The organism is Enterobacter cloacae complex sp. IR5412 (assembly GCF_049237385.1).
Classification (GTDB): Bacteria; Pseudomonadota; Gammaproteobacteria; order Enterobacterales; family Enterobacteriaceae; genus Enterobacter; species Enterobacter intestinihominis.
This window is the reverse complement of record NZ_JBMKHQ010000001.1, coordinates 179,156-233,001: the sequence shown is the minus strand read 5'-3', so window position 1 is coordinate 233,001 and position 53,846 is coordinate 179,156. Positions and strand designations below refer to the sequence as shown.

Annotated in this window: 65 protein-coding genes and 3 pseudogenes; 50 read left to right on the top strand and 18 right to left on the bottom strand. The window is 52.8% G+C overall.

Annotated features, from left to right (window positions below):
• Positions 1-240: 240 nt before the first annotated feature.
• Together ACOTX2_RS01190 and ACOTX2_RS01185 are read right to left on the bottom strand one after the other, a co-directional pair.
• Positions 241-408, bottom strand: a complete 168-nt coding sequence (locus ACOTX2_RS01190) for a hypothetical protein (RefSeq protein ID WP_154232881.1) — start codon at positions 406-408, stop codon at positions 241-243.
• 287 nt (positions 409-695) lie between these two features.
• Complete coding sequence (locus tag ACOTX2_RS01185; protein WP_045340153.1) at positions 696-1,187, bottom strand: helix-turn-helix domain-containing protein; 492 nt, start codon at positions 1,185-1,187, stop codon at positions 696-698.
• Between the two features lie 72 nt (positions 1,188-1,259).
• Between ACOTX2_RS01185 and ACOTX2_RS01180 the strand changes: the two genes are divergently transcribed.
• The 13 genes and pseudogenes from ACOTX2_RS01180 (at position 1,260) to ACOTX2_RS01120 (ending at position 9,486) form a co-directional block, all read left to right on the top strand.
• Positions 1,260-1,529 (top strand): transcriptional regulator, encoded by a 270-nt coding sequence (locus ACOTX2_RS01180; protein ID WP_032619472.1) that lies wholly within the window; start codon positions 1,260-1,262, stop codon positions 1,527-1,529.
• Positions 1,529-1,981 carry a toxin YdaT family protein gene (locus ACOTX2_RS01175; RefSeq protein WP_032620290.1) on the top strand — a complete coding sequence of 151 codons (453 nt, stop codon included), beginning with the start codon at positions 1,529-1,531 and terminating at the stop codon, positions 1,979-1,981. Before ACOTX2_RS01180 ends, ACOTX2_RS01175 begins: the two co-directional genes overlap by 1 nt.
• Positions 1,982-2,003: 22 nt before the next feature.
• Positions 2,004-2,921 (top strand): helix-turn-helix domain-containing protein, encoded by a 918-nt coding sequence (locus ACOTX2_RS01170; protein WP_045340151.1) that lies wholly within the window; start codon positions 2,004-2,006, stop codon positions 2,919-2,921.
• Between the two features lie 2 nt (positions 2,922-2,923).
• The gene (locus ACOTX2_RS01165) at positions 2,924-3,664 is read left to right on the top strand and encodes an ATP-binding protein (RefSeq protein ID WP_048217849.1); all 741 of its coding nucleotides are present in this window, start codon (positions 2,924-2,926) and stop codon (positions 3,662-3,664) included.
• 16 nt (positions 3,665-3,680) lie between these two features.
• A complete protein-coding gene (locus tag ACOTX2_RS01160; RefSeq protein WP_048217851.1) occupies positions 3,681-4,337 on the top strand; it encodes a DUF1627 domain-containing protein in 657 nt (218 codons plus the stop codon).
• Positions 4,338-4,532: 195 nt separating this feature from the next.
• A complete protein-coding gene (locus tag ACOTX2_RS01155; RefSeq protein WP_045340313.1) occupies positions 4,533-4,766 on the top strand; it encodes a hypothetical protein in 234 nt (77 codons plus the stop codon).
• A 410-nt stretch (positions 4,767-5,176) separates the two neighbouring features.
• Positions 5,177-5,515 (top strand): annotated as a pseudogene (locus ACOTX2_RS01150) (DUF550 domain-containing protein); the annotation flags it as partial.
• A gap of 221 nt (positions 5,516-5,736) precedes the next feature.
• On the top strand, positions 5,737-6,060 hold the full coding sequence (locus ACOTX2_RS01145) for a hypothetical protein (protein WP_032619477.1): 324 nt from the start codon (positions 5,737-5,739) through the stop codon (positions 6,058-6,060).
• Positions 6,061-6,238: 178 nt separating this feature from the next.
• Positions 6,239-6,406 carry a hypothetical protein gene (locus tag ACOTX2_RS01140; RefSeq protein ID WP_164474158.1) on the top strand — a complete coding sequence of 56 codons (168 nt, stop codon included), beginning with the start codon at positions 6,239-6,241 and terminating at the stop codon, positions 6,404-6,406.
• Positions 6,407-6,545: 139 nt separating this feature from the next.
• Positions 6,546-6,842, top strand: coding sequence for a Ref family recombination enhancement nuclease (locus ACOTX2_RS01135; protein ID WP_045340242.1), 297 nt, complete (start codon positions 6,546-6,548; stop codon positions 6,840-6,842).
• Entirely contained in the window at positions 6,835-8,535 is a 1,701-nt protein-coding gene (dcm, locus tag ACOTX2_RS01130) for a DNA (cytosine-5-)-methyltransferase (RefSeq protein ID WP_072050714.1), read from the top strand. The genes ACOTX2_RS01135 and dcm overlap by 8 nt, the downstream gene beginning before the upstream one ends.
• A complete protein-coding gene (locus ACOTX2_RS01125) occupies positions 8,528-8,884 on the top strand; it encodes a RusA family crossover junction endodeoxyribonuclease (protein WP_048217858.1) in 357 nt (118 codons plus the stop codon). The genes dcm and ACOTX2_RS01125 overlap by 8 nt, the downstream gene beginning before the upstream one ends.
• Positions 8,881-9,486, top strand: coding sequence for a hypothetical protein (locus ACOTX2_RS01120; protein WP_045893788.1), 606 nt, complete (start codon positions 8,881-8,883; stop codon positions 9,484-9,486). The genes ACOTX2_RS01125 and ACOTX2_RS01120 overlap by 4 nt, the downstream gene beginning before the upstream one ends.
• Here ACOTX2_RS01120 and ACOTX2_RS01115 read toward each other — a convergent pair.
• Complete coding sequence (locus ACOTX2_RS01115) at positions 9,481-9,705, bottom strand: hypothetical protein (RefSeq protein ID WP_149912182.1); 225 nt, start codon at positions 9,703-9,705, stop codon at positions 9,481-9,483. The two genes, ACOTX2_RS01120 and ACOTX2_RS01115, sit on opposite strands and share 6 nt — an antisense overlap.
• Positions 9,706-10,601: 896 nt before the next feature.
• On the opposite strand from ACOTX2_RS01115, the gene ACOTX2_RS01110 reads away from it, so the two are divergent.
• The 27 genes from ACOTX2_RS01110 to ACOTX2_RS00980 all read left to right on the top strand — a co-directional run bounded on the left by ACOTX2_RS01110 (position 10,602) and on the right by ACOTX2_RS00980 (position 34,105).
• Positions 10,602-10,988: a phage holin family protein gene (locus tag ACOTX2_RS01110; protein WP_015570936.1), complete on the top strand. Its 387-nt coding sequence runs from the start codon at positions 10,602-10,604 to the stop codon at positions 10,986-10,988.
• Entirely contained in the window at positions 10,975-11,256 is a 282-nt protein-coding gene (locus tag ACOTX2_RS01105) for a phage holin family protein (protein WP_072050717.1), read from the top strand. The genes ACOTX2_RS01110 and ACOTX2_RS01105 overlap by 14 nt, the downstream gene beginning before the upstream one ends.
• On the top strand, positions 11,256-11,885 hold the full coding sequence (locus tag ACOTX2_RS01100) for a glycoside hydrolase family 19 protein (RefSeq protein ID WP_045340223.1): 630 nt from the start codon (positions 11,256-11,258) through the stop codon (positions 11,883-11,885). Before ACOTX2_RS01105 ends, ACOTX2_RS01100 begins: the two co-directional genes overlap by 1 nt.
• Positions 11,886-11,892: 7 nt before the next feature.
• Complete coding sequence (locus ACOTX2_RS01095) at positions 11,893-12,162, top strand: hypothetical protein (RefSeq protein ID WP_045340227.1); 270 nt, start codon at positions 11,893-11,895, stop codon at positions 12,160-12,162.
• Between the two features lie 1,168 nt (positions 12,163-13,330).
• Positions 13,331-13,609, top strand: a complete 279-nt coding sequence (locus ACOTX2_RS01090) for a hypothetical protein (protein ID WP_126313523.1) — start codon at positions 13,331-13,333, stop codon at positions 13,607-13,609.
• Between the two features lie 303 nt (positions 13,610-13,912).
• The gene (locus tag ACOTX2_RS01085; protein ID WP_032619489.1) at positions 13,913-14,416 is read left to right on the top strand and encodes a DUF1441 family protein; all 504 of its coding nucleotides are present in this window, start codon (positions 13,913-13,915) and stop codon (positions 14,414-14,416) included.
• Positions 14,417-14,419: 3 nt separating this feature from the next.
• Positions 14,420-16,540, top strand: a complete 2,121-nt coding sequence (locus tag ACOTX2_RS01080) for a phage terminase large subunit family protein (protein ID WP_045342230.1) — start codon at positions 14,420-14,422, stop codon at positions 16,538-16,540.
• Positions 16,537-16,752, top strand: coding sequence for a hypothetical protein (locus ACOTX2_RS01075; protein WP_023299859.1), 216 nt, complete (start codon positions 16,537-16,539; stop codon positions 16,750-16,752). The genes ACOTX2_RS01080 and ACOTX2_RS01075 overlap by 4 nt, the downstream gene beginning before the upstream one ends.
• An 8-nt stretch (positions 16,753-16,760) precedes the next feature.
• Positions 16,761-18,281, top strand: coding sequence for a phage portal protein (locus ACOTX2_RS01070; protein WP_032619491.1), 1,521 nt, complete (start codon positions 16,761-16,763; stop codon positions 18,279-18,281).
• On the top strand, positions 18,229-20,349 hold the full coding sequence (locus ACOTX2_RS01065; protein WP_373416205.1) for a ClpP-like prohead protease/major capsid protein fusion protein: 2,121 nt from the start codon (positions 18,229-18,231) through the stop codon (positions 20,347-20,349). Before ACOTX2_RS01070 ends, ACOTX2_RS01065 begins: the two co-directional genes overlap by 53 nt.
• Positions 20,350-20,415: 66 nt before the next feature.
• Positions 20,416-20,751, top strand: a complete 336-nt coding sequence (locus ACOTX2_RS01060) for a DUF2190 family protein (RefSeq protein ID WP_023303462.1) — start codon at positions 20,416-20,418, stop codon at positions 20,749-20,751.
• Positions 20,751-21,107, top strand: a complete 357-nt coding sequence (locus ACOTX2_RS01055) for a head-tail joining protein (RefSeq protein WP_045340204.1) — start codon at positions 20,751-20,753, stop codon at positions 21,105-21,107. The genes ACOTX2_RS01060 and ACOTX2_RS01055 overlap by 1 nt, the downstream gene beginning before the upstream one ends.
• A gap of 1 nt (position 21,108) precedes the next feature.
• Positions 21,109-21,771 carry a hypothetical protein gene (locus ACOTX2_RS01050; protein WP_126313522.1) on the top strand — a complete coding sequence of 221 codons (663 nt, stop codon included), beginning with the start codon at positions 21,109-21,111 and terminating at the stop codon, positions 21,769-21,771.
• Between the two features lie 8 nt (positions 21,772-21,779).
• A complete protein-coding gene (locus ACOTX2_RS01045) occupies positions 21,780-22,334 on the top strand; it encodes a hypothetical protein (RefSeq protein WP_045344185.1) in 555 nt (184 codons plus the stop codon).
• A complete protein-coding gene (locus ACOTX2_RS01040; protein WP_126313521.1) occupies positions 22,327-22,950 on the top strand; it encodes a phage baseplate assembly protein V in 624 nt (207 codons plus the stop codon). The genes ACOTX2_RS01045 and ACOTX2_RS01040 overlap by 8 nt, the downstream gene beginning before the upstream one ends.
• Positions 22,951-22,988: 38 nt before the next feature.
• Positions 22,989-24,458, top strand: a complete 1,470-nt coding sequence (locus ACOTX2_RS01035; protein WP_149912183.1) for a phage tail sheath family protein — start codon at positions 22,989-22,991, stop codon at positions 24,456-24,458.
• Positions 24,455-24,961: a phage major tail tube protein gene (locus ACOTX2_RS01030; RefSeq protein WP_023299868.1), complete on the top strand. Its 507-nt coding sequence runs from the start codon at positions 24,455-24,457 to the stop codon at positions 24,959-24,961. The genes ACOTX2_RS01035 and ACOTX2_RS01030 overlap by 4 nt, the downstream gene beginning before the upstream one ends.
• A 51-nt stretch (positions 24,962-25,012) precedes the next feature.
• Entirely contained in the window at positions 25,013-25,300 is a 288-nt protein-coding gene (locus tag ACOTX2_RS01025; protein ID WP_023299869.1) for a phage tail assembly protein, read from the top strand.
• A gap of 114 nt (positions 25,301-25,414) precedes the next feature.
• The gene (locus tag ACOTX2_RS01020) at positions 25,415-27,505 is read left to right on the top strand and encodes a hypothetical protein (RefSeq protein WP_227789195.1); all 2,091 of its coding nucleotides are present in this window, start codon (positions 25,415-25,417) and stop codon (positions 27,503-27,505) included.
• A gap of 5 nt (positions 27,506-27,510) precedes the next feature.
• Positions 27,511-27,972, top strand: coding sequence for a phage tail protein (locus ACOTX2_RS01015; RefSeq protein WP_371286257.1), 462 nt, complete (start codon positions 27,511-27,513; stop codon positions 27,970-27,972).
• Positions 27,947-28,162, top strand: a complete 216-nt coding sequence (locus ACOTX2_RS01010) for a tail protein X (protein WP_045899456.1) — start codon at positions 27,947-27,949, stop codon at positions 28,160-28,162. Before ACOTX2_RS01015 ends, ACOTX2_RS01010 begins: the two co-directional genes overlap by 26 nt.
• Before the next feature lie 2 nt (positions 28,163-28,164).
• A complete protein-coding gene (locus tag ACOTX2_RS01005) occupies positions 28,165-29,283 on the top strand; it encodes a contractile injection system protein, VgrG/Pvc8 family (RefSeq protein WP_064499028.1) in 1,119 nt (372 codons plus the stop codon).
• 38 nt (positions 29,284-29,321) lie between these two features.
• Positions 29,322-29,675: a GPW/gp25 family protein gene (locus ACOTX2_RS01000; RefSeq protein ID WP_045325028.1), complete on the top strand. Its 354-nt coding sequence runs from the start codon at positions 29,322-29,324 to the stop codon at positions 29,673-29,675.
• On the top strand, positions 29,659-30,573 hold the full coding sequence (locus ACOTX2_RS00995; RefSeq protein ID WP_058686487.1) for a baseplate assembly protein: 915 nt from the start codon (positions 29,659-29,661) through the stop codon (positions 30,571-30,573). The genes ACOTX2_RS01000 and ACOTX2_RS00995 overlap by 17 nt, the downstream gene beginning before the upstream one ends.
• Positions 30,566-31,117, top strand: a complete 552-nt coding sequence (locus ACOTX2_RS00990; protein WP_045345258.1) for a phage tail protein I — start codon at positions 30,566-30,568, stop codon at positions 31,115-31,117. The genes ACOTX2_RS00995 and ACOTX2_RS00990 overlap by 8 nt, the downstream gene beginning before the upstream one ends.
• Before the next feature lie 2 nt (positions 31,118-31,119).
• Positions 31,120-33,681, top strand: a complete 2,562-nt coding sequence (locus ACOTX2_RS00985) for a phage tail protein (protein WP_421625868.1) — start codon at positions 31,120-31,122, stop codon at positions 33,679-33,681.
• Position 33,682: 1 nt separating this feature from the next.
• Positions 33,683-34,105 carry a tail fiber assembly protein gene (locus ACOTX2_RS00980; protein ID WP_045342274.1) on the top strand — a complete coding sequence of 141 codons (423 nt, stop codon included), beginning with the start codon at positions 33,683-33,685 and terminating at the stop codon, positions 34,103-34,105.
• A gap of 3 nt (positions 34,106-34,108) precedes the next feature.
• Here the strand turns inward: ACOTX2_RS00980 and ACOTX2_RS00975 are convergent, their stop codons facing one another.
• From ACOTX2_RS00975 to ACOTX2_RS00965, 3 genes are read right to left on the bottom strand one after another with little or no spacing between them, the layout of a single operon-like run.
• Complete coding sequence (locus ACOTX2_RS00975; RefSeq protein WP_045342272.1) at positions 34,109-34,675, bottom strand: serine acetyltransferase; 567 nt, start codon at positions 34,673-34,675, stop codon at positions 34,109-34,111.
• Between the two features lie 60 nt (positions 34,676-34,735).
• On the bottom strand, positions 34,736-35,146 hold the full coding sequence (locus tag ACOTX2_RS00970; RefSeq protein WP_032634114.1) for a type II toxin-antitoxin system HicB family antitoxin: 411 nt from the start codon (positions 35,144-35,146) through the stop codon (positions 34,736-34,738).
• A 21-nt stretch (positions 35,147-35,167) separates the two neighbouring features.
• Positions 35,168-35,347 carry a type II toxin-antitoxin system HicA family toxin gene (locus tag ACOTX2_RS00965; RefSeq protein ID WP_012906750.1) on the bottom strand — a complete coding sequence of 60 codons (180 nt, stop codon included), beginning with the start codon at positions 35,345-35,347 and terminating at the stop codon, positions 35,168-35,170.
• A 282-nt stretch (positions 35,348-35,629) separates the two neighbouring features.
• Here ACOTX2_RS00965 and ACOTX2_RS00960 point away from each other — a divergent pair, with 282 nt between their 5' ends.
• Together ACOTX2_RS00960 and ACOTX2_RS00955 are read left to right on the top strand one after the other, a co-directional pair.
• A complete protein-coding gene (locus ACOTX2_RS00960; RefSeq protein WP_032619509.1) occupies positions 35,630-36,904 on the top strand; it encodes an AAA family ATPase in 1,275 nt (424 codons plus the stop codon).
• Positions 36,901-37,434: a glycosyltransferase family A protein gene (locus ACOTX2_RS00955; RefSeq protein WP_032619510.1), complete on the top strand. Its 534-nt coding sequence runs from the start codon at positions 36,901-36,903 to the stop codon at positions 37,432-37,434. Before ACOTX2_RS00960 ends, ACOTX2_RS00955 begins: the two co-directional genes overlap by 4 nt.
• A gap of 480 nt (positions 37,435-37,914) precedes the next feature.
• Here ACOTX2_RS00955 and ACOTX2_RS00950 read toward each other — a convergent pair.
• A pseudogene (locus ACOTX2_RS00950) lies at positions 37,915-38,046 on the bottom strand (integrase); the annotation flags it as partial.
• Here ACOTX2_RS00950 and ACOTX2_RS00945 point away from each other — a divergent pair.
• The 3 genes from ACOTX2_RS00945 to ACOTX2_RS00935 are packed head-to-tail and all read left to right on the top strand — an operon-like array spanning position 37,984 to position 39,568.
• The gene (locus ACOTX2_RS00945) at positions 37,984-38,286 is read left to right on the top strand and encodes a DUF4225 domain-containing protein (protein WP_223861941.1); all 303 of its coding nucleotides are present in this window, start codon (positions 37,984-37,986) and stop codon (positions 38,284-38,286) included. The pseudogene ACOTX2_RS00950 and the gene ACOTX2_RS00945 overlap by 63 nt on opposite strands.
• A 2-nt stretch (positions 38,287-38,288) precedes the next feature.
• Positions 38,289-38,612, top strand: a complete 324-nt coding sequence (locus tag ACOTX2_RS00940) for a hypothetical protein (RefSeq protein WP_023306512.1) — start codon at positions 38,289-38,291, stop codon at positions 38,610-38,612.
• A 29-nt stretch (positions 38,613-38,641) separates the two neighbouring features.
• The gene (locus ACOTX2_RS00935) at positions 38,642-39,568 is read left to right on the top strand and encodes a LysR substrate-binding domain-containing protein (RefSeq protein ID WP_032624025.1); all 927 of its coding nucleotides are present in this window, start codon (positions 38,642-38,644) and stop codon (positions 39,566-39,568) included.
• A 5-nt stretch (positions 39,569-39,573) separates the two neighbouring features.
• Here the strand turns inward: ACOTX2_RS00935 and ACOTX2_RS00930 are convergent, their stop codons facing one another.
• The 6 genes and pseudogenes from ACOTX2_RS00930 to ACOTX2_RS00905 form a co-directional block, all read right to left on the bottom strand.
• On the bottom strand, positions 39,574-40,044 hold the full coding sequence (locus ACOTX2_RS00930; RefSeq protein ID WP_023306510.1) for a hypothetical protein: 471 nt from the start codon (positions 40,042-40,044) through the stop codon (positions 39,574-39,576).
• 163 nt (positions 40,045-40,207) lie between these two features.
• On the bottom strand, positions 40,208-40,924 hold the full coding sequence (locus ACOTX2_RS00925) for an ABC transporter ATP-binding protein (protein ID WP_032622411.1): 717 nt from the start codon (positions 40,922-40,924) through the stop codon (positions 40,208-40,210).
• Entirely contained in the window at positions 40,921-41,796 is an 876-nt protein-coding gene (locus ACOTX2_RS00920) for an ATP-binding cassette domain-containing protein (RefSeq protein ID WP_023306508.1), read from the bottom strand. The genes ACOTX2_RS00925 and ACOTX2_RS00920 overlap by 4 nt, the downstream gene beginning before the upstream one ends.
• Positions 41,793-43,067, bottom strand: a complete 1,275-nt coding sequence (livM, locus tag ACOTX2_RS00915; protein WP_063147765.1) for a high-affinity branched-chain amino acid ABC transporter permease LivM — start codon at positions 43,065-43,067, stop codon at positions 41,793-41,795. The genes ACOTX2_RS00920 and livM overlap by 4 nt, the downstream gene beginning before the upstream one ends.
• 11 nt (positions 43,068-43,078) lie before the next feature.
• Positions 43,079-43,993: an ABC transporter permease subunit gene (locus ACOTX2_RS00910; RefSeq protein ID WP_003859667.1), complete on the bottom strand. Its 915-nt coding sequence runs from the start codon at positions 43,991-43,993 to the stop codon at positions 43,079-43,081.
• A gap of 68 nt (positions 43,994-44,061) precedes the next feature.
• Positions 44,062-45,183, bottom strand: a pseudogene (locus ACOTX2_RS00905) (branched-chain amino acid ABC transporter substrate-binding protein).
• A 411-nt stretch (positions 45,184-45,594) separates the two neighbouring features.
• On the opposite strand from ACOTX2_RS00905, the gene ACOTX2_RS00900 reads away from it, so the two are divergent.
• Positions 45,595-46,263 carry a YecA family protein gene (locus ACOTX2_RS00900; protein ID WP_063147766.1) on the top strand — a complete coding sequence of 223 codons (669 nt, stop codon included), beginning with the start codon at positions 45,595-45,597 and terminating at the stop codon, positions 46,261-46,263.
• A 28-nt stretch (positions 46,264-46,291) separates the two neighbouring features.
• Here ACOTX2_RS00900 and tyrP read toward each other — a convergent pair whose 3' ends face one another.
• Complete coding sequence (gene tyrP, locus ACOTX2_RS00895; RefSeq protein WP_063147839.1) at positions 46,292-47,503, bottom strand: tyrosine transporter TyrP; 1,212 nt, start codon at positions 47,501-47,503, stop codon at positions 46,292-46,294.
• Between the two features lie 188 nt (positions 47,504-47,691).
• Here tyrP and ACOTX2_RS00890 point away from each other — a divergent pair, with 188 nt between their 5' ends.
• Positions 47,692-47,931, top strand: a complete 240-nt coding sequence (locus tag ACOTX2_RS00890; protein WP_032622412.1) for a YecH family metal-binding protein — start codon at positions 47,692-47,694, stop codon at positions 47,929-47,931.
• Positions 47,932-47,967: 36 nt separating this feature from the next.
• On the opposite strand, the gene ftnA is transcribed toward ACOTX2_RS00890, so the two are convergent.
• Positions 47,968-48,465 (bottom strand): non-heme ferritin, encoded by a 498-nt coding sequence (gene ftnA, locus ACOTX2_RS00885; protein WP_022648525.1) that lies wholly within the window; start codon positions 48,463-48,465, stop codon positions 47,968-47,970.
• Between the two features lie 200 nt (positions 48,466-48,665).
• The gene (yecR, locus tag ACOTX2_RS00880; RefSeq protein WP_063147767.1) at positions 48,666-49,004 is read right to left on the bottom strand and encodes a YecR family lipoprotein; all 339 of its coding nucleotides are present in this window, start codon (positions 49,002-49,004) and stop codon (positions 48,666-48,668) included.
• Between the two features lie 245 nt (positions 49,005-49,249).
• On the opposite strand from yecR, the gene ACOTX2_RS00875 reads away from it, so the two are divergent.
• Positions 49,250-49,888 carry an RpiB/LacA/LacB family sugar-phosphate isomerase gene (locus ACOTX2_RS00875; protein ID WP_003859680.1) on the top strand — a complete coding sequence of 213 codons (639 nt, stop codon included), beginning with the start codon at positions 49,250-49,252 and terminating at the stop codon, positions 49,886-49,888.
• 41 nt (positions 49,889-49,929) lie between these two features.
• Here ACOTX2_RS00875 and ACOTX2_RS00870 read toward each other — a convergent pair whose 3' ends face one another.
• Positions 49,930-51,348, bottom strand: coding sequence for an MFS transporter (locus ACOTX2_RS00870; protein ID WP_046619382.1), 1,419 nt, complete (start codon positions 51,346-51,348; stop codon positions 49,930-49,932).
• A 214-nt stretch (positions 51,349-51,562) separates the two neighbouring features.
• Between ACOTX2_RS00870 and azuC the strand changes: the two genes are divergently transcribed.
• Both azuC and ACOTX2_RS00860 read left to right on the top strand, forming a co-directional pair.
• Positions 51,563-51,646, top strand: coding sequence for a stress response protein AzuC (gene azuC / locus ACOTX2_RS00865; RefSeq protein ID WP_003859682.1), 84 nt, complete (start codon positions 51,563-51,565; stop codon positions 51,644-51,646).
• A 106-nt stretch (positions 51,647-51,752) separates the two neighbouring features.
• The gene (locus tag ACOTX2_RS00860) at positions 51,753-52,004 is read left to right on the top strand and encodes a DUF2766 family protein (protein WP_003859683.1); all 252 of its coding nucleotides are present in this window, start codon (positions 51,753-51,755) and stop codon (positions 52,002-52,004) included.
• Positions 52,005-52,084: 80 nt separating this feature from the next.
• Here the strand turns inward: ACOTX2_RS00860 and ACOTX2_RS00855 are convergent, their stop codons facing one another.
• Positions 52,085-53,428, bottom strand: coding sequence for an anaerobic C4-dicarboxylate transporter (locus tag ACOTX2_RS00855; RefSeq protein WP_063147768.1), 1,344 nt, complete (start codon positions 53,426-53,428; stop codon positions 52,085-52,087).
• Between the last annotated feature and the right edge of the window lie 418 nt (positions 53,429-53,846).

Sequence of the window (53,846 nt, the reverse complement as noted above, 5' to 3'; positions counted from 1 at the left end):
ATTAATAGCCATCAACAATTTTCGATTGTCCACAACTGGAAGCACACTCCGCCAGCTAACAAACCAATCCCCATTAGTGAAAGGGTGGAATGCGCTTCCATGTTGCAGACAACTTTTCTGCGAGGTTTAAGCAAGTTCAGTCAGTGTTTTACGCATCTCCTGGCTAATGTTTCTGCCAGCCCTTTCGCAACGAACAAGCAATTCTTCAGCGTCAGAAAGGTGGTTGAATAACGCGGTCAATTAATCAAAATCAATACCAATTCCTGCATCAGCAGCCAGCATTGTATCTTTAAGATGATCGATATCTCCACGCAGTGAACTAGCCATTTCCTGCGCTTTAATTGCTAACTCCGTTACAAGGCCAGCATTCGCATACCGAACTGCTAAACCTAAATGTTGTTTTGACATGTTTTCCTCTCACACCTACTGCTGAACCTATCTTTGCGAATCATCCGGTCATTCATACGCCACCGGCGGCTACTTCGTGGGCATCCTGCCTGTTCGCTCTGTTTACCCTTATCGCCGGGTAGGCGGAACGTTTACCTGTCGCACCTGTTGTGCTTCGATGAGTAGAGAATACAACATAAAGTAGATGTGTCAACACTAAAAGTAGAAACTCAAGAGGTATTTGCTACTTTGTGTGGTGAGTGAAGGCGTAAAAAAACCCGGCATGTGCCGGGTTCTTAGGGATTTTTTTACTTCTGCGGGGTGTTGGCGTACTTCAGAAAGAATTCATATAGCTGTTTATACCGCATTTCGAAAGCCAGTAGCATGTTCTTGGCTTCAGCACTTGGGAACTGCCGATAGACTCGGACCAGCCGCTTTTCGTCTTCGCTTAAATCACTGAATTCCCCATCGCTGCCAGTGTCGGATTCTGTCGCGGGGAAGCCCATAAACTCAGTTTCTGGAAGCTTAGTAGGCGCACTTTCACCTTCCCCGTAGTCAAGCCATGCCGCTTGGACATTTAGCCAGTCAGCTATCTTTTGCAGTTTCTCATCGCGTGGCTTAGCCGTGCCCAGCGTATAACGACGAGCCATTTCGTATGTGACATCGCAAGCCTGGCTTAAATCCTTCACAGAACGGCGCTGTTTGCGCATTTCTTCTGTCAGCCGGTTCGCGAAATCCTGATGTTTATTCGCTTTTTCTACCATAGGTAGAAGAGTAAGACACGGCGCGTTCATAGTCATTTCTATTTTTCGTAGTTGTATTTTCTACTTTATGTAGTATATTGCAGTCATCGACTCATTCAGGAGAACACGATGACTACTTCATACAAGAACATTACGGAGAAGGCTGTGAGGTCGATTGGTTCTGTTTCGGCCGTCGCCCGTAAATTCAACTTTAAGTCCTCACAGTCAGTAGCAAACTGGATTATCCGAAACCGAGTTCCAAGTGAGCGAGTGATTAAGCTCTGTGAATTTGGCGGCTGGACTGTCACCCCGCATGAGTTACGTCCGGATTTGCATCCAACCCCTACCAGCGGAATTCCTGTTCAGGATATCCCACGTGCGCAGAGGGAGTCTGAATGATGGAAATCAAAAAACTGGCATGTGAGCTGGAGTCCTGGGCGCAGGAAAAGGGCTGGAAGACAGTTACGCAGCTGATAACCCCGCATCACTTTGGCGATCTGCTTCAGTCACTGGATGACGTTTCGGATCCGGACGAGTACGCACGCAGGCTGCACAACAACAAGCAGATTATTCAGCGTGCATTCCGTAACGATACGCCTAACTACCTGAAACAGGCGGAAGCCCTGAGCTACGCCATCCGTACCGCCATTGATAACGAACTGGCACAGAAAGACTGCATGCATTACCGGGCGGCCAGGGTTAACAAAGAGTGCATCGAAGCCACCAATGCGGTCTTCACGGGCAAACCGAAACCGGTAATCCGGCGAGAGACACTGGAAGCGATCGACGCGCTGGCGCAGCTGGTAGGCGTCAAAGTGAAGCTGGTTTCGACTTGTTCGAACGCAGCTTAGTTCAGTTGTGTCGAGGTGTTCTATGAGCATGGAACTGATGGTCCAAGCGATGAAGGTCAAGGTAGGCAACCCGCTTCGCAAGCTGGTCCTACTTAAACTGGCCGATAACGCAAGTGACCAGGGCGAGTGCTGGCCGAGCTATCAGCATATCGCTGATCAGTGTGAGATCAGCCGTCGTTCCGTCATGAATCATGTTGCCGCGCTTTGCGAGTCTGGACTGATGCGAAAAGAGACCAGATCGGGGCCGAAAGGCAATGGCAGCAATTTCTATCGATTAACCCTGACCGGTGCAAACGCCAGTTCGAGGGTAGTGAATGAGATTCACCAGGGTAGTGAAGCAAGTTCACCAGGGGCTAGTGCAGGAGATTCACCAGATGGTGCACCACATTCACCAGGGGGTAGTGAAGGAGATTCACCCAGAATCAGTCACTCTTTTGAACCAGTCAAAGAACCAGAAAATCTTTCTTGTCCGGACGCTTCGCCGTCGGACGGAAAATTGACAAAAACCGAGTTTTTGAAGCGCCACCCGGAAGCAGTGGTTTGCAGCCCTGCGAAACGTCAGTGGGGGAGCCGGGAAGATTTGACCTGTGCGCAATGGATTTGGAAGCGCGTGCTGAAACTCTATGAGGAGGCCGCAACCTTTGACGGCGAAATCGTTCGCCCGAAAGAGCCGAACTGGACCGTCTGGGCGAATGACGTGCGTCTGATGCGCACCCTTGATGGCCGTAGCCACAAGCAAATTTGTGAAATGTTCAAGCGCGTCCAGAGCGATAAGTTCTGGGTTCGCCAGGTCAAATGCCCCGCCAAACTGCGCGAAAAATGGGATGACCTGATTATCCGCCTGTCGGCGCCGGGCACAGGGCATTACCAGGCTGGTGGACGGGATATCAATCAGATCTCCCGTCCCGATAACACCGTTCCGCCAGGATTCAGGGGGTAAGCATGCAAAACGCAGGTTCTATTTTCGATCGCCTTCGCCGTGTTATTCCGGCTGGCATTGAACCCAAATTTAAAAGCGCCGAAGAGTTGATGGCCTGGCAGCGTGAGGAAGGGCAAAAACGCGCTGCGGAGGTAGACAAGCTCAACCAGCAGGCGCGTGCAGAGAAAATTTTCGGGCGATCCGGGATCCAGGACCTGCACCGCAGCTGTAGCTTCGCGAATTACACCGTGAACAGCGACGAACAGCGTCATGCGCTGAGTATGGCAAAGAGCTATGCGCAGAATTTTGGCTCGGGCTTTGCCAGTTTTGTCTTCGCCGGAAAACCGGGCACCGGCAAAAACCACCTTTCAGCGGCCATCGGCAATTATCTGCTGAAGCAGGGGCGAACGGTTCTGATCGTGACGGTGCCCGATCTGACCCTGCGCGCCCGGGCCTGCTACGACGAAGGACAGTCCGAAGCCGCGCTGCTGGATGACCTCTGCAAAGTGGATTTATTGGTGCTTGATGAAGTTGGTATTCAGCGAGACAGCCGCGGCGAGAAAGTTTTGTTGAACCAGATTATTGATCGCCGTCTAGCGGCCATGCGGCCAGTGGGTGTGCTGACCAATCTTAATTACGACGCGCTGGTAGAAACCCTTGGCGCAAGGGTTATCGATCGCCTGCGCATGGACAACGGCATTTGGGTGAATTTTGACTGGGAGAGCTATCGCGGAAACGTTAGCCACTTGAGACCTGTTAAGTGAATCTTGAGGAGAAATAATGGAATCAGTAATCGACGCATTGAAAGCAATGGGCAAAGCAACCTATCTCGATGTAGCGGCACGCCTGGATATCGAACCCGTAGAGGCTCTGAAAATGCTGCGCGAGCAGAAGGAGGAAGGGTTGTGCGATTTCTATGATGGATCATGGTCGGTCGGTACCGCGAAGGAGCGGAAGCCGAAGCGCATCAGACCAAAGCCGGTATCACCTCTGGTTGAGAGGGTGTTGTCAGCAATGCAGGGGCAGGGGGCCATGAGCTCCAATCAGGTAGCTGAGAAGCTGGGTAAAAGCCCGCGAGCCCTGAATGCATCGCTGGGTGCAATGTACAAAGACGGTCTGGTTATGCGCCATGTGGATGGGAAAAACATCACCTGGAGCCTGGCGGGTGAGTCGAAAATAAAACCAGAGCAGCCGGATGCCGCTGCACTCGACGTCAAGTTAGCATCAGCGCCGGACAACAAATCCCTCGATGAAATTATTAGGGATATCCCGGCGTTCGTTAGCCGTCCTGATGACCTGATTATTCCGTCGTCCCGTTATATCTCGAACGAGATCCGCCGCACAAAAGCGAAGCTGTCGAACCTTCAACGTCTTCAGGCTGCCGTTCGCGAGCTGCGTCGCCACAAACATCTTCTGGAAGGTATGAGCCATGAGTAATTTGCCTGTCTGTCCGCGATGCGGGATGGCGCCATCTATAAAAATCCGTAGCAGGGGAATTAACTGGGGATCAGCAGAAATCCGTTGCTCGAACGGATGCACAGGGCACCGTGCGGGATTTTCCTTCCCGCCTGGTGGTGAGGCTGCTGCCCGTCAGGTTCTTGAAAAAAAATGGAAAGAGTTGGTGGAGGGAAAATGAGCAATTTGTTATTTCTCAAATGCATCAAAGACACTGAAGGCTGGTGGACTGAGGGCGAAATGTACCCAGCCCGTGTTGTTGCCGGCGGTTTTGTTCTGATCGGGGATGATGATGAACTGGACGGAGAGGAATGGAGCGCCGCGCCGATAGAATACCGTGAAGATGGGTCTGTGCTTTATCAGGTCGGCGGAGTTGGTGGTGATGTTTTGTTTGAGGAGTCGGCACAATGAGCACTACCCTAAAAGCTTGGCTAAAGCAGACCATAGCAGAGCTTGAAGAAGAGCGCGATGCGACGCCCGGCGCTGTAAACGAAGATGCCGCTATGGCGCTTGAGGCGATGAAACGGGCTCTGGCGTCTCTGATGGCTGATCCTGTAGCGTGGACTGACGAGCAAGAATTGCGTGATGTTGAGAAATACGGCTGCGGCTACCTGTTTACAGCAAACCCTATTACGCCGAACGCAGACCCGCATCGTGTTATCAAACTATACACCGCCTCGCCAGCGCCGATGTTGCCGGAGGAAATGCCAAAAGGCCTGGCAGGTCAGATTGTCAGCCTGCTGGCGCATAACATTGGCGATAAATTATTGGCACAGAAAATCTGGAACGCCTGCCGCGCCGCCATGCTTCAGGGGGGCGAACATGTTACGACGGCTTACAAGTTGCCGGAAGAAACCAGTTCATCTTTGCAATTGCGCAATTTAATCCGTCAGCGCCATGCTGAATGGTCACAGGCCACGTTCGGTGATGTTGGTCCTGTCGGCCCGCTCAAGCATCTGTCGAAAGAGGCACTCGAAGCAGCAGAGGAACCTGATGATCTCAGTGAGTGGGCTGACATGCAGTTCTTGTTATGGGATGCACAGCGCCGCGCCGGTATCAGCGATGGTGAAATTACAGCAGCGATGGAAGAAAAGCTGAAGGTGAATATGGCGCGCCAGTGGCCAGAGCCGAAAGACGGCGAGCCGCGACTGCATATCAAAGCAGCGCCGCAGGATGAGGTGAAAAAGTGTACCTGATGGAGCTGATATCAGGCGCAGTCTGGCTGATGGTTTTTATCGTGCTGATGGTGCTGGTTTGGAGAAGAATTGATTATTGATTAATCACTTACCCGCTTCGGCGGGTTTTTTACGCCCAAATTCTTGACCCTCATTTTTTTGGTGTTACTGTATAAATATACAGTGTCTTTACAGGGGGGGTTATCATGGGTTTTCCATCACCAGCAAAAGACTATGCAGAATCAACGCTCACCGTCGGCAGACTTTGCGGCTACGACGGTAATTGCCGGACTATCGAAACTTCAGCCGGATACGCAATTATAAATGTTGCCAAAAGACCGAAGGCGGGTGACACGGTTTTGATCTCTTTCTGCGGAAGCTGGGACTTCGCTTCTGTTCAGGGAAAAGCACTTATCACACAGGATGGGGAGGCCATCGAAGGCGATTCACTGGATGACGCGAATGTGCTTGGGGTAGTGACGTTCTTCCTGAACCGTGTAGCCGATAATGACCTCTTGCCGGTGATATGAGCTCCATTAATCCTGTGCATTAGAGCCGATCGGTTAGACAGGTCAATTACGGTTAATTGATCTTTCTAACCTATTAGACCTTCAGTAGGGGTACTGCTTAAGTTACGTTCAGCGCGCAGGGGAAAAAGGGCCGACCCCGATCTGTCGGGGATGACTGAAATGAATAGGATTTTTCGTTATGAATGAGCAAGAATTAATCGCTGCCGTTCGCCCTGCTGGACGTTATGAGGTAGTAAGCCAGGAGGATGGCTCCTTTATTGTGATCCCGGTGCCTGCTGAAGCAATACTCATTACCCGAGAAGCACTGCGACAATGCCTTGAGCGCTTCCGCAACCCTGACAACTGATTTATAATAATCAAGCTGGCCTGAACAACCAGCACCTGTCGCACCATCACCGGAGAATAGTGATGGCGCAAAAAAATACCTCGCTTTACCTGGACCGTCCATTCCTGCGCGGTTCCTCTGCTTATGCTGGTGGTCCGGCATGAAAAAAGCAGACCGCATCCATCTTGCGCGTGTGGCCGAGCTCGGCTGTATCGTGTGTAAAAATCTAAACCTTGGCGAAACGCCTGCGGAAATCCACCATATCCGGACAGGGCAGGGCACAAGCCAACGTGCTGACCATCGAAAATCAATTCCCCTTTGCCATACACACCATCGCAATGGCGGTTACGGTGTGGCGATTCATGCTGGCCGCCGCGCCTGGGAAATGAAGTACGGCACTGAAGCTGAGCTTCTGGTGCAGGTGCTCTATTTGCTGGGGGAGCATGCCAATGTATAACCCAGTCAGTTACGGCTCAGTGTGCAGCGGCATCGAGGCCGCCAGCGTGGCGTGGCATTGTCTTGGCTGGCAGCCAGCATGGTTCGCAGAGATAGAGAAATTCCCCTCCGCTGTGCTGGCGTTTCGCTGGCCGGACGTCACCAATCTGGGTGACATGACCAAAATCGCCGCGGCAATCCGCGCCGGAAAAATTGAAGCGCCCGATGTACTGGTAGGGGGAACCCCTTGCCAGGCGTTCAGCGTTGCGGGTTTACGTAATGGGCTGGCTGACGAGCGCGGCCAGTTAACTTTGGCTTTTGTTGAACTGGTAAATGCTATCGATGAAAAACGCACAGAGCAGGGAAAACCACCCGTCATCGTCGTCTGGGAAAATGTACCCGGCGTATTCAGCAGCAAAGATAATGCTTTCGGATGTTTTCTTGGAGGGCTTGCCGGCGAAAGCTGCGCGCTGGAATCACCAGGGAAGCGATGGTCAAACGCTGGTTATGTGCTGGGACCAGAAAGAGCTATTGCCTGGCGAGTGCTCGACGCTCAATTTTTCGGAGTGGCCCAACGACGCAGACGTGTGTTTGTTGTCGCAACAGCTCGAGGGGATATCGATCCCGCAAAAATTCTTTTTGAGTCCGAAGGCATGCGCCGGAATTCTCCGCCGAGCAGAAAAACGAGGCAAATCGTTGCCCCGGATGCTGGCTATCGCCTTACTAACGGTAGTCACTGGGATGGAGAACATAATCCACATCCAACGCTGAATCAGTCATTCAATACTGGCGGGATCGGAGCGAGTAATCAGGAATTATTCAGTCAGCGCGGCAGTGGGATCGTTGGGGCATTCCGCATGCGAGCTTTCGGCGATTACGTAAGCGACGAGACAGCATCAACAGTAAAAGCTCGCGATCACAAAGATGCGACCGATTTAGCTGTGACTTATTCAGACGTCAGCAGGACGTTGCTGGGTAAATCCAATGACAGCATGGATGAGACTCTTCAAACCTATGCCATTCACGGAACACAGGATCCTTGCACGCTAAAAGATAAGGCTCACACCCTTGGACGTAATCACGGACAGGAAAATTCTGTTATCGCATTCAGTTCAAAAGACAGTGGGCATGATGCAGCTTCAGAGCTTTCACCAACATTGCGAGCCGGGAACAGCACCAGCAGCAATCAAAACGCAGGATCGCCACCTGCAATAGCGTATGGCATTCCAGGTAACTGGATAGGCCGCGCTCCACAAAACGGTGGAGATGCAACAGATCCTATGCACGAAGTGTCCCCATGCCTGACCGTTGCTGACTGTCACGGCGTTGCATATGGCTTTAAGGCGGGGCAGGGTGCAAAAGCTCACGGCATAGGATATGCCGCCGAACAAGCCCCAACATTGACAAGTGCGAACAGTGGGAGCAATCAGTCACCAGCAATTATGCAGAACATGGCTGTTCGCCGCCTGACTCCTGTAGAGTGCGAACGCTTGCAGGGATTCCCCGATAACCACACTCTAATCCCGACACAAAAACGCAAGCAGATCACGGCTGAAGAATATGCTTATCTGCGCCACCACCAACCAGAACTGAAAGCAGAACAGGCTTACCGACTGGCTGCCGATGGCCCGCGCTATAAAGCAATCGGCAATTCAATGGCGGTACCGGTTATGCGCTGGATTGGTTCCCGCATAGAGGAGGCGCTGCATGCCTAAATACATCATCACCCCTGTTGGTAAACCCCGCATGACACGCCGTGATAAATGGAAACAGCGGCCGCCAGTGATGCGATATCGCATGTTTTGTGACGAGGCCCGCCTGCATGACATTCAGGTGCCGGAGAACGGTGCCCATATCACTTTTGTTTTACCGATGCCTGAGAGCTGGAGCAAGAAAAAACGCGCAGCTATGGACGGGCAGCCGCACCAGGTAAAGCCAGATCTGGACAATCTCACAAAATCGCTTCTGGACGCACTGTTCGAGGATGACTCCCATATTTGGGACGCCCGGACATCAAAAGTATGGGGCAAAACCGGCATGATAATTATCGAGGACATGAAATGACGCCACGCCAGAAACGCCAGTATTTAGAAGGGCTGGGTAAAACCGCAATGGCACCACGCAAGAGCTGGCTGGGGAAAAGCATTTTGCTTACAAATGTTCAGTCTGGGTGGATTAAATCTCTCCTTACGATCTGGGGCGAAAATGTTCGTGGAGGTACGGCCCCGGCAAAACCTTGCGGGCATTCGTGCTGGAATGTCCTCAGGGGAAAGAACTGGTCTGATAAAGCGCTCGAGCGTTTTACCGCAGCGTTGAACCAGGCAAGGGAAGAAGGGTTCCGTGGTGAGCAGGCGTTGAGACGTGCTCGTTCGATCCTGTGGCCCGAACCGCCTGTCAGTGTAATTGCCGAGGCGATGAATAGCGATGACGCCGAGTTTGTGGAAGGAGCTGTGCTTCAGGCGTTCGATATGAAGGATCCGGTTTACATTGTAGGGAACCAGTATTACACCACCCGAAAAAAAATCTCTGATATAACCAGAGATCTTCAGAATCTCGCGCCATGGCTGACTGAATCAGAGGCCAGAAAGCGGGTGCGCTGGTGCCTGGAAATATTCAGGGCAAAGGTTTTTTTGTCAGCGCGGAATTCCCTGAAAGAAAATTCATGATAATCGTGATTTAGCAAAAAGTGCTATTGGTGCAATGAAGTATTGAAAATGGGCCAGAAAATCAGATAATCTATTCATGCTTGGCAGGGCTGCGCCACGATGGCAGCAATGTAAAGCGACAATTTGAAAGAACTTAAACCCCGCCAGCCGGGGTTTTTTGTTATCCGGCGATACGACAGGGGTATTCGCGAAGGTGCATTGCACCAGTACCCCTGTCATATCGTCGCTCTTCAATCGATTTTCAGTATTTCTAACGCAAGGCGATTACAATGTCATAACGTAGAGGCCGAAAACATTGAAGGCCCAATTCCGGTAACCCTTAATGAATATATTTGTCTGATTGCGTTGTGAATTTTCCAACTCATGCATATGCTTCTAAAGCATCCTGCGGAATGGATGTATTCTGAAAGCATTTTTGTGGTGGATCCCCCTAAGCGGAGGGGCGATTCAGCAGGACATTTCTCCAGAATGTCCAACCAGCGCGCGGAAATGAATGCTGTGATCATTTCCACCGGGAGGCACCCGGCACCACTCCCTCAGTTATTGCCAACTTAGCTATTTATGCCTGCTTTTCCGAGCAGGCTTTTTTTTCATTTATTAATCATCCATTGACCAGATGAATGTTTCTTGTTTTAGTTATGAATGTGGTGAATCCCATCTAAGCGATGGGGCGTCTGGTTAACTGCTATGTGCAGGTATGCACGCGACTTTGACGACCAGAGATAAGTCACCGGGAGGCACCCGGCGCCACATCCTCAAAAAAACGTTTTGTCGACCACCAGGTTCTGAATCGTCATATACACTTCTAAATGAAACAATTTAAGAGGTGAATTATGAAAGAGGGATATTATTGGATTAGACACAATGACTGTGTCCAGATCGCCTACTTTTCGCACGGTAAAACTGAAGATATGGTTACAGGAAAAATAATCAGAGGCGTCTGGCATCTAACTCGTGGCTACGATCTTTGCCATAACGGTGAAGCGGTCGTTCTGGAAGGACCCATATCCCCACCTTTATGAACATAATTCGAAGAATACAGGCTGCCTCAGGGCGGCCTTTTTTATTTCCCCTCAAATTTACTGAGAGGATTCACTGCAATATGAGGGGGACCGATGTCCGATCCATTTTCCGGCACGGGGCTGGCCGGTTTAGCTTTGACTGGAGCCAGTGTTTACGGTCTATTGACCGGAACTGACTACGGTGTTGTTTTTGGTGCATTTGCGGGCGCCGTATTTTACATAGCGACAGCGGCTGACCTGAGTGTGTTACGTCGACTGGCATACTTCTTCGTGTCGTATATCGTCGGCATTCTTTGTTCCGGGCTGTTGGGTTCAAAACTCACATCCTGGACGGGGTACACCGAGAAGCCTCTGGATGCTATCGGTGCCGTAATAGCTTCTGCGTTAGCCGTTCAAATCCTTACGTTCCTGAACAAGCAGGACATCGGCTCGCTGGTGGCGCTGATAACGCGCCGGGGAGGTTCAGGTGGTACAAAATGACCCAACAGCAACTATCAACGCGCTGCTCTGCGCCGGAGTTGTAATTACTCTGATGTTTTACCGCCGTGGTGATTCGCGGCATCGGCCATGGATTTCGCGTTTAGCCTGGCTGATTACCGTCACCTACAGCGCTGTACCGCTGGCGTACCTGTGTGGGATTTACCCGCATTCATCATGGGCCACCATTGCGGCAAACATCATATTCCTTTCCGTGCTGGTGGCCGTCAAAGGCAACGTTGCACGTCTGGTTGATCATCTGAGGCACTAATGAACCAAACACAATTTCAGAAGGCGGCTGGTATCAGCGCCGGGTTAGCTGCGCGCTGGTTTCCGCATATCGACGCCGCTATGAGGGAATACGGCATCACCGCACCGCTTGATCAGACCATGTTTATTGCCCAGATGGGGCATGAAAGCACCAGATTTACCCGGCTGGTGGAGAACCTGAATTACGCGGCAGAAAACCTGCTACCTACGTTCGGCAGCCACCGCATCACGCAACAGCAGGCCGCCGCACTTGGCAGAACTGCAACGCAACCGGCAAACCAGAAAGCGATCGCTAATCTGGTATACGGTGGTGAGTGGGGAAAAGAACACCTGGGCAATCAGGTTGCCGGTGATGGATGGAAATATCGCGGTCGCGGGCTGAAACAGGTTACTGGTCTGAGTAACTATCGCAGTTGTGGCCAGGCGTTGAAACTGGACCTTGTAACCCACCCGGAACTGCTTGAAGAGGATGAATACGCCGCGCGCTCAGCCGCATGGTTCTATGCCTCCCGCGGTTGCCTTCTTCATTCCGGCGACGTTGAGCGCGTGACACTGTTAATCAATGGCGGCCGCAACGGGCTGGAAAAACGCCGTGCGTTGTTTAACCTGGCGAAATCAGTTCTGGTATGAGGTGAGTGTGGGTATCGAGACAATAATCGGGCTGGCCGCACTGGTCATTTCCGCTATCGCCGGCGCTTTTGGTCTGGGCCATTTTCGCGGCACCAGCAAAGCAGAAGCTAAAGCCGACCAGCAGCGAACCGAAGATAACGCAGCGGCAATGGTCGCAGCAGCCGAACGCAGGGTAGAAACAACGAAAGAGGCCAGCAATGTACATCAGACTGTTAATCATATGCCTGGCGACGATGTTGATCGCGAGCTGCGGGACAACTGGACCCGTAAGGGTTGAGGTGGTGGACACTGCTTGCGACTGGGTTAAACCCATTTACGGTACGCATCACGACTGGGATGTACTGGATAAGCAGACGAAGCGTGACATCCTGGCGCATAACAAAGCATGGAAAGCAAATTGCGCGAAAAATTGAGCCTCATCCCTGAGGTTCGGACACAGTCTCTCCTCTGGACTTTAACCGTAGCAAATATTGAGAATTCCGTTATACAAATGGACAATTCTTGGAGCGCAGATGATTAGTTGGCAGGGAAAAGCTTGAACAAATCAGGGTGGCTCATCCTTGAGCACACGGGTAGTCCTGAACGACGACTTCACCTGACATAGCAAAGTCTATGTAAGAGTCTAGAAAACAATGAGTATTTATCAAGGCGGGAAAGGAAAAAAGTCCCTTCCGAAATGAAATCCTGCAATTCGGAAGGGAGACCAAAAGGGTCATCATTACAAGGAGAGTGTAAATGTAATCCATTTCTCAAAAGTAAAAAGGTGTATTAAATAAATAATGCAAAGGAACAAAAAACTGCTTTCTTCTAATGCCTGATGGGTATACGGGATGAATGATTAGCGAAGAATTTCAACAATGCTCACAACTTTATTTTGTCTGTCAGCTACATTTTAATGGCACGAGTGATTCGATATCTCTGCCATACAGATGAATCCCCCTGAGCGGAGGGGCAACCAGTCACTGCTGGACGTAGTGTTGCGGGTTTGCGGAGTGATGCAAGTCCACCGGGAGGCACCCGGCGTCTGAATGCTTGACTAAAGGAATAGGGTACACGTCGAAATGAGTGCGAAGTAATACCTACTTACTGCTAGACCCAGCCAGTTCTGTCCGAGCTGGCTTTTTTTTGCAAAAAAAAGCCCTCTAAGAGAGGGCTACAGGAGTCTCAGTTTCGTTGCTCTTTTTATTGATGTTCCCCGGAGTTGGCATTCTCCGCATCAGAGTCATGTATAGCTTGGCAGCTTGGCAGATAACAACAAGCGTAAGCGTGGGATATTAAGAATTTCCTCAGATTGTTTTCACTGGTGGATGGGCTAAAGACCTTGAAGCAGTAAGCGGGTTGACCGCAGCCATAAGGCCATGCAGCAGCCATGATGCCGCCTCCGGGCGGTTGTTTAATACCAATCCCGTATGCATTTCATAAGCTTTTCACTGAGAAGAGTTGCTGTGATGACCTTGAAATTTATAACTTTATACCAGCATACTCTTCATCAGCCCTCCATGTCGGTGGGGTATCAAGGGGATCATATGCTTGAGAATTATTTCTACGATAAAACTGGTTTTGAGCAAAAAGATGAAGTTAAGCGCGAGAAAGCAGTAGCCGCTGTACTTGAAATCCTTAAAGTTTCAGCGAGCCATTCGGCAAACCATGTTGTTATTACTTCTCTGAAAAACGAGATAAGTGAAGCAGCAGACGCGATTCAAAAAGCGTTAGATAAACAGTAAGCCATAGCTAATGAAATAAACCGCCTAAGGGCGGTTTATTTTTCCCGAGATAGTTAAAAACCATATTATTATTTTTCTCACCTGGATATATGACCTCCTCTCTCTTGAAACGCGTATTTTTTTGAGAGTGATTATTATTTAATAAGGTACTCCTGGTGATTCTGAACACCGAGGGGGCGAGGACACGCGGGAAACGGCTAGTTTTTTGCATTTTATGGGTTTCATCATCATCTGTTTAACCTCTTGATATTTCAGTCCTGATCCTTAGCAGGATGTCGAAATGACTATTTTTTGTTCACCATCATGGATAACGAACTCAAAAATTTCCGGCTGAATATCACGCAGCTGGCAGCCATTACCGATCTGCACCGCCAGACGGTCGCGAGCAAGCTTGCAAATGTTCAGCCGGCACCGGGCAGCAATCCAAAACTTAAGCTTTATGCCATCACCGATATCCTCAGGGAGTTGCTGACGAGTACCACACCGTCGGAGCTGGTGGACGTCGACAAAATGCTTCCCCCCGATCGTAAAGCCTGGTTTCAGTCGGAGCGTGAAAGACTCAAGTTTCAGCAGGAAACAGGTGAGTTGATCCCGGCGTCAGAAGTCACCAGAGAATTTTCCTCCATGGCAAAAGCAATGGTTCAGGTGCTGGAGACGTTACCCGACATTCTTGAACGAGACTGCGCCATGACCCCTTCCGCAGTTGTCAGGGTGCAGCAGGTTATTGACGATCTGCGCGACCAGATAGCTCTCAAAGTTGAGCAGGCCGACTCACCAGAACAGGAGGATATGCCAGAAGAGGAGTAAATCATGCGACAGGCCACGGCAGCGGAAGTCAGGCGTAACGCTTCCGCCATTCTCAAAGCCCCGCGCCGTATGCCTGTGGCTGAGGCGGTTCAAAAATTTATGCGCGTACCTATGGGAGCCGGTAACTCGGTACCGTGGGACCCTGCTGTCGCTCCGTATGTGATAGAGCCGATGAACTGCCTCGCGATGCGTGAATACGATGCGGTGGTGTTTGTTGGACCGGCACGAACGGGGAAAACGATCGGCCTGGTGGATGGCTGGGTTGTATACAACATTGTCTGTGACCCGTCCGATATGCTCGTCGTTCAGATGACCGAAGAGAAAGCGCGTGAGCACTCTAAAAAACGTCTGGCGAGAACGTTTCGTGTCAGTCCTGAAGTGGCGAAACGCCTGAGCCCGTTGCGAAACGACAACAACGTGCATGATCGTACTTTTCTGGCGGGCAACTATCTCAAGATTGGCTGGCCTTCCATCAACATCATGTCCTCGTCAGATTTCAAATGTGTAGCGCTCACCGATTATGACCGCTTCCCTGAGGACATCGATGGCGAGGGTGACGGTTTTACCCTGGCGTCCAAGCGTACCACCACCTTTATGTCCGCCGGGATGACTCTGGTGGAGTGTTCGCCAGGCCGGGACATTCGCGACAGCAAATGGCGCCGAAAATCTCCCCATGAAGCACCACCAACGACAGGCGCGCTTTCGCTGTACAACCGTGGAGATCGCCGTCGCTGGTACTGGCCGTGCCCGCATTGTGGTGAATATTTTCAGCCTGCGATGGAGGCGATGACCGGATACCGCGATGAACCTGATCCGGTAAAAGCCAGTGAGTCGGCTCATCTGCTTTGTCCGCATTGCAGCACCATTATCACCGCAGATAAAAAGCGCGAGCTTAACGGGGTGGGTGTCTGGTTGCGTGAAGGTCAGAGTATTGACCGGGACGGCAAGATCTCCGGTGAGCCACGCCGTTCGCGCATAGCGTCGTTCTGGATGGAGGGGCCCGCAGCCGCGTACCAGACCTGGGCGCAGCTGGTATACAAACTGCTGACTGCTGAGCAGGAGTATGAGGCTACCGGCAGCGAAGAAACCCTCAAGGCGGTTATCAACACCGACTGGGGGCTGCCGTACCTGCCGCGCTCGGCCAGCGAACAGCGACGCGCCGATGTGCTGATGCAGCGTGCGGAGGATTACGGTAAACGCCTGGTTCCGCCGAAGGTGCGTTTCCTGCTGGCAGCCGTCGACGTTCAGGGCGGGAAAAAGCGCCGTTTCGTCGTACAGATAATTGGTTATGGCGAAAATGGTGAACGCTGGCTTGTGGATCGCTACAACATCCGCCAGTCCCTGCGCTGCAATGAACATGGCGAGGCGGAGCCAGTCCACCCCGGCGCGTATCCGGAGGACTGGCAGCTGCTTGTATCCGATGTGCTGGAAAAAACTTACGCACTTCAGTCTGACCCGACGCGGCGTATGCCGGTGCTGGCCATGGCCGTCGATAGCGGCGGTGAGGAAGGGGTGACAGATAATGCCTATAAATTCTGGCGCCAGTGTCGCCGGGATGGTCTGGGTAAGCGTGTCTATCTGATCAAGGGCGACAGCACAAAACGCCAGAAAATTATTACCAAAACTCACCCGAATAATACCGAACGCAGTGACCGTCGCGCTGATGCGCGTGGCGAGGTGCCGGTGTATCTGCTGCAAACCGACCTGCTCAAGGATCAGCTCAGCAATAACCTTGATCGTGAGACTCCCGGAGCAGGCTATATCCATTTTCCCGGCTGGCTGGGGGAGTGGTTCTACGAGGAACTCACCTACGAAGAGCGCGGCGTGGATGGCAAATGGCGTAAGCCAGGCAAGGGCGCCAACGAAGCCTTTGACCTGTTCTGCTATGCCCACGCCGTCGCGGTTCTGCGCGGCTACGAAAAAATTCGCGACTGGGAAAAACCTCCTGCATGGGCTGAGCCGCAGGATCTCAACCCAAATATTCATGAAGGGGAACGCCCCAGGGAGATAACCGTGAAAAAAAACAAAACCGTTCAGCCACAAGTCAGGGCTGAGCCTGAGAAAGAAAACACGCTTTCCGGCAGCTGGCTGGGATCTTCCGGTAGGGGAGGAGGCTGGCTGTGAAGAAAGACGACATCTGGAGAACGCTGGTGATGGTGCGCCAGGCCTACCAGGACTCGCTGGACGGCAAGAGTATCTCTTTCACCGGCGTAAACGGTCGCGCCATTACCAACCACGATCCGAAGGCGCTGCGCGATGAGCTCGAATACTGGGAGCGTCGCTGGCGCGCGGTCAACAGCCGTGGTGGTTCGTACAAACTCGCTAACTTTCTGTAAGGCGTTCTATGGGCATTCTTGAAAGAACACTGAGGGCAATTTCCCCCGGGTGGGCCGCGACACGCGAGCGGGATCGTCTCCGGCTTAATGCGTATGAAGCGGCAAATCCGTCACGGCTGCACAAGGCGAAAAAGCAAAGCCAGTCGGCGGACACCGCTGTGTTTGCAGCAGGTCAGTCCCTGCGGGAACAGGCCCGGTGGCTTGATGAAAACCATGATCTGGTGATCGGCCTATTCGACAAAATGGAAGACCGGGTGATTGGTGCCCACGGGATCCATGTTGAGCCTCAGCCCCTCGATCTGGAGGGGAATCTTCATTCCGATTTCGCCGGGAAACTTTCGGCGCTCTGGGCTGAATGGTCCGTGCGTCCTGAGGTGACTGGCATGTTCACCCGCCCGGAAGCCGAACGCCTGCTGCTGCGTTCAGCACTGCGTGACGGGGAAGTGTTCACGCAACTGGTCAGGGGGAATGTGCCGGGTCTGCAACATTCCACCTCCGTACCGTTCTCGCTGGAAATGCTGGAGGCGGATTTTGTTCCGTTCAACCTTAACAGCACCGCCGGCCAGCAGGTTCGCCAGGGCATCATCGTGAACGACTGGGGGCGTCCCGTCGGCTACCGCGTTTACAAGTACCACCCGGCAAATATGACGCGGTTCAGCGCTGAACTTAAAACCGTCTCAGCTGAAAATATGCTTCACCTTGCGCAGCGCAAGCGTCTGCACCAGCTGCGCGGTATCAGCCTGATCCACGGAGTCATTACCCGTCTTTCTGACATCAAGGATTATGAAGAGAGTGAACGCGTCGCCGCCCGTATTGCCGCCGCGCTGGGGTTCTATATCAAGCGCGGTGATGCGCAGTCTCTTGGTGACGACGGGGAGTTTTCACCTCCCGGCGGCCAGCGTCATTACGATATCGCCCCGGGCATGATTTACGACGATCTGCGCCCGGGTGAAGACCTTGGCATGGTGGAATCAAATCGCCCGAATGTTCACCTCTATGAATTCCGGAACGGACAGATGCGGGCCGTGGCCGCAGGCACGCGCGGCAGCTATTCCAGCATTGCCCGGGACTATAACGGCACCTACAGCTCCCAACGTCAGGAGCTGGTGGAGAGCTTCGAAGGGTACAACGTCCTGCAACAGTGGTTTGTCGGCCAGCACAGCCGGCCCGTTTACCGCGCATGGCTGGCGATGGCGTTACTGAGCGGCGTTGAAGTGCCGCCGGATGTGGATCCAAATTCTCTCTATAACGCGCTCTATCTCGGCCCGGTGATGCCGTGGATTGATCCGGGGAAAGAGGCTAATGCCTGGAAAGCCATTGTTCGTGGCGGTGCTGGTACCGAAGCGGAATGGGCACGGGCGCGGGGTAAAAACCCGCAGGAGGTTAAACGCCAGCGACTGCGTGAAACCGAGTTTAACCGTCAACACGGGCTGGTGTTTGATTCCGACGCCGCCAACGACAAAGGAGCGATGCCAGATGCAACGGCAAAACCAAAAGACGATCGGCGCGAGCCGGACGATGATGATTAACCCCCGCGCCAGCCTTGCGGGTGTCGATGCGGCAAACGGTCAGTGCTGGTACGAAATCCGCGCGCTGTCTGCCGGGCGCGTCGAAATCTTCCTCTATGACGTGATCGGCGGCTGGGGCATCACAGCCCAGCAGTTCGTCGCGGACTGTAAAGACGCCGGGGTGTTTGACGCCAGCGCGGTGGATTTGCATATCCACAGCCCCGGCGGTGATGTCATGCAGGGATTTGCCATTTACAACACCCTGTCGCGGCTGAAAGCGAAAGTGGATATCTGGGTAGACGGGGTGGCGGCCAGCATGGCCTCAATGATTGTCTGCCTGCCCGGCGCCACGGTGCACATGCCTGAAAACGCCTGGATCATGGTCCACAAACCGTGGGGGGGGATCGCCGGGGATTCTGATGACATGCGTGATTACGCCGCGTGGCTTGATCGTAACGAAGCCCTGATGCTCAGCGCCTATATGAATAAAACGGGACTGGGGCAGGAGGAGCTGGAAGCGATGCTGAAAGCGGAGACCTGGCTTAACGGGGCCGAGGCAGTGGAGAAAGGTTTCGCTGACACGCTTGAACCTGAACTACAGGCTGCGGCCTGTGTGAATGAAAATAAACTGAAGGATTACCAGAACATGCCAGAACAGATTAAATCTCTTTTTGCGCCGCGTGCCGAAGCTCCGGTGAATCAGCCACAGCAGCCTGCTCCGGTACAGCAGCCCGCGCCGGTACAGGCGAACCTTAACCCGCCAGCGCCACAACAGCCCGCGCAGCAGATGACTAATATCGATATCACTGCGCTGGCCCAGCAGCTGCAACAGCAGATGCAGACGGCAAACGCGGAACGCGTGAACACGGTTTCCGCTGTTTTTGAGGCGTTCCCGACCTTCGCGACACTGAAGGCGGAATGTCTGGCCGACTTCTCCTGCACGGCGGAAAAAGCCCGTGACAGACTCCTCCAGGCGCTGGCGGCAGGAACTACGCCGAGTGCCGGTCCGGGTGCTATTCATCTTTATGCCGGAAACGGCAATCTGGTCGGTGACTCCATCCGTGCTGCGGTAATGAGCCGCGCGGGCTATGCGCAGGCTGAAAAAGATAACGCCTACAACGGTTATACCCTGCGTGAACTGGCGCGAGCTTCCCTTGTGGATCGCGGGATCGGTATTTCAGGCGCAGGGACTGCACAGGCGATGGTCGGCCTTGCGTTTACCCACAGCAGCAGCGATTTCGGCAATATCCTGATGGATGTGGCGCACAAGGCGGCGCTGATGGGCTGGGACGAGGCCACAGAGTCATTCGAACAGTGGACCCGTAAAGGCACCCTGACTGATTTCAAAACCGCGCACCGCGTCGGACTGGAATCACTTGCATCGCTTCGCAAGGTCCGCGCCGGGGCGGAATATAAATATGTCACCATCAAAGATCGCGGCGAGCCGATTGCGCTTGCGACCTACGGCGAACTTTTCAGCATTGACCGCCAGACTATCATCAATGATGACCTGGACATGCTGACCCGTATCCCGCAGGCAATGGGCCTTGCCGCGCGTGCTACCGTGGGCGATCTGGTGTGGGCAGTTCTGACCAGCAACCCAAAAATGTCCGACGGCAAGCCGCTGTTCCACGCCGATCATGGCAACCTGGTCTCCGCCGATCTGAGTATCGAAGGCCTCGATACGGCGCGTAAGGCGATGCTGTTGCAAAAATCAGGCGACCGCCGTCTGAACATTCGCCCGGCCTACATGCTGACGCCAGTGGCAATCGAGTCCCGCGCTAACCAGCTAATCAAATCTGCAAGCGTACCGGGTGCGGACGCGAACAGCGGTATCGTTAACCCGATCCAGAACTTTGTGACGGTGTCCTCAGAGGCTCGCCTCGATGACAGCAGCCCAACGGATTACTACCTGACCGCTGCACAGGGACGCGACACCATTGAGGTGGCATATCTGGACGGTATTGATACGCCATATCTTGAGCAGCAGCAGGGCTTCACCGTTGACGGTGCCGCGTTCAAGGTACGTATCGATGCCGGGGTGGCACCGCTTGACTGGCGCGGCATGGTTAAAGTCACCAAAAAATAACGCCCGTCATCTGACGGTTTTTTTTACGGGGCGGCACGTGCTGCTCCTTTTTGTCTGGAGAGAAAAATGGCGAAAAATTATCAGCAGGATGGCAACACCCTTGATTTTCAGAATACCGGTGCGACCGATATTCATTCGGGTGACGCCGTGCTTTCAGGTGCGCTGGTGGGCGTTGCTCACGACGACATTCCGGCTGGGTTGTGGGGTGTGCTGCATACCACTGGGGTGTTCGTCCTGCCAAAAGCAGCGGAAGCGGTCACTGTTGGCCAGAAGCTCTATCTGGCAGACGGTAAGCTGACTGCGGAAGCGGGTGAGGCGGCGGCTCCGAATCCTCTGGCGGGCACGGCCTGGGCTGAGGCGGCGGCTGATGCGGATTCTGTTCCGGTCCGGCTTGGTTACTGATGAACCGCTTTCGGCAACGCCTGTTAAAAGCGGATGCCCGGATATCCCGGGCATTTGCCGAAGAGGTGCCTGCTGTCCTTTCTGTCGGCGCTGAGTTGCGTCCTGTTACCGTGATTTTCGAGACGCCTGATGTCCCGGTTGACGTGCCCGGCGGGGGGCAAATTCAGGATCGCTCTCCGGCCTTCAGCGCGATGACCACCGATATCGTGGGGCTTGAGAAGCACCACGGCGTGGAGATCAACGGCACGGCTTATCGTGTGACGCACATTGGCGCTGATGAAGAAGGCCGCACCCGCGTCACGCTGGCGTATGGCGCACCGGGTAAGGTGCAGCCGGACATCAACAAGTGGAGCTGATATGGCGCGTGAGTCCAGACTGCGGCGGGATTTGCCCGTCGATATCGATGTGGATGCCATCTGGCGGATAGCGGAACACATCGGTGCCACCCATAAACAGTTTCGGGCAGCGTATTCCCGTGCGCTGAAACGTACCGCCGCCACCTTGCGTAAAAAAGCGATGGCTGACCTGAAAGACGGGCTGGCGCCGCGCAGCCTGGATCTGGTGCGCCGGCGTCTGCTTTCCTTTCGTCTTGATCGCGCTTCTCAGTCACAACTGGATATTTTTCGTCTCTGGTTTGGTCTCAATGCCATCAAGGTAAAAGACCTGAAAGGCAGGATTAACGGGCGGGTCAGGCCTCACCATACCCGGCGGGATAAATCCACCGGGCAGTTTATAAAGGCGCGGCGCCAGGCAGAAAACGCAGGATTCACCCCAAAGGGCAGCCTGCTATCCCCGCGCACATTTGAAAACGGGGAAGTGGCGCGCTCCCGCCGTGAAAACCGCCGGACGGTGGTTATTCGCGATCCGGATACCCGCCGTACTCGCGAAGCGGAAGTCGATATTTATGAGCCGATGCTGAATTACATCGAAGATAACGCTTTTGCGGAGGCGATGGAGATTTTTATGCATCACTTTGAAACCGATCTACGCGGGCGTGTGAAAGCCCGTATTTCTGTCTGAGGTGGACTATGGCTGAGCCATTACTGCTGGGGCAGTATCACGATGCTGTCACCGGCGCGCTGAAAAAAATTGCGTGGGTGCGTGACGCCGATGCCTACCCGGAAAAAAACGTGCCCCGCTTTACCGGACTGGCCACCCCGGCGGTCTATTTCTCCATTAACGGCTGGGAGCAGGGCGGCGGCAACGAGGGACAGCTTAATGTGAATCTGTCCTGCGATTTGTTCGTTGTGGTGGACGCGGCAGGCGCTGGCGTCAGCCGACCCGAAATTTTCCTGCGCACGGCGGCGGCGGATATCACGCAGTGGATTGACGGCCAGCAGTTCGGCCTGACCAGTCTTGAGCCAGCCGTCTTTATCGATGCGTCACGCGATGAGTTTGATCCGCGCATGGATGATTACCTGGTCTGGCGGATCTCCTTCACACAGTCAGCCGCCTTTGGTGCGGATCCGTTTGCACAGCTGAATGCCCCGCTGAAAGCGGCCTGGCTGGGCAAGGCACCGGATATCGGCCAGGCACATGTGGACGATTATCAGCTGATTTACGAGGCGAAACCCGATGAGTGATATCGAGGGCGATTTACAGCGCCGCCTGGCGAATATTGTGCGGCGCGGGGTTATTCATTCCGTTAAGCATGACGGTATACCGAAGTGCCGGGTGGATCTGGGCGACATCATCACTACCTGGCTGCCGCTCTGCCAGGGCTTTTCCGGGGCAAACCGGGCTGACTCCAATCCGTATGCGGTCGGGGATGCGGTCACGGTGCTGTCGGAGGCGGGTGAGCTGAATAATGGCCGGGTGTTTCCCGGCTGGAATACCGGCGGTCTGCCGGTACCGGGGGGCAGCGACAGCGAACATATCACACGCTACGGTGACGGTACCGAGATCCGGTATGACCGCACCGCGCATGCCCTGACCATCACGCTGGCGGAGGGCGGGACCTACAAAATTATCGGAAAGGGAACGCTCGATGGTCCGGTGGAAATCACCGACACCCTCACAGTTCAGGGCGTTACGCAAATCAATTCCGACACGAATGTGAAGGGAAACATCGGTGCAACACAGGAAATTTCGGACGGTACCGGGAAAATGAGCGGGATCCGCGAAACCTACAACGGCCATGACCATAAAGAAAATGGTGATGGCGGCGGAACCACGAATCCCCCCAATCAAAAAATGTGACCTGCCGCGGCAGGTTTATTTATGCCTGGAGAAAATAAATGGCGAATTTACATGGTGTGGAAACGATCGAACTGACATCCGGTACGGTCGCGGTCACGACGATCCAGACGGCCATTATCGGCCTGGTGGGTACTGCGCCTGATGCCTCAGCCGGAACGCCGGCCAGTGCCAGCACAGGAACCCCGATTCTGGATAACGTTGTGGAGTTTGCCGCGACAGTTGCTGGCAGGGCAGGAAACGTGGTGGTGGTTGAGGCTGTAGCCGGCATCCCCAATGAAGAAAATCCCGCAGCGATTGAGACTTCTGCTGCCTGGAATGCGGAGGCATTAACGCTGACTATCACGCTTGGCTGCGATGAAACGGGCAAGCTGACGGCAACCCCTTCTGCCGTGGCCACTGCCGTAAGCGCGGTGGATGATGTGGAAGTCACCGCAACGGGAAGCGGCAGTGGCGTGGTCACACCGTTCCGGTTGCAGCTGACAGGCGGCGAAGATGAACCTTTCCCGCTGAATACTCCTGTGGCGATTGTCGGTACCTCGATGCTTTCCCGGCTCGGTGAAAAAGGCACGCTGAAGCAGGCCCTGATGGAAATCAATGACCAGCGAAATGCCCTGACGGTGCTGGTACGCGTGGCTGAAGTTAACGATACAGCTAAACAGCGTGCGGCGGTGCTGACCGGGATCGGCGCGCTGTCATCTGCTCGCTCCGTGACAACGTACCAGCCCCGTATCGTCATCGCGCCGGGGTTCAGTGAGGATGATGCCGTGGGCAAGGCTCTGGAAACCGTTGCCGGCAAGCTGCGGGCGGTGGCGTATGTTGACTGTGCCTCTGGCGCTAAGCTGCAAGAAGTGGTCCAGCGCAGGCAGTCCTATGGTACCCGCACCGAACTGCTGCGCCCGCGCGTACAGGTCAGCAATGCCGACGGCCAGCTGATCTATCGTCCTTACTCTGCGTTTGCGGCGGGGTTGCGTGCCCGAATCGACTTTGAGAAGGGCTGGTGGTGGAGTAAATCCAACCAGGACATCAATAACATCCTCGGGGTGGAACAGATCGACGAGTTCATTCTCGGCGATGAAAACTGCGACGCAAACCTGCTCAACATGCAGAACGTCTCTACCATCATCCGCCGGGCAGGGTTCAAGCACTGGGGTAACCGTCTGTGCGGTACCGATCCACAGTGGCGCTTTGAATCGGTTCGCCGAACCGCAGACGTCATCGAGGACAGTATTCAGGAAACGATGCTGGAATACGTTGATCGTCCGCTGGACCGGGAGAATGCCGACGACATTATCGGCACCATCAACGCCTATATGCGCCAGCTGGTCGGGCTCGGCGCTATTTTCGGTGGTCGCGCCTGGCTGGATGAAGAACTTAACACCGCTGAGAGCCTGGCGGCGGGCGTGCTGTACATCAACTATGACTTTGGTCCGAAATCGCCGACTGAGCTTATCAGCCTGCGCGTCCGGGTGAATAACAACTATGCGCTTGAGGAGATGCTGGCAGCATGAGCGAAAAAAACACATTACGCGTCTGGACCTTCTTCCGGCAGGGGATCCGCATACAGGGGGCGCATGAATTTACTCCGCCGGCATTGTCCATTGTCAAAACGGATTTGCGTACCGGCGCACAGGATGCGCCGTCCCCCGTTGATGACGGTATGGAAGCACTCACCTGTCAGCTGAAGTTTTACGGTGTGGACGTGGATATGCTGACCGCCTTCGGTTTTGTCAGCGGCAGCCGTCCGCGCTTTACGGCCTATCAGGGCTATCTGGCTAACGGTACCGCGCTGGGTACCATCGAGGAGATCGAAGGCTTTGTGCAGACCGTCACTCCCGACGCGCGTGGCAAGGACAGCCTGTCCGAAAATGCCGTCACGGTGGAAATCGCCGTGAGCTATTACCGTCAGACCAAAGACGGTCGCGAGCTCTTTGAGATAGATACTGAGCGCTTCTCGCGCCGGGTGAATGGCGTGGATGTTCTGTCCGGCTTGGCGGCAAAAGTGCGGCTTTAACTTCAAACAATCTTACAACGGCCTGCGGGCCGTTTTTTTATGGAGATCAACATGTCTTTTCCTGGTGAAACACGCGTTATCAAACTGTATTCCCCTGTTTCCTTTGAGAACGGTGGCCTGCTCGAACAGGTGACGCTGCGCGAGCCGCTGGTCCGTGACCGCATTGCCTTTTCCAAAGACCGCGGCAGTGAAGAAGAAAAAGAGGCGCGCATGATTGCGCTGCTGTGCAACCTCAGCGAACAGGATATCTGGCAACTGACTGCGGCAGATTATGCCCAGCTGCTGGACGCGTTTAATGTTTTTATGCTCCCGCCCGAGAAGCGACCGAAAGAGGGCTGATGCGGGCGATACGTTTTCTGGGACGGCGCCTGCATTTTCCCATGACGGAATATCTGGATATGCCGTTCAGTGTGTTTTCTGATTTTCTCACCGACGAAGTGGAGGCGGTAAATCGTGGCCGGATTAAGCCAGAACCTTAAGGCCGTCATTACCTTTGGCGGCAGTATCGACAGCTCCTGGAGCCGTTCAGCGAACAGCCTGCAAAAAAGCCTGAAGGACGTCGGAAAGCAGTCAGAAAAACTGACGAAAGACCAGGCTAAGCTGGCGGCAGAGATTAAGCGCGCGAAGCTGGCCGGGCAAAGTCTTGGCGATCTTAAACGGCGCTACAGCGACGTCTCCCGTGAAATCCGCAAAACGGAGGCCGAACAGCAGAAGCTGAATCAGCAGATGCAGAAGGCACAACGGCTGGCAGCCTTCAAGGGGGCAGGGAAAGGGCTGTTTCGCCGTGGCCTTGGTATGGCCGGTCAGCTGGGCGGTATGGTGGCGCCAGGGCTGGCGATCGGCGGCGGTGGCGTGGTGGCTTCCGCGCTGGGCACCCTGATTGCCCCGGCGGCCACCAACGCGGAGACGGCCCGACGGGCTGGTGTGGCGAAAAGCTATGGCGTCGATATCCCGACGTTTGATGCCTGGGACACGCTCGCGAAGCAGTACGACATGAACGGGGAGAACATCGGCGACCTGTTCGAGGAGTATCTTCACAAGGCAGGAGAGTACAAGCAGAACGGCAAGCAGGGTTCCCTTCAGGATGCGTTTGAAACGCTGGGATTTAAGGCGGGGGATTTTGCGGGCCTCAGCGATATGGCGCAGTTCGAAAAAATCGTCGAGCGTGCGCTCAGCATGCAGGACGAGTCGAAAGCGTCGTTTGCACTGGATTCGTTGTTTGGCGGCGAGGCCAGCAAGCTGTTGATGCTGCTGAAGCAGTCCGGCAAAAGCTACCGTGACCTGATGGACGAGCAGCGGCGTTATAACCTCGTCACGAAAGAGGGGGCTGAAGGGGCGATGGAGGGCAACCGCGCCATCACCAGCCTGCGCACGGTCTTCTCCTCCGCTGTAGCGGAAATCTCAGGGCAACTGGGAAACGAGCTGGCACCGGATATCCGCCGGCTGACGGATGATATGGCGGAGTGGTTTAAGGGGGGCGGGATCAAACGCATTGTCAGTTTCCTGCGTAATGATCTTTACCCCGGTGTGCTGACGTTCGGCCAGGGCATTGTGTTCGTCGGGAAAGTGGCCTACGCGCTGGCGAAAAAAATGTCCTGGCTTTTACCGGATGAGAGAAGCGATCAGCGGGACGTGCTCAAATCGCTGGCCATGACCGGCTCGGTTGATATTGCGCGCATGACGGCGCAACGCAATGGTCAGGGCGAATGGTTTGAGCAGCAACTGAAGGAAAAGCCGGACCTGCCTGATGATGTGAAAAAATCGTACCGGGACACCCGGGGATTTTTCCGCGACGACGATGATACCTTTAACAGTGCGCTCGATAAATACGTGACGCCGGAAAGCAGCGGCGCGCCGTTCTCCTGGGAATCAGCACTCAACCAGAACCAGGAGACGTCTGTGCAACCGGGACATGAAACATCTGACAGGGCTGCCGGCGCCTGGAATAACTACAGACTTCCTTCCTTTCCCACGTTTGAAAAAAGTATCGTCTGGCCCGCAGCGGAAAAACAGAAGGGATCCGCAGACAACATCTCACCGGATAAGCCGGTGGTCAATGTCGATGTTTATCCTTCCCTTAACTGGACAGCAGCAGAGGAAGGATCTGAGGGGAATTCAAAATACCCGGCACAGCCTATCCCGGATGTGAATGTTGATGTCGATTCGTTACCGGGTACTGGCAAAGCGCAGGGTTCATTCAGGGGTAACGAACGTTACAGGGATAAAAGCGCAGACGTATTGTTCTTAACTCCTGAGATTAACTCCCGACAGTCTACTGAACCTGTTTCAGACAGACCGGCAGAACTGTCAGGTGAAGGGGAAAGCAGCTACTGGGAAACATTACTTCAGAAGCTGGATAGTGCGGACAAAGCGCCACCTCCCCGACAACTGACCGACAACCGTCGTTTCGAATTTCATTATGAGATACATGGCGCACCTGGTCAGGACGAAAGGGCGATCGGGGATGAAGTTGTCGCGGTGACTAAAACCAGTCCGGTATTTAACGGTGACAGCAGCATGCTGGACGGAGGGCAAATCTGGTGAGTGAAATCATTCCTGTCTTTGAAGACTTCGGGCAGTTTCAGTCCAGCGCTGCTCGGGGGGCTCAGGCCGCCCGGGTGATGATGATGCTGGGCGATTTTGCCTTTTCGATCGACACCACGGCATACAACCAGCTGACCCGCGAGGCCAGCTGGCGATGGAGCGAACAGGAGCGGATCGGGAAGCAGGATTTATTGCAGTATACCGGCAAGCCCGGGCGAACCGTCCGGCTTGAAGGAGAATCGCATGCTTTCTTTCGCAAGGGTGTGGATGCTATTAACGATCTCTTCGACCTGGCAGACCAGAATAAGCCTCAGCAGCTGGTCAGCGGTGAAGGAGATGTCCTGGGCTGGTGGGTGGTAATCGACTTCTCAGATACGACCAGCCGATTCCTGCCTGGCGGCGGCCACCGAAACAAAAACTGGACGATGACGCTGAAACATTATGCCGACGACATATCAAACCCGTGACGGTGATGTGCTGGATGCGATCTGCGCGACGCATTACGGCACGGAGAACCTCTCTTATATTGTGACGCAGGTTCTTGAAGCGAATCCTGGACTGGCTGACCGTGGGGCCGTTTATCCGTCAGGTCTGTATATCACTTTACCGGATCTGGCTCCGCCGGTTCAGGCTTCCGCTTACAACCTGTGGGATTAAAAATGGCAGATCAGATTGTTAAACCGGAATATGCTCCCGCTTTCAGCGTCAGCGCTGAAGGAAAAGATATTACCCGTGCGCTGCAACAATGCCTGGCAGAGCTGACGCTGACTGATTACGGCGGTGCCACGGCAAAAGCAGATGAGCTGAAAATCACCCTGCTCTCGGAAACGCTCTCCCTTCCGACTAAAGGCGCTCGTCTTCGGGTGGCGCTGGGTTTTAATGATCAGCTGGTGGATAAGGGCTGGTTCGTGGTGTCCGGCGTGGCCAGCAGCGGCCCGCCACGTTGTATCGAGATTTATGCCACCGCTGCGCCAATGAACGCGCAAAAACAACCGGGTGATGTGATCAGCCAGAAAACACGCAGCTGGGATAATCTGCGACTGGCGGATCTGGTTAAAACGGTAGCGACTGAAAACGGTCTGGTACCGAAAGTGGCCGCAGAGCTCGCCGATATCCATATCGACCACGTTGATCAGGTGGCAGAATCGGACGCCAATCTGCTGACGCGCCTGGCCCGAACATGGAATGCTGTCAGTAAACCGTCGGGCGGATACTGGCTCTTTCTGCGTCAGGGAGCCACGGCAAATGCTTCCGGCGAACAGACCGCAGCTCTGATTATCACACCAGAAGAGGTGTCAAACTGGTCTTACAGCGAAGGAGAGCGGGGCAGTTCGACAGGGAAGGCCACCGCTAGCAGTGGTAAGTCTTCAGGAAAAATCGGCGTACGTTATTACGATGAGGCTGACGGGAAGACCAAAACCACCACGGTTGATCATGATGGTCCCTCAATGGCTAACCCGTATACCCAGCCTGTAAAAGCTACTGCCGATCAACAGGCCAAAGCGAAAAAAACGCAGGCCCGCCGCAATGAACAAAAAATGACAGTAACGGGGCCCTGCCGACCCAGGCACGTTCCTCTCACGGCAGAGTCTGGCGTATACACGTCCGGCTTTGGCGAACGGGAAGATCGCGCCTGGGTGGTTGAGTCGCTGGTGTTTTCCCTGACGCCCGCCGGGTTCAGCTACACATACAACCTGGTGGTTGATATTCGCAAGCCTGCGAAGTCCTCAAAAAAATCCGGCAGTTCGGATAAAACCGGCCCGAATTACTTCGGCTAACACGCCGCCGCCCGGCGACCCTGATACGGAAAAAAATTATGAACGGTGTAAACAGCCGGACCGGGAAACGCCTGTCCGGTAGCGACCATTTGCGCCAGTCCGTCAGCGATATTCTCTCCACGCCTGTCGGCAGCCGCGTGCTGGTCCGTGATTATGGCAGCGATCTGTTTTCGCTGGTGGACAATCCACGTGATGACCTGACCAGGCTACGCATTATCGCAGCGACTGCCACAGCGCTCGCGCGCTGGGAACCCCGGCTTAAGGTCACACGAGTGCTCGTCTCCTTCCCGGCAGATAAAACGGGGTGTGTGGTGGATATCGAAGGGATTAACAAAGAGAACAATCTTCCTGTCAGTACCGGAGGTATACCGATTTATGGCAAGCAGCTATGACGTAATTAACCTGTCCGCCCTGGCGGTGCCGGATGCCATTGTGGTACCGGATACCGCCGACATTTTTACCCGCTGGCTGGCACGCCTGCGTGAACTCGATACGGAATTTGATGCGCTTGTGGAATCGGACCCGGCGTATAAGCAGGGGGAAATCACCGCTTACCAGCTCACCCTGGCGTTCCAGCGGGTTAACGACGCAGTACGCGCAGTTTTCCTTGCCAGTGCCAGAGAAGCCGATCTCGACCAGCTGGGCGCGGCCTTTAACGTTTCCCGTCTGGTGATTAATCCCGGCGATCCGGATGCGGTTCCCCCTGTCGATACTGTTTATGAAGACGACGACGCTTTCCGGGAACGTATACAGCTTTCGTGGGCGCAGCTGAATACGGCCGGCGCGCGTAACGCTTATCGCTTTCATGCCAAATCTGCGGATAACGATGTGCTGGATGCGGACGCCTACGGGCCAGAAACCCATAACCGGCCCGGCGAGGTAGATGTGTACGTGCTCTCGCGCACAGGGAACGGTCAGGCAGGACTCATTCTTATTGAAACTGTCATGAACACACTGAGCGCGGATGAAGTCAGGCCGCTCACCGATTTTGTCAGTGTGAAGAGTGCCAGTATCGCCAGCTATACCGTTAAGGCTGAACTCGAAATACCAGACGGTCCGGATGCACAGACGGTACTGGAAAACGCGATAAGTACGCTGACGAGCTACACACAGCTTTCCCATCGTATTAATGCCATCGTACCGCTTTCCGCGATTTACTCAGCACTTCAGCAGCCCGGCGTATCCAGAGTTAAGTTGCTCAGCCCGACGGCTGATCTGGAAGCGGCAGCAGGACAGGCCCCGTGGTGCAGCGCGATAAACGTCACCCGTAAAGGAGGAGTGAGTGGATAAATTTCGATCTCTGCTTCCACCTTCAGCTATTCACCCGGAACGGGCGCAGGAACAGGCAAGCACTGAGCTGATCACGGCGCTGGATACTGACATGGTACGTAAGGTGAAAAATCCTGATACCTGTCCCGCACATTTGCTGCCATGGCTGGCCTGGGAATTCGCGGTGGATTCATGGGAGGAGGCCTGGACCGAGGAAGAAAAAAGGCAGGTGATCAGGGATGCCGCTTATGTCCATCAGCACCGGGGCACCGCCGGGGCGGTCAGGCGGTCGCTGAGCGCCGTCAGCCTCCCGACCACCGTGATTGAGTGGTGGGAGGATACACCGCGCAAGGATCCCTACACCTTCCGCGTGGAGGTATACAGCTTACAGGCTGTTGACGAAGCACTTTACCAGCGCATACGGCGCCAGGTCGATAAAGCCAAAAACCTCCGCAGCCTGTTGACCACTATCGATGTGATCGCCGATCTGGGTGCGAAGGGAACTTATTATGCCGGCGGTGCTGTTACCGCCTGGATTGACGTTGTTATTGAGGCCGGAGAATAACCATGGCTGAGAAGTATTACAGCATTCTGACAAACCGGGGCAAGGAGCTGGAGACGCAATCCTCTGCAACCGGGAAGCCCGTCATCATCAAAGATTTTGTTGTGGGGGACGGGAACGGGCAGGCCGTTAGACCGGATCCGGCGCAGACGAAGCTGGTGCGTGAGGTATATCGCAGCGCAATTTCTGCACTACAGGTTTCTCCGGATCAGGCGAACCAGTTTTTTGCTCAGCTGGTCCTCCCGGTTGCCGTTGGAGGATTCGTAGTCAGGGAAGTAGGCCTGCTGACAGATGCTGGCGAACTGTATTCTGTTGCGAACTGTGCTGCAATTGAAAAGCCTGAAAACGGTGTCAGCGTCAGTTTGCAATTCCGTCTTGCAGTATCTGATGCAGCAAACGTAGAGCTCAAAGTAGCGACCGGAGATGGTCTGTTCCTGCGCATTGATAAAAACCTGTCTGAAATAGCGGCGAGAGGGGAGGCTGCACAAAAAGGGTCTCGCGAAGCCATAGGCGTTTATGATGCGACAACCTCACGCAAAGGACTTGTGCAGCTCAGTAGCGAAACCGACAGCTCGTCAGAGACGCTGGCTGCGACACCGAAAGCTGTCAGAGAAGCCGCTAAGGAGATCAAGGACGCGCTGGGAACGTCCGCATCTAAAGACGTCGTCACTTCAAAAACAGATGCAACTGCTGGCCGCGTGCCGGTTGTAGGCTGGATGGGATTAGGCGGATATGGTTCGGACATTCTGCTTTCTGCTGCTGATGCCAAAAAACCTCTGCGGAATGGCTTCTACGGCGTGCAGTCGGAGCCGACATATGGAAATGCTTCCCTGATTAGCTTTGGCTATGACTCAGGCTCTCAGGTGCACCTTATTGCAAAACAAGGTGGCCAGGCGCCGTTAATCGGGCTGGCAGGCTCTACGCCACAAGGCGTTTTTGGTGACTGGGGAAAAATTTACACAGAGTTTCAGAAGCCCACCGCGACTGAAGTCGGTGCTGTTCCATATCGAGGGACGCTGGGTACAGTCGATTTGAATACAGTCAGAGGTAGGCAGTACGGGCGATTTAATCAGGCTTTAACTGCCAATGCCACTACTGCGAGGAATTACCCCATTACTGAAGCCGGCGAACTGGATGTTCACCAGACCAGTGCAAATGGAGCGGAGGCCTGCGTACAGGAATATCGTACTTTCAGTTCTCGTCGTGTTTTCCTTCGATCTTATAACCCGGCAGATAACACGTGGACAGAATGGTGTGAGTTCTATACAACAGCCAAAAAACCAACCGCGACGGAGGTTGGAGCGCTGCCTGTTACTGGTGGGACCGTCACGGGTAATGTGATTGCGAATGGGTATTTGCGTGCAGGTAATACTCGCAAGCTTGAAGTCAGTTCTTCAAATACATCCACCCTTGATGGGATAATTAATCTTTGGGGTAATGCTGACCGACCGACAGTATTAGAATTTAAAGATGCGACGGGATACCACTTTTATTCGCAACGAAATGTAAATGGTTCCATATCATTTAATTTTAATGGTGCCGCAGAAGTCCTGGGGGCAATTTCTGCCCATGGTGAAATTGTTTCAAGAGCTGCGAATGGCCTGCGTATCGCCTACGGTAATTTTGGCGCATTCTGGCGAAATGATGGCACAACGCTTTATTTGATGTTAACGAACTCTGGCGATTCGCTGGGTAATTACAACTCACTTCGCCCGCTGTATGTGAATCTAACCACGGGCGCCCTTCAGTCAGGAACGCCGCTATCGGTTTACAACACAATCACTGCAAGCGAACAAATTACCGCAGGCAAAGAAATGGTGGCAGGTTATTCTGGCCCCTACGCCTGGGCTGAACAGTACAAAGCAAAAGCGCCTTTTTTTAACGCGTATTCGACAACCGGTTCGAGTGAATATCATCCCGTAATCAAACAACAAGCGACAATTGCGAGTAAAAACTCTTGGGCATTTTCAATGGGTTCTCTGGTCGCGGGAACCGAACTTTCATGGCATCTGCACATGAAAGGCAGTGGCGGATCAGAGATTAATTTTAAATGGGACACAAATGGCAACTTTAACGCGCCGGGGCAGGTGAATCCGGGCAGCTATGCCAATTTTGATAACCGTTATTACACCAAAGCACAATCAGATGCGGGGTATATGCCAAGAACAGGCGCATACACCAAAGCCGAGAGTGACGGGCGTTTTCAGCCTAAAGGGAGTTACACCCCTGCGGGGCAGGCTTACACTAAGGCGGAAAGCGATGCGCGGTATAACCTCAAAAATACCGCAACCAAATCAGCCAATGCCATGACGCATAAAGATGCTTCAACAGGTGTTATGGAAGTAGTTATGAGTAATATAAACGTTCCAAGCAAAACAAATGTTAATGTGACATTTCCTGCGGCTTTTCCAAATGCATGTGTAGGGGTTGTAATTACATATAATGGGGCAGGGCATGGGTCTGGCGATGATTCGGCAATTTATGTTCCGTCTTATTCACGTACAGGATGCACATTATATGCTCATAACGCCGATGGCAAATTTATGCTAATTGCTAAAGGATATTGAAATGAAGATTTATTTTAGCCCTAGCGAAATTGGTTTTTATCATGAATCAGATAAACAAGCTTATTTACTAGCAGGTACGTGGCCGAATGATTTACTTGAAATTTCGGAGAAGTGGTTCCTGTATCTGTTGGAAGGTCAACAGAAAGGTAAGGTAATCACTGTAAATGATTACGATCAGCCTGTCCTTGTAGACCCGCCAACCGCCACTAAAGAGCAGCTCCTTGCCGAGGCTGATGCTCAGAAAGAAGCGCTCATGAACTCAGCCACTGCCGTAATTGAACCATTGAAAGATGCCGTTGAGTTAGGCATGTCAACAGATGAAGAGGAAGATTTACTGTTGGCATGGCAGCAATATAGGGTGCTGTTGATGCGGGTTGATACATCGCATGCACCAGATATCGAGTGGCCTGTATTGCCAGTATGATAATCAGGAATGCTTAAATTTTAATATTAACTTCTTCTCATTGTAGGCAACAGTGTTGTCCGGAATGTCTTTATTAACAAAAGTCATTGCGCCTATCGTGACATTGCTGCCTATAGTGAGATTGTTACCGATAATCGAGGTCCCAACTCCCAGATCAACGTTATCACCTATTGTTATCCTTGGGCTGGAGTTTTCATTCTTTACCCCCCCACCAATGCCAATGGTACAGTTATGTCTTATTTTGAAATTTCGTCCGATAATTACACATCCGTTTATAACAACTGATGTGAAGTGAGTTATATGAAGACCAGGTGCAATTGTAGCTGGCAGCTGTATCTCAGTGTTGTACTTTTGGACAAGTTTTCTATTAATTCTTCTGGCCAATTGTTTTTTCCATTTGGCATCAGAACTATAAAGATAAGAAGCAATTCGCCACCAAAAATTAAAGCGTCTCTCAGGGCACTTTAATGCTTTATGAAAAACGCGCGTCCATGAGAATTTCTTGTCGCTTTTCATTACTTCAGCTTGTAAGCACTCACGTAAATGGCGTTTTGATAGTTGATTACTCATTTTGAAATTCTCATTTTCACTTTTTCTGACTGGATCCGCGAATACAGCCTCTTTCGAGGCTTATCGTTTTTCTCGTCCGATTACTTTATCTGCCGCGACACGAGACAGGAAGCCAGACCGACTGCCGTATTCTGGATGCGCGGCCACAAACTGATCGATACGGCGGATCAGCAATGAGGGAAGCGTCACATTGATTTTTTCCGCTTTTCCCATCAGGCGAGTTATATCCACGTCAACCAGGGCCCATACCGCACCGGTGTATTCCGGATCAGATAGCCAGTTTTCGACGGTCGTTGCTTCCGGAACGCTCTCGCCATCTTCAACCAGTAATTCGATGTGTGCCTCGATCGCTTCACGTACGCTTTCGATCGCGTCCTGATAATCATCACCGCCAGAGAAGCAGCCAGGAATATCAGGTACGCGAACGCCGAAGGATGAATCGCCTTTATCAATAGCAACAGGGTACAACATGTAAACCTCCAGTGGGGGGGCTTAGAGCCCCGCCTGTTTTTTGATGCTTTTCAGTGTTGGTAACGGTATGTCTTTCTGTGGATGCTTTACCGTTACCAGCCCCTTTTTCGTTGGGTGTTTGAACTGGTGATGACTGCCTTTAACTCTCACTAGATACCACCCATCGGCTTCTATCATTGCTATTGCATTCCTGCTATCCATCCTCCGGCTCTCTGTGTTGTCTTGATGGGGTTATAATAACCCCGAAGAAAACTGATGTCAATCCATTTTGGGGTTATAGGGGTTATCGGAAAAATAGTTCATAACATACTTATTCATCGTTATATATAGTTGTTTTTTAAGGGTTTAATCCTGATTGAGAAAGGGTGGGGATACACATTTGTCATTAGGTGCGCTAGATCTTTTTTTACTTGCCATCTCTAAAACCTCATATAAACTCATACCTAGCATTTTTGTACAATTTTTTGTTTAAATCGAGGGGATATGGGAAACGCAATACTGTGGTATGAGATCAAGAACATCGGTAGTTTTGAGGAGGAAGGGGGTTTTGTTGACCTTACCACCACTGCTAAGGACAAAAAAAAGGAGTTATGGGTTGATGTTGATGGCCATAAAGTAAATCTGATTACAGCTATCATGGGGGCGAACGGATCCGGTAAAACTACGTTGCTGAAGCCAATGTCCTTCTTGAGCTGGTTTTTTTGGTCTATACCTGCAAAAGTAACAGACTATTTATATCTTAATATTAATCGTCCGTTTGTACATCCTGGGATGATAAAAATCTGTTTCGTCATGGATGGAAAAGTTTATACGTATGTTATCGTCGCCTGCGATCAGTTTATAATTAAAGAAGAATTATATGTTAAAAATGAAAATAACAAGAACATATACGTATTTAAGAGGAAGTTGAATAAAAATAATTACAAACTCGAAATTGATAAACAGAAAGAAGATTTTAGTTCTAAGGAGATAGAGGCTTTTTTAAAAAAAATATCTTATGATTATATTGAAAAACCTGAGCTATTTCCATTGGGCGAATTAGAAGGTAAAAGAACCCCATCTAACACGAGTATTATTTCCGCAGCTCGTAGGGTTAATGTACCATTAGCAGTTGAAATAGCTGATACGATGAGCAGCACTACCAACGTTAATGCAATGGGGCGCTACAGCTACGACTACGAAGATTTAGGCGCAACAGCAGAAGACTTATATGAAGACCCAGTGGCCTTTAATAATGTTAAAAACATTCTAAGGAAATGGGATCTCGGTTTAGACGATATAACGATTGAAAAAGAAGAAAAAGTTGATGTCAATGGAGAGAAGGAAACATACTATCTTCTAAATGGAATTCACATTAAGGAGGATGGTACTAAATTTGCTTTGCCATTTGCTTTTGAATCTGCGGGTACTCAGAGTGCTTTTATCAGACTACATAATATAATGCAATGCTTAAAAAAAGGAAATGCTTGCTTTATTGATGAGCTTGGAGATGATCTGCATCCACATATGGTTAAACCTATACTTGAACTATTTATTAGTAAAGAGACAAACCCTTTACATGCTCAATTGGTGTTTACTTGCCATAAACCTGAACTAATAAATTATTTAGGGAAGTATCGGGTGTTAATCACTGAGAAAAAATATAACAAAAGCGTTTGTTATCGCCTGGATGACTTCCCATCTAGCGAAGCTAGAGTTGATGATAATATTGCTGCAAAATATCTTGCTGGGGCTTTTGGAGGAGTGCCAGATTTATGAGAAAGCCCAAGCGCATGAAACGCGGTGTTGAACGAACTAAGCTTCTGATGTGTGAAGGTATTACTGATAAACGATTCGCAGAATGTATCAAGAGACTTCATTCTTCTCGAGATGCAGGATTTAGTGTAAAACTTGATGAGGCTGGTGGAGGTGGACCAAAATCAGCTATATTAGCTGCAATCAATCATGCAGGAGGTTTTGATAAAAGAGTTGTTTTTATCGACTCTGACCTAGTAATACCAAAAGATGCATTAGCGGCTGCTAATAATCACAATATTAAGATTATTCAGTCCTCACCATTATGTCTTGAAGGGTTTTTAATGCGGTTAATGGGGCATAATCAGCAGTTTATAAGCTCGGAAGAAGCAAAGATGTGCTTCCATAAATGTTTTAACCTTGATGGCGTTGTAACTCAGGAGTGGTATGAAAAGAACATAACGCTTCTTCATATCAATACTATCATAGGAAATGAGAAACACCCATGCAAAAAAATAATGAGCGATTTACGTGACGTCTTTACCGTGTTCTAAGACTGCCCGTATGGGCAGTTCTTTATATTATCTGCAATAGAGTACCGTAATAGCCTCTTCATAACTCATAATATTCGTAAAACTCTCACCACTCAACTTTTTGAAAACAGCCAAAGCAAAATTTTCAGGTTATCTGATACTCACGTTCGATGTAAATTCTATGGTTAATTTTCGATCGTTTTGGGCCGATTGCTTTCCTAACATAACTTAAACGATCCCCGTCAAATCTAGTAGTAACTAAAAGGCAATCTTAGGAAAAAGACATCTAACTTATTGAAATTATTTTAATATAAAAGGGATTTAAAATCCCTCGGCGTTCGCGCTGTGTGGGTTCAAGTCCCACTCCGGCTACCATGGGAAAAGTAGAATAAAATCAATGATAAGCAGTGTCGTATAAACCACCGAAAGGTGGTTTTTTATTGCCTAATTTTCGCCATTCGCCATTCTTTCGCCATTCAGCTTCACCACAAAAAGAGGGCATTACTGCCCTCCGACTACCGGAACTATAGGAATTTTTCTATCATAACGTGCTGTCTGTGACGCGTTTTTATGACCAGCGATTCCCTGTTTTTCGTTAAGCGTTCCTTCCAGATCCGATCTCCCTTTAGATTTGCTGCTACGAAGTTAGGTTATGGTAATAACGAGGCTGACTTAGTCTATGGCGTCGTTGATCTCTCTTTATCGGCATATGGTGCGGGCAGAAAAGTTTTGGGTCCCAGAGAGAGGTCTTGGAGTTTATTCCACGATTATATCAGAGGTTGGCAAGAGGCTTTTAAAACCGCAATGGCGCTGGATTTGACCAGTGGGAGTATTACGGGGTGGCAGATGTACCAGATAGCAAAAGAGAATTGATTATGTCTCAAGAGTTAGAATTTTCGCTTCATCCACCTGTTTGGCCTGCCGTGGCCTATTTCATTGTATCTATTGCAATTTTTCTCTTGCTTTATCTCGGCAAACTAAAAGTTAACAGGCTGCATAAATACCCGCTATTTATCGCGTATAGGGTGTTTGTAATCGCTATTGCAGCCGTTCAGATAAACATCTTTGCCAATGGCTACGAGTTTGTCAGCAGCTTTTTGCATATAGATTTTGACCCCTATCGCTATGACTCGGTATATTGGGGCTCATTGTTTTTCTCCATAATTTACTTGCTGGCATTGCCCCGGAACAAGTTTTAGCATAATTAAATTTTCATTTAAGGGACGCTATGTCTTTACCGCCATTGTATGCACTGCGTGCGTTTGAAGTTGCTGCGCGGTTGAACTCCTTCAGTAAAGCCGCTGAAACGCTCAATATTACGCCGGGCGCGGTCAGCAGACATGTCCGTACCCTTGAACTGTGGTTCGACTGCGAGCTTTTCAAAAGGCAAGGTCCTCGCGTGGAGGTCACTGAAGCCGGGCGAGTGCTTGCCGGACAGCTGAACGAAAGCTTCACGAGCATTGAATGGGCCTGCCGGGCATTTCGCAGTGAAAACCATCTGCTGCGGTTAAAAACACCCAGCACCCTGACCATGAGATGGCTTCTCGACGTGCTGCGATCTTTTCGCAACAACCATCCAAAACCGCAGGTGGAGATTGCCAGCGTCTGGATGGACATTGACACCGTTGATTTCAATCTTGAGCCATACGACTGCGCCATCCTTCTCGGTAATGGCCGTTTTGGTGAGACAACGGAAAGCCAGCTGCTTTTTCATGAATGGCTTATCCCGGTTTGCACCCCATCGCTTATCGAACCGGCCCGGCAGCAGCTTTCGCAATGCGATTTGATCCATCCTTCACCGGACAGACGTGACTGGCGGCGCTGGCTGCGAAGAACAGGATTGTTTCCGGGGCTCGATATGAGCAGCGGCATGGTGTTTGATACCCTTGAACAGGGAAGTATCGCCGCGATGAACGGGCACGGCATCGCTATCGCCGACCTGCATCTCACGCTTGATGCCCTGAAAAGCGGCCTGCTGGGCCTGCCGTTCAGGGAAGCTATCGCGACGGGAGATGGTTACTACCTCGTCTGGCCAAAAAATTCGCTCAAAAGAGAGAGCATCCAGCACCTTCTGGGCTGGCTGCAAAACCATACCCCGGTCGTTCCGGCTCTGGATATCGATTACCTGGAATACGATGAAAGCCGGGTTTATTAATACCGTTATGAGTAAGAGATGTTTGCCATCTTTTTATAGCGTTCTGGCAAAGCGCTGTTCAGGCTGAGTACCTTATCCAGAATATAAAATGCTGGCGTGTTTTTCTGCTGCTCAGCGTCAATAATTGCACCGCGTAATATCGTGGCGGCAGACGAAATCCTGTGAAAATATTCTTCAGTCTCGGGCGTCTGTAATTCACCCGACGTGGCGTAGCGCACGTGCGGCCAGCCGGAGAAGTCGAGCAGCGGAAGGGGCTTTCCTGCTTCAGGATGACAGGCTGAAATCAGCGCAGCCGCTTGCTTAGGGTCGCGATGGGCAACGGACAGCATGTATACGCGCTGCGAAAACGGTGACAGAGCCTCTGAGTGATGTTTCGTCGCCATAAGCATGGCCATAAAATCCTGTAAATCATCGGCTGAATCGGTGTCAGGTGGTAATACAGTTTTCATTAACTGATATAACGCATCAAGTGTCATATTTGCCCCGGATCCTCTTATCATTATTATTCAGTTTGCGGCTGAACGTTTTATCGACCCGCGCAAAGGCGGGTCGTAAAGATGATATTTGAATGCGGTCGCATCAGAAAAACGATTAATAATGGCAATCACTGTGAGTTTTTCTCACTATAGCCTCCAGGCTTCACACGCCGCCCAGGTACGCCTTTCTCACCTCCGGATCCTTCAGCAACGCCTCGCCGCTGCCGCTTAACCGAATCTGGCCGTTAACCATCACATAGCCGCGGTCGGACAATTTCAGCGCGTGGTGGGCATTCTGCTCGACCAGAAAAATCGTCATTCCGTTACGGGCCAGTTCGCGCAGCGTCTGGAAGATCTGTTTAACCACGATGGGTGCGAGGCCGAGGCTGGGTTCATCCAGCAGCAGAAGTTTAGGACGGCTCATCAGCGCCCGGGCAATAGCCAGCATCTGCTGTTCACCGCCGGAGAGCGTCATCGCCCGCTGGTTACGCCGCTCCTTGAGGCGAGGGAAGAGGTCGAACATGCTTTGCATATCTTCAGCTGCATGCTGATTGCCGACGGGGATTGTCCCCATCAGCAGGTTCTCTTCTACAGACATATCCGGGAAAATGCGTCGTCCCTCAGGTGCCTGCGCGATGCCGCCGGTGGCAACATAGTGGGTGGATTTGTGGCTGATATCCTCGCCGCAGAAGAGGATCTGCCCGTTGCGGATCCGGGGCTGACCAAAGACAGACATCAGTAATGTTGACTTCCCCGCGCCATTAGCGCCAATCAGGGCCACGGTTTCCCCTTTGTTTACCTCAAGTGAAACCTGCTTCAACGCCTGGATCACCCCGTAAAAAACGTCCACATTATGAAATTGAAGCATCGGTGCGCTCACAGATTTACCTCGCTTTCGTCAGTGCCCAGATACGCGGCAATCACTTTTTCATTGTGCTGGATCTCAGCCGGTTTACCTCTGGCAATCACATCGCCGTGATCGAGCACAATGATGTCATCTGAAATGCCCATCACCATCCCCATATCATGCTCGATCAGCAAAACCGTGATGTCGTGGTGGTCGCGCAGGAACCGGATGATCTCGCTCAGCTTGTGCGTCTCCACCGGGTTCAGACCGGCAGCAGGTTCATCGAGACAAATCATCTCCGGGCCGGTGCACATGGCGCGGGCGATTTCGAGGCGTCGTTGCTGGCCATAGGACATTTCCCCGGCCAGACGGTTCGCGCAATCTACCAGATCCACCACCTCCAGCCAGTAAAACGCCCGGTCCAGCGCCTCGTTCTCTGCCCGACGATACGCAGGGGTGTTCAGCACCCCCGCCAGCAGATTGCGATTGACGCGCATGTGCTGTGCCACCAGCAGGTTTTCCACAACGGACATCTCGCGGAACAGGCGGATGTTCTGAAACGTGCGCGCAAGACCCGCGCGGTTCACCAGATGCGTGCCGCCAAACATCTTATAGAACAGGCGTTGACCAAGCTGCGCCGGGCTGAGCCAGTCGCCCGGCTGGAGTTTCTGGCCGAGCACCTGAATGACATTGGTAGTTTTATTTCGTGCATTGAACAGAATGTTGCCGCCGGAGGCCCGGTAGAAACCGGTCAGGCAGTTAAAGACGGTTGTTTTTCCCGCGCCGTTAGGCCCAATGAGTGCAGTAATAGAGCCGCGCTGCACCTCAAGATTGACGTCGTTTAAGGCCTTGATCCCGCCGAAGTGCATCATCAGATGTTCTACACGCAAAATCGTTGCGTTCATGGCGCCACTCCTTTACGCACGGCAAATCCGCTGCGGTTGATGCGGATCAGACCGCGAGGACGCCAGATCATCATCACCACCATCAGCATGCCAAACAGTAGCACGCGGTATTCCGCAAAGCTGCGCAGCAGTTCCGGCGTGACGGTCAGCACAAAGGCGGCCAGTACGACGCCGACGGTGGAGCCCATCCCGCCCAGGACCACAATCGCGAGGATGAGGGCCGATTCAAAAAAGGTGAAAGAGGTGGGGTTAACAAACCCCTGCCAGGTGGCAAAAAACACCCCGGCGATACCTGCCGTCGATGCGCCCAGGGTGAAGGCCGAGAGTTTGACCAGAACGTGATTCAGCCCCATGGAACGGCAGGCAATCTCATCCTCACGGAGCGCTTCCCACGCGCGTCCAATGGGCATTCGGGTCAGCCGGTGTTTAATGTACAGCACCAGCATGACTACCAGGAACAGTACCGCATAGATGAAAATAAACTTCATGTTGGGGTTATAGGTCAGGCCGAAGAACTCGTGGAAGGGGATGCCACCTTCTTTGGCGCGTCGGCCAAACTCCAGGCCAAAAAAGGTCGGAGCAGGGGCTGAAACGCCGTTAGGCCCGCCGGTGAAGGTAAGCCAGTTGTTCAGCACCAGACGGATGATCTCGCCAAACCCGAGCGTGACGATGGCGAGATAATCCCCGTGCATGCGCAGCACCGGAAAGCCGAGCAGGGCGCCCGCGCCCGCAGCCATTAGCGCCGCCAGCGGCAGCATGCTCCAGAACCCAAGCCCCAGATACTGATACCCGAGCGCCAGTCCGTAAGCGCCGATGGCATAGAAGGCGACATAACCCAGATCCAGCAGCCCTGCCAGGCCAACGACAATGTTCAGCCCAAGACCGAGCAGGACGTAGATCAGTCCGAGTATAGCGACCGTCAGAACGTATTTTGTGGCCACAAACGGGAAGCAGATCGCCAGCGTGACAATCAGCGGAATGATCCAGCGCATGCGGCTTTTATACGCCGGTGGCCGGACATACACCCCCGCATTGTCGGATTCAAACCGCGCCTGTAAACGTCTTCCGGCCGCCGTAGCTGAAAAGGCGCTCAGCAAAAAGCGTCCCAGCATCACCGTGCCTACAATCCACGCCAGCCGCTGGCCGTCAAAGGTAAAGCTGTAACCATCCAGTATCACGCCCGCAATCGGGCCGAAAATAATCAGGGCGATCATTCCGGAAAAAAACGCGTCCAGAATGCAGCGCTTCAGGGAAAAGCCGTCAGAGGTCATCGCGTTGTTCCTTACACTTTAGCCACGACAGGGCGGCCCAGCAGCCCCTGAGGACGGAAGATCAGGATTAATACCAGCAATCCAAACGAGAACACGTCTTTATAATCCGAGTTCACCATCCCGGAGAATTGCGCTTCTGCGACGCCCAGAATCAGCCCGCCAAGCATCGCACCGGGCAGAGAGCCGATGCCGCCCAACACCGCCGCCGTAAAGGCCTTGATGCCGATAACGAACCCGACGTAAAAATCAAAGGTGCCGTAATTCATGGTGATCAGCACGCCCGCCAGCCCGGCCATGGCTGCGCCGATAACAAACACCAGCGAAATAATTCTGTCGGTGTTGATACCCAAAATGGAGGCCATCTTACGATCCTGCTGCACCGCACGGCACATGCGCCCTAAGCGGGTACGGTTGATAATCCAGGTCAGCACCAGCATGCCCGCGAACGAGGCGATGAGAATAAAGACTTTGGTATAGGTTATCTGGACAAACCCTTCGCCGAGGTGAAAACGCAGCACGCCATCCAGCATGGTCGGTACGCCCTGCTGCCGTGGGCCCTGGCTGAGCTGGACGTAGTTTTGCAGTATCAACGACATCCCGATGGCCGAAATCAGCGGCGCCAGACGCGTCGAATTGCGTAGCGGCTTATAGGCGATGCGCTCAATCGTCCAGCCATAAACGCCGGTGACCACGATGGTGAAAACCAGGGTTCCCAGGATCAGCAGCGGAAAGGAGTGGAGTCCAAAAAACGCCAGCAGGGCCAGGCCAATGGCCGAGAGATAGGCGGAGATCATATACACTTCGCCGTGGGCGAAATTGATCATACCGATGATGCCGTACACCATGGTGTAGCCGATGGCGATAAGACCATAGACCGAACCCAGCGTTAAGCCATTAATTAATTGTTGCAGGAAGAATGTACTCATGGTCGCGCACCTGAATAAAGGGTTACGCCGACAGTCAGACCTGCCGGCGTTGAGCAGATTCCGTCCCGTTATGGCACTTCTTTATATTTGCCTTTGTCGTCCCACTGGTAGACCACGTAGTCAGACACTTTGAGGTCACCTTTGCTGTCCCAGGCTTTTTTACCCATCACCGTGTCGACAGGGTTGGCCTTCAGCCACTCGCTGGCTTTTGCGGAATCCGTCCCTTTCGTGGCCTTGAATGCCGCTGCGATAGCCTGCACAGACGCATAGGCGTAGAGGGTGTATCCTTCTGGTTCAAATTTACCGGCGCGGAATTTCTCGATGACGGCTTTTCCGTCCGGGATCAGGCGCGGGTCTTTACCGAAGGTCATTTAAATACCGTTGGTGTACTGCGCCCCACCGGCGGCGGTGACCATCTCTTCATTGACGATACAGTCTCCCGAGAAGAACTTCGCCTGCACGCCCTGTTCACGCATCTGGCGAACCAGCGGGCCCGCTTCCGGGTGACAGCCACCGAAGAACACCACGTCTGGTTTTTGTGCGCCAATTTTGGTCACCAGCGCGTTAAAGTCTTTCTCCCCGCGGGACAACCCTTCGTACATCACTTCCTTAACGCCGCGTTTCGCCAGCGCCGCTTTAGTGGCGTCCGCCAGCCCCTGACCGTAGGTGTCTTTATCGTGGATGATGACGACCCGTTTGGCTTTAAGCTTATCAAGAATAAAATCGCTGGCGACCTGGCCCTGCTGGTCGTCACGTCCGCACATGCGGAACATATCGCTCATGCCCCGCTCGGTAATAAGCGGGTTCGTTGAGCCGGGGGTGATGGAGAGGATCCCGGCATCGCTATAGACCTCGGAGGCGGGCATGGTCGACGAGGAGCAGAAGTGGCCGACGACCGCTTTCACTTTATCCTGATCGACTAAGCGGTTGGCGACGGCAACGGCCTGTTTGGGTTCGCAGGCGTCATCGCCCTGAACCAGTTTGATTTTCTCACCGTTGATCCCGCCAGCGGCGTTAATGTCTTCCGCCGCCTGCGTAGCGCCATGCCAGTATTGATCGCCATAGGTTGCGTTCGGGCCTGTGAACGGCCCGGCCACGCCGATCACGATATCGGCCTGTGCAGAAAAGGCCGTCACCAGACAACCGGCCAGCAACAGGGAGAGGGGAGTTTTGGTAAATTTCAGCGACATTATTATGTTCCTTAGCAAAGAGGTTTTTGCACCAGGTAGAAACCCGAACGCCTGATGGCATCGTAAATCCAAAAACAAGAGCGAGAACAAAATGCACTTTAGAAGCAATCTTGTGCTTAATACGGCGAGGATCCCACGCACCGCGAAGCGCGCAGAACATTAAGCAAAAAGGTTGCCAGAATGGTTAATCCCTTGACCGGGTCACAACACGTTGAGTATAGAGCGCCGTTTTATGCGCCTTTGCGGGATGAGATGAATTTACAGCGGAGATCACATCTCCTTAACAACAAAGCCCATAAGTTGTGCAACGGTCACGATTTGCACGTTTTTGCAGCAATAAAGACCTAAACTTCAGATAGGCATGCGCGGCGATATATGTCAGGATCGTTTTTTTTATCAGGAGTATCAGCAATGGCTGAAGGCCCATTAACTGAAAGCGAGATGGCGTGGCTGGAAGAGACATTAATCTCTTACGGACACGACGATGCATCCGTGATTGACGTGTCCGAACTGGACGGCATGCTTACCGCAGTACTTTCCGGTCCCGTTGTGGTGGAGCCCGACACCTGGCTGGTGGCGGTATGGGGTGGCGAGAAGTATATTCCGCGCTGGAAAAACGATCGTGAGATGAACCGTTTTATCGATCTCTGCTTTAAGCACATGAACGATATTGCCGAGCGTCTGAGCGAGTACCCGGATCAGTTTGAACCGCTGTTTGGCTATAACGACGTTGACGGTCAGAGCTATACCGTAGTGGAAGAGTGGTGCTATGGCTACATGCGCGGCGTGGCGCTGACGGACTGGACATCCTTGCCGGAAGCGCTGGAAGCGGATCTGGCGGTGATTGCCCTGCACGGAACGGAAGAGAACAGCGAGAAGCTGGATGCGCTGACCGAAGAGGAGTATATGGCCAGCATCGAGAGCATTCAGCCTGCGGCGCTGCGTTTGTACAACTACTGGGTCGCTAACCCGCAGCAGCCGGAAGCGAAAAAGCCGATCGTGAACGGGTCGAAGGTGGGACGTAACGATCCGTGTCCGTGCGGGAGCGGTAAGAAGTTTAAGAGTTGCTGTCTGCACTGAAAAAAGGGGCTATTCATAGCCCCTTTTTTTATCCCACTTCCGGCAGCATCCCCGCTGCAATCAAAATCTGCACCAGAATAATCACCACCCCACAACCAAACACCACGCACAGCAGCGGCTTACCACCCGCCACGCGGTATCCTTGCTGCGGATGTTGCTGGCGGCTTTTCCACGCCAGCAGGGAAGGCAGCAGCAGGGCCAGTACCGATAACGCCACGCCAGCATACCCTAGCGCCATCACAAACCCGCGCGGATAAAAGAGCGCAAAGGCCAGCGGCGGCAGGAAGGTCATCGCCCCCGTCTGTAAGCGTCCGGCAACGGTATTGCGACGCTGGAACAGATCCGCCATATAGTCAAACAGGCCAAGCGCCACGCCGAGGAAGGAGGTTGCCAGCGCCAGGTCTGCAAACAGATGTACCGTCAGCTCCACGTGTGAAGAGGCCACCACGTTACGCAGGGCAACCAGGAATCCATTCAGACCAGAATGCTCTGCCATCAGGCCGATAAAGGTGGTGGAACCAATACTGCCCAGCGTCACCATCTGCCAGAACAGGTAAGCAATCAACGGAATGGCGCTGCCGATCACAAAGACGCGGCGCAGCTTGCGAATATCCCCGTTCATATAGCTCACGATGCTCGGCACGCTGCCATGAAAACCGAAAGAGGTGAAAATCACCGGGATGGCCGAAAGCGCCAGACCTTTCTCCAGCGGGAGGGAGAGCAGGTTAACCTTGTGCACATGCGGTGCCAGCAGCACCAGCATCACAACAAGGAAGAGAATTTTGGCGCTGAACAAAAAACGGTTAAACAGATCGACCAGTGACGTGCCCGCACAAACCACACCGCCACCGATCAGCGTAAAGACAATGGCGCCTGTTTCCGGTGAAAGCGACGCACCGAAGCCGTCATTGATACTTGACGCAATTAGCTCCCCGGCGCCGCTGATGTAGGCGGCGGTCAGCGCGTACATCAGGAACATCATGCTGAAACCGGTGATCCACTGCCCGTAGCGTCCAAGATAGCGTGCAGCCAGGGAGCCTAAGCCGGTATCGGCAGGGACATGTTGATAAACCTCCAGCAATAATAGCGCGGTGTAACACATCAGGGCCCAAAGACCGCCCAGCAGCACTACGGTAACCCCAAACCCGACGCCGGCGGCAGCCAACGGCATGGCCAACATTCCTGCGCCAATTGTCGTTCCGGCGACGATAAAAATACTTCCCAGAGTTCTGTTCTTCACGCTTTCCTCTACAACGCTTCCATACCGCGACTCATTCTGCGGCGCAGAGTAAGGGAAAAGCACCATCTCGTCAAATCACCGTTACATAGGGTGTAATGATTAATTTACAAAAAGAAAGGGGGAACCTGCGCCAGCGCAAAGCGTGCCGTGGAGGGAGCATTTAGTCTGCTTTTTATTTGCGAGAGGTAATGATGTCAATTCACGGACACGACGTGCTGAATATGATGATTGAGTCAGGTGAGCGTTATACGAAGGAGAGTCTGGTTGAGGCGATACATGCCCGCTTTGGCGAAGCGGCGCGTTTCCATACCTGTTCAGCTTCGGAAATGACAGCCGCGGAGCTGGTGGCGTTTCTGGCGGCGCGCGGAAAATTCATTCCGGCAGCAGACGGATTTTCCACGCACGAAAGTAAAATTTGCCGTCATTGAATAAAGCGGTGCTGAAAACTCAGCACCGCTTTTCTATTAATTCTGCGTGTCGAGCGTCGACAGCTCTTTATCAATGAAGTACAGACCTTCCCCGGATTTACCTGCCAGAGATAATTTATCCAGCACGGATTTAAACAGCTTCTCTTCTTCGTGCTGTTCAGCCACATACCACTGAAGGAAATTAAAGGTTGGATAATCCTGACTGGTCATGGCGGCATGAGCCAGTTCATTTATTTTCTGGGTGATCAGCTGTTCGTGCTCATAGGTGGCACGGAACAGTTCATCAAGAGAGCCGTACTCGGCGAAAGGCGATACCACGTTATCAATGCGCGGCAGGCTGCCGGTGTCCGTCAGGTAATCAAACAGACGCTGCATGTGCGTCATCTCTTCCTGGGCATGACGACGCAGGAAGGCGGCAGCCCCTTCAAAGCTGTGATAGCTGCACCAGGCGCTCATCTGCTGATAAAGCAGGGAAGAAAATAGCTCAAGATTCATTTGCGCATTGAGCTTGTCGATCATTTCAGTTTTTAACATGGTGCAGCTCCGGTTTATTAATTCTGGTTCACGATGAGCGACACTATAATTTGTTATTTAATTATTTGCAAAAAGTAAAATAAATATTTATTTATTAAAAATACGAATGGGAATAAAACGCATTGCCGCCATTTGTATTTATTAATGAGAATTGTTTTTGTTCTTATTAAATAAACTGCCAGCGTGACTGGCAGTCGCGGTTAATACCACGGATTCTGGCTGGAAGAGGTAACGGCATATCCCTGACATTTATACTGAATGGTCACACTTTCGTTCAGACAGAGTGAACCGCTGATCAGGGTGCAGGTTTTAATCGGCTGCCCGTAGGCTGACGCGGAGGCGTAGCCCATGCGTTGGCAGGCCTTTGTTGCCGTACCGTTATTAACATAGTCATCAGACCAGGCGTTTTGCAGCATGGTCTGGCCATAGTCGAGGCGCACAATTCCGTTTGGGGCATCCGTACTACTGACTTCTGCCTGACGGTTGATGCTGCACCCGGCGAGCAACAGGATCGTTCCGGCGATGATTACATGTTTCATGTTTCACTCTGCGTGACGGGAAATACGCCATTGTAACCAACGCGACGGGACGCAATGGCCGGAATAGCCGGAGGATCTGCCCTTTCACTCTACAACGAGCCGGGCCACCGCGCGAAATTGTGAGCGCATCTTTGTTTTTTAAAACAAGTTTTCACTTAATTTGAAAGTGTGTTTGTTTGATAGTAAGGTTAAGTTGAAAAGGTATCCACAGCGGGATCGCCCGCCATGCATTCAGGAGAGACAAGATGAAAATTGCACTGATGATGGAAAACAGCCAGGCCGCTAAGAATCCCATCATCCTTAATGAGCTGAAAGCCGTTGCTGATGAGAAAGGTTTCCCGGTCTATAACGTCGGTATGAGTGATGAGAACGATCATCATCTCACTTATATTCACCTGGGCATCATGGCGAGCATTCTGCTTAACGCTAAAGCCGTTGATTTTGTTGTCACCGGCTGCGGTACCGGGCAGGGCGCGTTGATGTCCCTGAACATCCATCCGGGTGTGATTTGCGGTTACTGCATCGATCCTGCGGATGCTTTCCTGTTTGCGCAAATCAACAACGGTAACGCGCTTTCTCTGCCGTTTGCGAAGGGCTTCGGCTGGGGGGCAGAACTGAACGTACGCTTTATCTTTGAGAAAGCCTTTACCGGACGCAATGGCGAAGGCTATCCACCAGAGCGTAAGGAGCCGCAGGTGCGTAACGCCGGTATTCTGAACCAGGTGAAAGCGGCGGTGGTAAAAGAAAACTATCTGGATACCCTGCGTGCAATCGATCCTGAGCTGGTTAAAACCGCCGTCTCAGGCCAGCGCTTCCAGCAGTGCTTCTTCGAGAACTGCCAGGACAAAGAGATCGAAGCCTTCGTGCGCGGTATTGTTGGCTGATTTCCTTTGCCGGGCGGTGCGTTGCCGCCCGGCACAGAGCCTTACTTTTTCGATGATACCGCGCTGCCTGCATTTTTGGTCAGACGCAGCGTGTCAACCATTCCCACCAGGCAGATCAGCGCGATCGCCACAAATGCCAGCCGGAAGCTCATTCCCGGCATGCCGGCAATCCCCATCGTCTCACTGACTTTTTCCCCGATACGAATACCAATTGCCCCGAGCGTGATCCCAAGTCCCACGGCAAGCTGCGTTGCGGTTGAAAACAGCGTATTGGCATAGCTCATCTGCGCAGAGGGTACATCCGCAAAGGCCAGCGTACTGATGGCTGTAAACTGGATCGAACGAAAAACGCCACCCAGATAGAGGATCAGCATGACGAGCCACACAGGAGTCTGCGGCGTAAGAAAGGCGCAGGCCAGCAGCGCCAGGACATTAAGTGAACCGTTAATCAGCAACAGCCGCTTAAACCCCAGGCTGCGGATCAGGGGCGTCGTCGCCGGTTTAATGGTGAGATTGCCTACGAAAACGGCCAGCACCAGCAGGCCAGAATGGAACGCGTCCATGCCAAAGCCGACCTGGAACATCAGCGGTAACAGGAACGGAACCGCGCTGATGGAGGCGCGAAACAGCGATCCGCCGTACAGGGTGACGCGAAACGTCGGCACTTGCATCGCATCGAGCCTGATCATCGGCCAGGTTGCCCGCTTAAAGTGGCGCAGCGCCAGGCTCAACGCGACGACACCGACGATAAACAGCGTGGCGGTTAATTCTGTCCGCAGAGGCTCTGCGCCCATCAACTCCATCGCATAAACCAGGCTCACCATGGCAAGGGTGGTGACCACAAAACCCGGCAAGTCAAACGGTCGGCGCGTATCTTCATGCAGGTCCGGAATGATTCGCAGTGCCAGCAAAATGGCGATTATCCCCAGCGGCACATTAATAAAGAAGATCCAGCGCCAGTCGGCATAGCTTGTAATGAACCCGCCCAGCGGCGGGCCGATGATCGGCGCGACCAGCGCAGGCCACGTCAGGGTGGCGATTGCCGTGATGAGCTGATGCTTTGGCGTTGTACGTAACACGGCCAGGCGACCCACGGGCACCATCAGCGCGCCACCAATGCCCTGGAAGACGCGCATTGCGACAAACTCCTCGAGCGTGGTGGACAGGCCGCAAAATACCGAGGCCAGCGTGAAGATCGCCAGCGCGAGGGCAAATACTTTTCGCGCGCCGAAGCGGTCGGCGATCCAGCCGCTGGCGGGGATCAGCACGGCAAGGGTGATCAGGTAGGCGCTGATGCCGATATTCAGATCCACGGCCTGTATGCCAAAGCTTTTTGCCATATCCGGCAATGCGGTGGCGATCACCGTCCCGTCCAGAAACTCCATAAAGAAAGCACCGGCCACCAGCAGTGCCGCAGGCGATAATCCACGGCTCTCTTTGCCGGATACGTTTTCACTCATTCTCTTCCTGCCCGTTCAAAAAATTTTATAAAAATTTACTGGAATTTATAAGTCTGTAACGTGCGGATTTATCGTGCCTTTTTTTAACAAACCGGCAGCACTGAGGGTTTGTTAACCGTGATGCAGGTCACAAAATGGTTGATTTTTGTGATGACGGTCATATTATAAGCGTATTGATAATAACACCTGCATAACACGTTACTGGAGCAACATAATGAAACTGCGCAAAATCCTGAAAAGCATGTGGGCTAACTACTGCACAACGTTTAAAGACGTCCCACCGGGTGCGATGTTCTGATAAAAAAACCTGCTTCGGCAGGTTTTTTTATGTCTGCGGACGACGAGAGGGAGATGGAAGGGCGTCTGTTTTGCTACTATGGCTGCCTTTGAATAAGGAGAACCCCATGTCACAAAACCTGAGCGCCGATCAGGAACTGGTATCTGACGTCGTCGCCTGCCAGCTGGTTATCAAACAAATCCTTGATGTGATTGACGTTATCGCGCCGGTTGAGGTACGCGAAAAGATGTCGACCCAGCTAAAAAACATCGATTTCACCAATCATCCTGCTGCGGCGGACCCGGTTACGCTCCGCGCGATCCAGAAAGCGATCGCGCTGATTGAACTGCGCTTCACGCCGCAGGGTGAGTCACATTAAAATAAACCGATGTTTTAAAATTAGAAACCGTTTTCTGATTTTACGTCGAAGGGCGACAGAGTCTGTCGCCCGCAGAAGGTTCAAAAGAACGTCTGCACCAGCAGATAGCTCACCACGCAGGCACAGCTGACGCCAATCAGGCCCGGCAGAATAAAGCTGTGGTTGATGATGAATTTACCGATGCGGGTGGTGCCGGAGCGATCGAATCCAATACAGGCCAGATCGCTCGGATAGGTGGGCAGCACAAAGTAGCCGTAGGAGGCCGGGAAGAAGGCCACCAGCATTTTCGGATCGATGCCTAACATCAACCCCATCGGGGCGACTGCGGTTAAGGCCGCGGCCTGGCTGTTGACCAGTTTCGACACCAGAAACAACACGATGGCATACGTCCAGGGATGACTCTTCACTACCCCCTCCAGTGCCATTTTCAGTTCGTCGAGATGCGCCTGGAAAAAGGTATCGCTCATCCATGCCACGCCAAACACCGAGAAGATGGCGACCATCCCCGCCTTAAATACCGCTCCGTTTGAAATGGCCGACGCATTAACCTTACAGGTCATCAGCATGATGGCCCCGGCAATAAGCATCATCATTTGAATGACAAGGTTCATCGACAGGGCCGTCATTTTGCCTTTGATCTCAAACGCCGGACGCAACTCGGGCAACGCACCCAGCAGGACCACAACGGCAATCCCGGCGAAGAAGATCCACGTTGACCAGTAGGCCTGTTTAGGGAAACGCTGATCCATCAACGTCTCCGTTCCCCCATAGATAAACTCCCGCTGTTTCGGATCTTTCAGCTTTTCCTGAAATTCAGGATCGTCTGCGAGGTTTTTTCCCCGGCGCAGGCTCCACAGTGCCGCAATGGCGACGCCTGACAGTGAGGCCGGTACGGAAACGGCGAGTATTTCGAGGATCCCCCACGCGTGGCCGATACCGTTCTGCGCACCCAGAATTGAGACCAGCGAAACGACGGCCACGGAAACGGGGGAGGCGGTGATCGCCATCTGTGAGGCCACCGAGGCCACCGCCATCGGCCGTTCCGGGCGAATGCCTTTTTTCAGGGCGATATCCGCGATAATGGGAAACATAGTGTAGACGACGTGGCCGGTCCCGCAGAGAAAGGTCAACATCCAGGTGGTAAACGGCGCGAGAAGGGTGATGTGCTGGGGATGTTTTCGCAGCAGGCGCTCTGCGAATTGCATCATCACGTTCAGGCCACCGGCGGTCTGTAGTGTTGCCGCGCAGCCGATGACGGCGAGGATCGTGAGCATCACGTCAACCGGCGGTTTACCGGGTTGCAGACCAAAGACAAAACTCAAAATAAACAGGCCGATGCCGCTTATCAGCCCCAGGCCCATCCCGCCGAAGCGGGTACCTACCAGCAGGCAGAGGATAATGACAATAAACTCAATGGTGATCATGATGCTCCCTCGTTAATGAATGTAATTAAACAAATCATTACACGATGTGTGGTTATTCATTGGGAGCAAGATCTGATTTGTTAAATGTCAGCAAAAGCAGGGAGTTGGCACCCACTCCCTGACGGGCTGAGGGATCCCCAGTAATTTGAAAGCAAAAGCGATAACGTTGCCTTCAGAATAACTGAAGGCTTTCAGCGATGCCTCGGTCCGGCTGTAAATCGCTGAGGCGTTTCCTGTAGGCCGGGGCGAGGCGCAGGGATGCGCCGAGAGGGCGGGCTTTACAGGGATGTTACCTCCGCCCGTCCCCGATAAGCCGGAAGGAATAAGCCGAAGGTACCGCGAAGCGGCGATTTTCCGCCGGAAGCCCGGGTCGCCAGGGTGGTGGCGACTGAGCCACCCTGGCACGTTCACCGGTTAT

Excerpts from the sequence above, each read along its gene's own strand:
- ACOTX2_RS01050 (WP_126313522.1), top strand. The coding sequence starts at position 21,109 with ATGGCGCGTGAGTCCAGACTGCGGCGGGATTTGCCCGTCGATATCGAT.
- ACOTX2_RS01100 (WP_045340223.1), top strand. The coding sequence starts at position 11,256 with ATGAACCAAACACAATTTCAGAAGGCGGCTGGTATCAGCGCCGGGTTA.
- ACOTX2_RS01115 (WP_149912182.1), bottom strand. The coding sequence starts at position 9,705 with ATGACAGGGGTACTGGTGCAATGCACCTTCGCGAATACCCCTGTCGTA.
- ACOTX2_RS00970 (WP_032634114.1), bottom strand. The coding sequence starts at position 35,146 with ATGTTGTACCCTGTTGCTATTGATAAAGGCGATTCATCCTTCGGCGTT.
- ACOTX2_RS01125 (WP_048217858.1), top strand. The coding sequence starts at position 8,528 with ATGCCTAAATACATCATCACCCCTGTTGGTAAACCCCGCATGACACGC.
- ACOTX2_RS00900 (WP_063147766.1), top strand. The coding sequence starts at position 45,595 with ATGGCTGAAGGCCCATTAACTGAAAGCGAGATGGCGTGGCTGGAAGAG.
- ACOTX2_RS01110 (WP_015570936.1), top strand. The coding sequence starts at position 10,602 with ATGTCCGATCCATTTTCCGGCACGGGGCTGGCCGGTTTAGCTTTGACT.
- ACOTX2_RS00980 (WP_045342274.1), top strand. The coding sequence starts at position 33,683 with ATGAAGATTTATTTTAGCCCTAGCGAAATTGGTTTTTATCATGAATCA.
- azuC (WP_003859682.1), top strand. The coding sequence starts at position 51,563 with ATGAAACTGCGCAAAATCCTGAAAAGCATGTGGGCTAACTACTGCACA.
- ACOTX2_RS01120 (WP_045893788.1), top strand. The coding sequence starts at position 8,881 with ATGACGCCACGCCAGAAACGCCAGTATTTAGAAGGGCTGGGTAAAACC.
- ACOTX2_RS01165 (WP_048217849.1), top strand. The coding sequence starts at position 2,924 with ATGCAAAACGCAGGTTCTATTTTCGATCGCCTTCGCCGTGTTATTCCG.
- ACOTX2_RS00910 (WP_003859667.1), bottom strand. The coding sequence starts at position 43,993 with ATGAGTACATTCTTCCTGCAACAATTAATTAATGGCTTAACGCTGGGT.
- ACOTX2_RS00960 (WP_032619509.1), top strand. The coding sequence starts at position 35,630 with ATGGGAAACGCAATACTGTGGTATGAGATCAAGAACATCGGTAGTTTT.
- ACOTX2_RS00985 (WP_421625868.1), top strand. The coding sequence starts at position 31,120 with ATGGCTGAGAAGTATTACAGCATTCTGACAAACCGGGGCAAGGAGCTG.
- ACOTX2_RS01070 (WP_032619491.1), top strand. The coding sequence starts at position 16,761 with ATGGGCATTCTTGAAAGAACACTGAGGGCAATTTCCCCCGGGTGGGCC.
- ACOTX2_RS00955 (WP_032619510.1), top strand. The coding sequence starts at position 36,901 with ATGAGAAAGCCCAAGCGCATGAAACGCGGTGTTGAACGAACTAAGCTT.
- livM (WP_063147765.1), bottom strand. The coding sequence starts at position 43,067 with ATGACCTCTGACGGCTTTTCCCTGAAGCGCTGCATTCTGGACGCGTTT.
- ACOTX2_RS01160 (WP_048217851.1), top strand. The coding sequence starts at position 3,681 with ATGGAATCAGTAATCGACGCATTGAAAGCAATGGGCAAAGCAACCTAT.
- ACOTX2_RS00975 (WP_045342272.1), bottom strand. The coding sequence starts at position 34,675 with ATGAGTAATCAACTATCAAAACGCCATTTACGTGAGTGCTTACAAGCT.
- dcm (WP_072050714.1), top strand. The coding sequence starts at position 6,835 with ATGTATAACCCAGTCAGTTACGGCTCAGTGTGCAGCGGCATCGAGGCC.
- ACOTX2_RS01010 (WP_045899456.1), top strand. The coding sequence starts at position 27,947 with ATGCCGACGACATATCAAACCCGTGACGGTGATGTGCTGGATGCGATC.
- ACOTX2_RS01140 (WP_164474158.1), top strand. The coding sequence starts at position 6,239 with ATGAATGAGCAAGAATTAATCGCTGCCGTTCGCCCTGCTGGACGTTAT.
- ACOTX2_RS01080 (WP_045342230.1), top strand. The coding sequence starts at position 14,420 with ATGCGACAGGCCACGGCAGCGGAAGTCAGGCGTAACGCTTCCGCCATT.
- ACOTX2_RS01030 (WP_023299868.1), top strand. The coding sequence starts at position 24,455 with ATGAGCGAAAAAAACACATTACGCGTCTGGACCTTCTTCCGGCAGGGG.
- ACOTX2_RS01060 (WP_023303462.1), top strand. The coding sequence starts at position 20,416 with ATGGCGAAAAATTATCAGCAGGATGGCAACACCCTTGATTTTCAGAAT.
- ACOTX2_RS00920 (WP_023306508.1), bottom strand. The coding sequence starts at position 41,796 with ATGAACGCAACGATTTTGCGTGTAGAACATCTGATGATGCACTTCGGC.
- ACOTX2_RS01040 (WP_126313521.1), top strand. The coding sequence starts at position 22,327 with ATGAGTGATATCGAGGGCGATTTACAGCGCCGCCTGGCGAATATTGTG.
- ACOTX2_RS00890 (WP_032622412.1), top strand. The coding sequence starts at position 47,692 with ATGATGTCAATTCACGGACACGACGTGCTGAATATGATGATTGAGTCA.
- ftnA (WP_022648525.1), bottom strand. The coding sequence starts at position 48,465 with ATGTTAAAAACTGAAATGATCGACAAGCTCAATGCGCAAATGAATCTT.
- ACOTX2_RS00860 (WP_003859683.1), top strand. The coding sequence starts at position 51,753 with ATGTCACAAAACCTGAGCGCCGATCAGGAACTGGTATCTGACGTCGTC.
- ACOTX2_RS01145 (WP_032619477.1), top strand. The coding sequence starts at position 5,737 with ATGGGTTTTCCATCACCAGCAAAAGACTATGCAGAATCAACGCTCACC.
- ACOTX2_RS00855 (WP_063147768.1), bottom strand. The coding sequence starts at position 53,428 with ATGATCACCATTGAGTTTATTGTCATTATCCTCTGCCTGCTGGTAGGT.
- ACOTX2_RS00870 (WP_046619382.1), bottom strand. The coding sequence starts at position 51,348 with ATGAGTGAAAACGTATCCGGCAAAGAGAGCCGTGGATTATCGCCTGCG.
- ACOTX2_RS01170 (WP_045340151.1), top strand. The coding sequence starts at position 2,004 with ATGAGCATGGAACTGATGGTCCAAGCGATGAAGGTCAAGGTAGGCAAC.
- ACOTX2_RS00930 (WP_023306510.1), bottom strand. The coding sequence starts at position 40,044 with ATGACACTTGATGCGTTATATCAGTTAATGAAAACTGTATTACCACCT.
- ACOTX2_RS00995 (WP_058686487.1), top strand. The coding sequence starts at position 29,659 with ATGGCAAGCAGCTATGACGTAATTAACCTGTCCGCCCTGGCGGTGCCG.
- ACOTX2_RS00875 (WP_003859680.1), top strand. The coding sequence starts at position 49,250 with ATGAAAATTGCACTGATGATGGAAAACAGCCAGGCCGCTAAGAATCCC.
- ACOTX2_RS01055 (WP_045340204.1), top strand. The coding sequence starts at position 20,751 with ATGAACCGCTTTCGGCAACGCCTGTTAAAAGCGGATGCCCGGATATCC.
- ACOTX2_RS01155 (WP_045340313.1), top strand. The coding sequence starts at position 4,533 with ATGAGCAATTTGTTATTTCTCAAATGCATCAAAGACACTGAAGGCTGG.
- ACOTX2_RS01000 (WP_045325028.1), top strand. The coding sequence starts at position 29,322 with ATGAACGGTGTAAACAGCCGGACCGGGAAACGCCTGTCCGGTAGCGAC.
- yecR (WP_063147767.1), bottom strand. The coding sequence starts at position 49,004 with ATGAAACATGTAATCATCGCCGGAACGATCCTGTTGCTCGCCGGGTGC.
- ACOTX2_RS01175 (WP_032620290.1), top strand. The coding sequence starts at position 1,529 with ATGGAAATCAAAAAACTGGCATGTGAGCTGGAGTCCTGGGCGCAGGAA.
- ACOTX2_RS00935 (WP_032624025.1), top strand. The coding sequence starts at position 38,642 with ATGTCTTTACCGCCATTGTATGCACTGCGTGCGTTTGAAGTTGCTGCG.
- ACOTX2_RS01190 (WP_154232881.1), bottom strand. The coding sequence starts at position 408 with ATGTCAAAACAACATTTAGGTTTAGCAGTTCGGTATGCGAATGCTGGC.
- ACOTX2_RS01135 (WP_045340242.1), top strand. The coding sequence starts at position 6,546 with ATGAAAAAAGCAGACCGCATCCATCTTGCGCGTGTGGCCGAGCTCGGC.
- ACOTX2_RS01035 (WP_149912183.1), top strand. The coding sequence starts at position 22,989 with ATGGCGAATTTACATGGTGTGGAAACGATCGAACTGACATCCGGTACG.
- ACOTX2_RS00945 (WP_223861941.1), top strand. The coding sequence starts at position 37,984 with ATGACCAGCGATTCCCTGTTTTTCGTTAAGCGTTCCTTCCAGATCCGA.
- ACOTX2_RS00965 (WP_012906750.1), bottom strand. The coding sequence starts at position 35,347 with ATGGATAGCAGGAATGCAATAGCAATGATAGAAGCCGATGGGTGGTAT.
- ACOTX2_RS01045 (WP_045344185.1), top strand. The coding sequence starts at position 21,780 with ATGGCTGAGCCATTACTGCTGGGGCAGTATCACGATGCTGTCACCGGC.
- ACOTX2_RS01005 (WP_064499028.1), top strand. The coding sequence starts at position 28,165 with ATGGCAGATCAGATTGTTAAACCGGAATATGCTCCCGCTTTCAGCGTC.
- ACOTX2_RS01085 (WP_032619489.1), top strand. The coding sequence starts at position 13,913 with ATGGATAACGAACTCAAAAATTTCCGGCTGAATATCACGCAGCTGGCA.
- ACOTX2_RS01025 (WP_023299869.1), top strand. The coding sequence starts at position 25,013 with ATGTCTTTTCCTGGTGAAACACGCGTTATCAAACTGTATTCCCCTGTT.
- ACOTX2_RS01180 (WP_032619472.1), top strand. The coding sequence starts at position 1,260 with ATGACTACTTCATACAAGAACATTACGGAGAAGGCTGTGAGGTCGATT.
- ACOTX2_RS00940 (WP_023306512.1), top strand. The coding sequence starts at position 38,289 with ATGTCTCAAGAGTTAGAATTTTCGCTTCATCCACCTGTTTGGCCTGCC.
- ACOTX2_RS01065 (WP_373416205.1), top strand. The coding sequence starts at position 18,229 with ATGCAACGGCAAAACCAAAAGACGATCGGCGCGAGCCGGACGATGATG.
- ACOTX2_RS01185 (WP_045340153.1), bottom strand. The coding sequence starts at position 1,187 with ATGACTATGAACGCGCCGTGTCTTACTCTTCTACCTATGGTAGAAAAA.